The sequence below is a fragment of the Streptomyces sp. 4F14 genome (assembly GCF_048159485.1).
Lineage (GTDB): Bacteria > Actinomycetota > Actinomycetes > Streptomycetales > Streptomycetaceae > Streptomyces.
In genome coordinates this window covers 171,361-225,353 of record NZ_JBLRVY010000003.1, presented here as the reverse complement: position 1 = coordinate 225,353, position 53,993 = coordinate 171,361, and the positions used below count along the sequence as shown (strand labels likewise).

The 53,993-nt window shown below is 71.9% G+C and carries 56 protein-coding genes (2 of these 56 only partly in view); 33 read left to right on the top strand and 23 right to left on the bottom strand.

Going from position 1 to position 53,993, the window contains the following annotated elements:
• The 3 genes from ACLZOT_RS05755 to ACLZOT_RS05745 all read left to right on the top strand — a co-directional run.
• A protein-coding gene (locus tag ACLZOT_RS05755; protein WP_416967618.1) for a class II aldolase/adducin family protein crosses the window boundary here: on the top strand, nt 1-92 show its final stretch. 577 nt of this gene lie to the left of the window's left edge; 92 of the gene's 669 nt are visible here — the last part of the coding sequence; the start codon falls outside the window, past its left edge; it ends in the stop codon at nt 90-92.
• Nucleotides 93-112: 20 nt separating this feature from the next.
• The gene (locus ACLZOT_RS05750; protein ID WP_416967617.1) at nt 113-1,054 is read left to right on the top strand and encodes a carbohydrate kinase family protein; all 942 of its coding nucleotides are present in this window, start codon (nt 113-115) and stop codon (nt 1,052-1,054) included.
• 229 nt (nt 1,055-1,283) lie between these two features.
• Nucleotides 1,284-2,276, top strand: coding sequence for a phospholipase D-like domain-containing protein (locus ACLZOT_RS05745; RefSeq protein WP_416967616.1), 993 nt, complete (start codon nt 1,284-1,286; stop codon nt 2,274-2,276).
• A gap of 172 nt (nt 2,277-2,448) precedes the next feature.
• On the opposite strand, the gene ACLZOT_RS05740 is transcribed toward ACLZOT_RS05745, so the two are convergent.
• From ACLZOT_RS05740 to ACLZOT_RS05705, 8 genes are all read right to left on the bottom strand, one after another.
• A complete protein-coding gene (locus ACLZOT_RS05740) occupies nt 2,449-2,859 on the bottom strand; it encodes a nuclear transport factor 2 family protein (protein ID WP_416967615.1) in 411 nt (136 codons plus the stop codon).
• Nucleotides 2,850-3,656 (bottom strand): MBL fold metallo-hydrolase, encoded by an 807-nt coding sequence (locus ACLZOT_RS05735; RefSeq protein ID WP_416967614.1) that lies wholly within the window; start codon nt 3,654-3,656, stop codon nt 2,850-2,852. Before ACLZOT_RS05735 ends, ACLZOT_RS05740 begins: the two co-directional genes overlap by 10 nt.
• 206 nt (nt 3,657-3,862) lie before the next feature.
• Entirely contained in the window at nt 3,863-4,138 is a 276-nt protein-coding gene (locus ACLZOT_RS05730; RefSeq protein ID WP_416967613.1) for a hypothetical protein, read from the bottom strand.
• Between the two features lie 178 nt (nt 4,139-4,316).
• Nucleotides 4,317-5,273, bottom strand: coding sequence for an NADP-dependent oxidoreductase (locus ACLZOT_RS05725; protein WP_416967612.1), 957 nt, complete (start codon nt 5,271-5,273; stop codon nt 4,317-4,319).
• Between the two features lie 125 nt (nt 5,274-5,398).
• Nucleotides 5,399-8,608 carry a fused isobutyryl-CoA mutase/GTPase IcmF gene (gene icmF, locus ACLZOT_RS05720; protein WP_416967611.1) on the bottom strand — a complete coding sequence of 1,070 codons (3,210 nt, stop codon included), beginning with the start codon at nt 8,606-8,608 and terminating at the stop codon, nt 5,399-5,401.
• 92 nt (nt 8,609-8,700) lie between these two features.
• The gene (locus ACLZOT_RS05715; RefSeq protein ID WP_416967610.1) at nt 8,701-9,432 is read right to left on the bottom strand and encodes a helical backbone metal receptor; all 732 of its coding nucleotides are present in this window, start codon (nt 9,430-9,432) and stop codon (nt 8,701-8,703) included.
• Between the two features lie 12 nt (nt 9,433-9,444).
• The gene (locus ACLZOT_RS05710; protein ID WP_416967609.1) at nt 9,445-11,034 is read right to left on the bottom strand and encodes an acyl-CoA carboxylase subunit beta; all 1,590 of its coding nucleotides are present in this window, start codon (nt 11,032-11,034) and stop codon (nt 9,445-9,447) included.
• Nucleotides 11,035-11,095: 61 nt separating this feature from the next.
• The gene (locus ACLZOT_RS05705) at nt 11,096-11,887 is read right to left on the bottom strand and encodes an AfsR/SARP family transcriptional regulator (RefSeq protein ID WP_416967608.1); all 792 of its coding nucleotides are present in this window, start codon (nt 11,885-11,887) and stop codon (nt 11,096-11,098) included.
• Nucleotides 11,888-12,331: 444 nt separating this feature from the next.
• Between ACLZOT_RS05705 and ACLZOT_RS05700 the strand changes: the two genes are divergently transcribed.
• Nucleotides 12,332-13,525, top strand: a complete 1,194-nt coding sequence (locus ACLZOT_RS05700) for a sensor histidine kinase (RefSeq protein WP_416967607.1) — start codon at nt 12,332-12,334, stop codon at nt 13,523-13,525.
• 41 nt (nt 13,526-13,566) lie between these two features.
• Nucleotides 13,567-14,181: a response regulator transcription factor gene (locus tag ACLZOT_RS05695; RefSeq protein ID WP_416967606.1), complete on the top strand. Its 615-nt coding sequence runs from the start codon at nt 13,567-13,569 to the stop codon at nt 14,179-14,181.
• A gap of 23 nt (nt 14,182-14,204) precedes the next feature.
• On the opposite strand, the gene ACLZOT_RS05690 is transcribed toward ACLZOT_RS05695, so the two are convergent.
• The 4 genes from ACLZOT_RS05690 to ACLZOT_RS05675 all read right to left on the bottom strand — a co-directional run bounded on the left by ACLZOT_RS05690 (nt 14,205) and on the right by ACLZOT_RS05675 (nt 18,290).
• Nucleotides 14,205-15,449, bottom strand: a complete 1,245-nt coding sequence (locus tag ACLZOT_RS05690) for an acyltransferase domain-containing protein (RefSeq protein ID WP_416967605.1) — start codon at nt 15,447-15,449, stop codon at nt 14,205-14,207.
• A gap of 24 nt (nt 15,450-15,473) precedes the next feature.
• On the bottom strand, nt 15,474-17,222 hold the full coding sequence (locus tag ACLZOT_RS05685; RefSeq protein ID WP_416967604.1) for a fatty acyl-AMP ligase: 1,749 nt from the start codon (nt 17,220-17,222) through the stop codon (nt 15,474-15,476).
• Between the two features lie 48 nt (nt 17,223-17,270).
• Entirely contained in the window at nt 17,271-17,459 is a 189-nt protein-coding gene (locus ACLZOT_RS05680) for an acyl-CoA carboxylase epsilon subunit (protein ID WP_416967603.1), read from the bottom strand.
• Between the two features lie 147 nt (nt 17,460-17,606).
• Nucleotides 17,607-18,290, bottom strand: a complete 684-nt coding sequence (locus ACLZOT_RS05675) for a hypothetical protein (RefSeq protein WP_416967602.1) — start codon at nt 18,288-18,290, stop codon at nt 17,607-17,609.
• A gap of 379 nt (nt 18,291-18,669) precedes the next feature.
• On the opposite strand from ACLZOT_RS05675, the gene ACLZOT_RS05670 reads away from it, so the two are divergent.
• From ACLZOT_RS05670 to ACLZOT_RS05645, 6 genes are all read left to right on the top strand, one after another.
• Nucleotides 18,670-19,443, top strand: a complete 774-nt coding sequence (locus tag ACLZOT_RS05670) for a thioesterase II family protein (RefSeq protein ID WP_416967601.1) — start codon at nt 18,670-18,672, stop codon at nt 19,441-19,443.
• A 28-nt stretch (nt 19,444-19,471) separates the two neighbouring features.
• A complete protein-coding gene (locus tag ACLZOT_RS05665) occupies nt 19,472-20,293 on the top strand; it encodes an AfsR/SARP family transcriptional regulator (protein WP_416967600.1) in 822 nt (273 codons plus the stop codon).
• An 88-nt stretch (nt 20,294-20,381) separates the two neighbouring features.
• Nucleotides 20,382-20,651, top strand: coding sequence for an acyl carrier protein (locus ACLZOT_RS05660; RefSeq protein ID WP_416967599.1), 270 nt, complete (start codon nt 20,382-20,384; stop codon nt 20,649-20,651).
• Nucleotides 20,648-21,382 (top strand): SDR family NAD(P)-dependent oxidoreductase, encoded by a 735-nt coding sequence (locus ACLZOT_RS05655; protein ID WP_416967598.1) that lies wholly within the window; start codon nt 20,648-20,650, stop codon nt 21,380-21,382. Before ACLZOT_RS05660 ends, ACLZOT_RS05655 begins: the two co-directional genes overlap by 4 nt.
• Nucleotides 21,382-21,771 carry a SchA/CurD-like domain-containing protein gene (locus ACLZOT_RS05650; protein ID WP_416967597.1) on the top strand — a complete coding sequence of 130 codons (390 nt, stop codon included), beginning with the start codon at nt 21,382-21,384 and terminating at the stop codon, nt 21,769-21,771. The genes ACLZOT_RS05655 and ACLZOT_RS05650 overlap by 1 nt, the downstream gene beginning before the upstream one ends.
• Nucleotides 21,768-22,220 carry a DUF1772 domain-containing protein gene (locus ACLZOT_RS05645; protein ID WP_416967596.1) on the top strand — a complete coding sequence of 151 codons (453 nt, stop codon included), beginning with the start codon at nt 21,768-21,770 and terminating at the stop codon, nt 22,218-22,220. The genes ACLZOT_RS05650 and ACLZOT_RS05645 overlap by 4 nt, the downstream gene beginning before the upstream one ends.
• Before the next feature lie 62 nt (nt 22,221-22,282).
• Here ACLZOT_RS05645 and ACLZOT_RS05640 read toward each other — a convergent pair whose 3' ends face one another.
• Nucleotides 22,283-22,651 (bottom strand): SchA/CurD-like domain-containing protein, encoded by a 369-nt coding sequence (locus ACLZOT_RS05640; RefSeq protein ID WP_416967595.1) that lies wholly within the window; start codon nt 22,649-22,651, stop codon nt 22,283-22,285.
• A 160-nt stretch (nt 22,652-22,811) separates the two neighbouring features.
• Between ACLZOT_RS05640 and ACLZOT_RS05635 the strand changes: the two genes are divergently transcribed.
• From ACLZOT_RS05635 to ACLZOT_RS05565, 15 genes are all read left to right on the top strand, one after another.
• Nucleotides 22,812-23,147 carry a TcmI family type II polyketide cyclase gene (locus ACLZOT_RS05635; protein WP_416967594.1) on the top strand — a complete coding sequence of 112 codons (336 nt, stop codon included), beginning with the start codon at nt 22,812-22,814 and terminating at the stop codon, nt 23,145-23,147.
• Nucleotides 23,144-23,578, top strand: coding sequence for a cupin domain-containing protein (locus tag ACLZOT_RS05630; protein WP_416967593.1), 435 nt, complete (start codon nt 23,144-23,146; stop codon nt 23,576-23,578). Before ACLZOT_RS05635 ends, ACLZOT_RS05630 begins: the two co-directional genes overlap by 4 nt.
• Nucleotides 23,575-24,864, top strand: a complete 1,290-nt coding sequence (locus ACLZOT_RS05625; RefSeq protein ID WP_416967592.1) for a beta-ketoacyl-[acyl-carrier-protein] synthase family protein — start codon at nt 23,575-23,577, stop codon at nt 24,862-24,864. Before ACLZOT_RS05630 ends, ACLZOT_RS05625 begins: the two co-directional genes overlap by 4 nt.
• Complete coding sequence (locus ACLZOT_RS05620; RefSeq protein ID WP_416967591.1) at nt 24,861-26,078, top strand: ketosynthase chain-length factor; 1,218 nt, start codon at nt 24,861-24,863, stop codon at nt 26,076-26,078. The genes ACLZOT_RS05625 and ACLZOT_RS05620 overlap by 4 nt, the downstream gene beginning before the upstream one ends.
• A gap of 31 nt (nt 26,079-26,109) precedes the next feature.
• Nucleotides 26,110-26,562, top strand: coding sequence for an SRPBCC family protein (locus ACLZOT_RS05615; protein WP_416967590.1), 453 nt, complete (start codon nt 26,110-26,112; stop codon nt 26,560-26,562).
• Nucleotides 26,559-27,026, top strand: a complete 468-nt coding sequence (locus ACLZOT_RS05610; RefSeq protein WP_416967589.1) for an anthrone oxygenase family protein — start codon at nt 26,559-26,561, stop codon at nt 27,024-27,026. The genes ACLZOT_RS05615 and ACLZOT_RS05610 overlap by 4 nt, the downstream gene beginning before the upstream one ends.
• A 17-nt stretch (nt 27,027-27,043) precedes the next feature.
• Nucleotides 27,044-27,796, top strand: coding sequence for an SDR family NAD(P)-dependent oxidoreductase (locus tag ACLZOT_RS05605; RefSeq protein ID WP_416967588.1), 753 nt, complete (start codon nt 27,044-27,046; stop codon nt 27,794-27,796).
• Nucleotides 27,796-28,113: an antibiotic biosynthesis monooxygenase family protein gene (locus ACLZOT_RS05600; protein WP_416967587.1), complete on the top strand. Its 318-nt coding sequence runs from the start codon at nt 27,796-27,798 to the stop codon at nt 28,111-28,113. Before ACLZOT_RS05605 ends, ACLZOT_RS05600 begins: the two co-directional genes overlap by 1 nt.
• Nucleotides 28,103-28,414: an antibiotic biosynthesis monooxygenase family protein gene (locus ACLZOT_RS05595; protein WP_416967586.1), complete on the top strand. Its 312-nt coding sequence runs from the start codon at nt 28,103-28,105 to the stop codon at nt 28,412-28,414. Before ACLZOT_RS05600 ends, ACLZOT_RS05595 begins: the two co-directional genes overlap by 11 nt.
• 22 nt (nt 28,415-28,436) lie before the next feature.
• Entirely contained in the window at nt 28,437-29,294 is an 858-nt protein-coding gene (locus ACLZOT_RS05590; protein ID WP_416967585.1) for an NAD(P)-dependent oxidoreductase, read from the top strand.
• Between the two features lie 184 nt (nt 29,295-29,478).
• A complete protein-coding gene (locus ACLZOT_RS05585) occupies nt 29,479-30,660 on the top strand; it encodes a nucleotide disphospho-sugar-binding domain-containing protein (protein ID WP_416967584.1) in 1,182 nt (393 codons plus the stop codon).
• The gene (asnB, locus tag ACLZOT_RS05580; RefSeq protein ID WP_416967583.1) at nt 30,648-32,492 is read left to right on the top strand and encodes an asparagine synthase (glutamine-hydrolyzing); all 1,845 of its coding nucleotides are present in this window, start codon (nt 30,648-30,650) and stop codon (nt 32,490-32,492) included. The genes ACLZOT_RS05585 and asnB overlap by 13 nt, the downstream gene beginning before the upstream one ends.
• 38 nt (nt 32,493-32,530) lie before the next feature.
• Complete coding sequence (locus ACLZOT_RS05575; protein ID WP_416967582.1) at nt 32,531-33,199, top strand: TenA family protein; 669 nt, start codon at nt 32,531-32,533, stop codon at nt 33,197-33,199.
• A gap of 112 nt (nt 33,200-33,311) precedes the next feature.
• A complete protein-coding gene (locus ACLZOT_RS05570; RefSeq protein WP_416967581.1) occupies nt 33,312-34,463 on the top strand; it encodes a cytochrome P450 in 1,152 nt (383 codons plus the stop codon).
• 4 nt (nt 34,464-34,467) lie between these two features.
• The gene (locus ACLZOT_RS05565) at nt 34,468-34,665 is read left to right on the top strand and encodes a ferredoxin (RefSeq protein ID WP_416967580.1); all 198 of its coding nucleotides are present in this window, start codon (nt 34,468-34,470) and stop codon (nt 34,663-34,665) included.
• 140 nt (nt 34,666-34,805) lie between these two features.
• Here ACLZOT_RS05565 and ACLZOT_RS05560 read toward each other — a convergent pair whose 3' ends face one another.
• Together ACLZOT_RS05560 and ACLZOT_RS05555 are read right to left on the bottom strand one after the other, a co-directional pair.
• Nucleotides 34,806-36,404, bottom strand: a complete 1,599-nt coding sequence (locus tag ACLZOT_RS05560) for an FAD-dependent monooxygenase (protein WP_416967579.1) — start codon at nt 36,402-36,404, stop codon at nt 34,806-34,808.
• 29 nt (nt 36,405-36,433) lie between these two features.
• Nucleotides 36,434-37,447: a methyltransferase gene (locus ACLZOT_RS05555; RefSeq protein ID WP_416967578.1), complete on the bottom strand. Its 1,014-nt coding sequence runs from the start codon at nt 37,445-37,447 to the stop codon at nt 36,434-36,436.
• Between the two features lie 195 nt (nt 37,448-37,642).
• Here ACLZOT_RS05555 and ACLZOT_RS05550 point away from each other — a divergent pair, with 195 nt between their 5' ends.
• Nucleotides 37,643-39,268, top strand: a complete 1,626-nt coding sequence (locus ACLZOT_RS05550; RefSeq protein WP_416967577.1) for an FAD-dependent monooxygenase — start codon at nt 37,643-37,645, stop codon at nt 39,266-39,268.
• Nucleotides 39,269-39,281: 13 nt separating this feature from the next.
• Nucleotides 39,282-40,295 carry a methyltransferase gene (locus ACLZOT_RS05545; RefSeq protein ID WP_416967576.1) on the top strand — a complete coding sequence of 338 codons (1,014 nt, stop codon included), beginning with the start codon at nt 39,282-39,284 and terminating at the stop codon, nt 40,293-40,295.
• Between the two features lie 4 nt (nt 40,296-40,299).
• On the opposite strand, the gene ACLZOT_RS05540 is transcribed toward ACLZOT_RS05545, so the two are convergent.
• Complete coding sequence (locus tag ACLZOT_RS05540; protein ID WP_416967575.1) at nt 40,300-40,776, bottom strand: MarR family transcriptional regulator; 477 nt, start codon at nt 40,774-40,776, stop codon at nt 40,300-40,302.
• A 135-nt stretch (nt 40,777-40,911) separates the two neighbouring features.
• Here ACLZOT_RS05540 and ACLZOT_RS05535 point away from each other — a divergent pair, with 135 nt between their 5' ends.
• Complete coding sequence (locus tag ACLZOT_RS05535) at nt 40,912-41,427, top strand: hypothetical protein (protein WP_416967574.1); 516 nt, start codon at nt 40,912-40,914, stop codon at nt 41,425-41,427.
• A 103-nt stretch (nt 41,428-41,530) separates the two neighbouring features.
• Entirely contained in the window at nt 41,531-42,805 is a 1,275-nt protein-coding gene (locus ACLZOT_RS05530) for a cation:proton antiporter (protein WP_416967573.1), read from the top strand.
• 202 nt (nt 42,806-43,007) lie between these two features.
• Here the strand turns inward: ACLZOT_RS05530 and ACLZOT_RS05525 are convergent, their stop codons facing one another.
• The 3 genes from ACLZOT_RS05525 to ACLZOT_RS05515 are packed head-to-tail and all read right to left on the bottom strand — an operon-like array spanning nt 43,008 to nt 46,281.
• On the bottom strand, nt 43,008-43,868 hold the full coding sequence (locus ACLZOT_RS05525; protein WP_416967572.1) for an LLM class flavin-dependent oxidoreductase: 861 nt from the start codon (nt 43,866-43,868) through the stop codon (nt 43,008-43,010).
• A 14-nt stretch (nt 43,869-43,882) separates the two neighbouring features.
• Entirely contained in the window at nt 43,883-44,881 is a 999-nt protein-coding gene (locus tag ACLZOT_RS05520) for a methyltransferase (protein ID WP_416967571.1), read from the bottom strand.
• On the bottom strand, nt 44,878-46,281 hold the full coding sequence (locus ACLZOT_RS05515; RefSeq protein ID WP_416967570.1) for an NAD(P)/FAD-dependent oxidoreductase: 1,404 nt from the start codon (nt 46,279-46,281) through the stop codon (nt 44,878-44,880). Before ACLZOT_RS05515 ends, ACLZOT_RS05520 begins: the two co-directional genes overlap by 4 nt.
• A gap of 221 nt (nt 46,282-46,502) precedes the next feature.
• Between ACLZOT_RS05515 and ACLZOT_RS05510 the strand changes: the two genes are divergently transcribed.
• Complete coding sequence (locus ACLZOT_RS05510; protein ID WP_416967569.1) at nt 46,503-47,039, top strand: VOC family protein; 537 nt, start codon at nt 46,503-46,505, stop codon at nt 47,037-47,039.
• A 94-nt stretch (nt 47,040-47,133) separates the two neighbouring features.
• Here the strand turns inward: ACLZOT_RS05510 and ACLZOT_RS05505 are convergent, their stop codons facing one another.
• Nucleotides 47,134-48,327, bottom strand: a complete 1,194-nt coding sequence (locus ACLZOT_RS05505) for an FAD-dependent monooxygenase (RefSeq protein WP_416967568.1) — start codon at nt 48,325-48,327, stop codon at nt 47,134-47,136.
• A 202-nt stretch (nt 48,328-48,529) separates the two neighbouring features.
• Complete coding sequence (locus ACLZOT_RS05500) at nt 48,530-50,167, bottom strand: multicopper oxidase family protein (protein WP_416967567.1); 1,638 nt, start codon at nt 50,165-50,167, stop codon at nt 48,530-48,532.
• A 159-nt stretch (nt 50,168-50,326) separates the two neighbouring features.
• Here ACLZOT_RS05500 and ACLZOT_RS05495 point away from each other — a divergent pair, with 159 nt between their 5' ends.
• Both ACLZOT_RS05495 and ACLZOT_RS05490 read left to right on the top strand, forming a co-directional pair.
• Nucleotides 50,327-51,010, top strand: coding sequence for an SDR family NAD(P)-dependent oxidoreductase (locus tag ACLZOT_RS05495; RefSeq protein ID WP_416967566.1), 684 nt, complete (start codon nt 50,327-50,329; stop codon nt 51,008-51,010).
• An 82-nt stretch (nt 51,011-51,092) separates the two neighbouring features.
• Nucleotides 51,093-53,240 (top strand): MMPL family transporter, encoded by a 2,148-nt coding sequence (locus tag ACLZOT_RS05490; RefSeq protein WP_416967565.1) that lies wholly within the window; start codon nt 51,093-51,095, stop codon nt 53,238-53,240.
• Nucleotides 53,241-53,303: 63 nt separating this feature from the next.
• Here ACLZOT_RS05490 and ACLZOT_RS05485 read toward each other — a convergent pair whose 3' ends face one another.
• Nucleotides 53,304-53,444 carry a hypothetical protein gene (locus ACLZOT_RS05485; protein ID WP_416967564.1) on the bottom strand — a complete coding sequence of 47 codons (141 nt, stop codon included), beginning with the start codon at nt 53,442-53,444 and terminating at the stop codon, nt 53,304-53,306.
• Nucleotides 53,445-53,481: 37 nt separating this feature from the next.
• Nucleotides 53,482-53,993, bottom strand: partial view of a cytochrome P450 gene (locus tag ACLZOT_RS05480; protein WP_416967563.1) — the end only. 694 nt of this gene lie beyond the right edge of the window; only the last 512 of its 1,206 coding nucleotides appear in the window; its start codon lies off the right edge, out of view; it ends in the stop codon at nt 53,482-53,484.

Genomic DNA, 53,993 nt, shown 5'->3' with positions numbered 1-53,993 from the left:
CGCCGCGCGCCCTGGACGAGGAGCAGCAGGTCGCCGTCATCACGGCCGCGTTGAACAGCGGGTACGGCAGCACACGCGCGGCGAAACCGTAAGTCCTCGGAGAGGGAGTCCCGTGAGTCAGTCGGTGATAGCGCTCGGCGCCCATGTGTTCGACGTCCAGGTCCGCCCCGTGGAGTCCATCCCGGACGGCCAGGGGGCGACGCTGGTCGACCAGATCCGGTTCGGCCCGGCGGGCACGGCGGCCGGTACGGCGGTGACGCTGGCGAAGCTGGGCGCGGAGGTCAGGACGGCCGGCGCGATCGGCACGGACCCGATCGGCGACCTGATGCTGACCCTGCTGGGCAGCTTCGGCGTGGACACCTCGCTCGTCGTACGCCGCGCCGACGCCCAGACCTCCGCGTCCGTGCTGCCGATCCGGGCCGACGGCAGCCGGCCCGCGTTCCACGTGCTGGGCGCGAACATCACCTACGGCCCCGACGACGCCCCGCACGCGGAGATCGCGGCGGCGACCCATCTCCACCTGGGCGCACCGGAGTTGATGGGCGGGGAGGCGGCGGCGAAGATCCTGCGGCCCGCACGGGAGGCGGGGACCGTCACCTCGGTCGACATCCTCGCGGGCGGCGAGAGCGGGCTGTTCGACTGGATCGCGGACGCCCTGCCGCACGTCGACTACCTGCTGCCCAACGAGGACCAGGTGCTCGGGTTCACCGGCGCGCAGAGCGTGGAGGCGGGAGCGCGGGTCTTCCTGGAGCGCGGGGTGGGGTGTGTCGCCGTGACGATGGGCGCGCGGGGCGCGCTGGTGGTGACGGCTCAAGAGGCCGTGACGGTACCGGCGTTCGCGGTGGACGTCGTCGACACGACCGGCTGCGGGGACGCCTTCTCCGCCGGGTTCCTGCGGGGGATCGGGCTCGGGCGTACGGCCGTGGAGTCGGCGGTGCTGGGGTGCGCGGCGGCGGCGCTCGTCGCGCAGGGGCTGGGCAGCGATCACGGGGACTTCGATCTGGCGGCGGCGGACGAGTTCGCGGCGAACACGCCGGTCCTGAAGGCCGACTGACCCCTCGATCGCCCTCCCGAAGGGGTCCAACAGACACATTTTGCGATCTTGCGGGAAGCGCATGAACCGCCTCCCACCTGCGGGGAGTCCACTTTGCCCCGACTCAAGAGCCGTCCGGTAACCCCGAGTTCACCGGGCGGCTCTTCTCCGGTGTTCTACGCGCGTGGTGTTCTGCTCCCGCCCGCCGCTCCCCCCTGGCGGGCGACACCAACTCGACCAGGAGTCACGCATGTTGTGGAAGGCCATCGGCCGTACGGGCGTCGCGCTCGCGGCCGGCGCAGCCGTCGTCGCCACCGCTGTCCCCGCGAGCGCGGCGAGCTACTCCGCGTTCGCGTTCTCGCAGAGCGGCGGGCAGCCGCAGATCTACGACTTCATCAACTCCGCGACCAGCTCGCTCGACATGACGATGTACGAGCTGGAGGACACCACCGCCGTCAATGACCTCATCGCCCTGGAGAACAAGGGCGTCACCGTGCGGGTCGTGCTCGACCAGGCCCACCAGTCCGCGAACAGCTCCGCGTACACGGCGCTCACGAACGCCGGGGTGGGGGTGGCCTGGTCCTCCACGTCGTACGTCTACACCCACCAGAAGACCATCACCGTCGATGGCGCCAAGTCCCTGATCCTCACCGGGAATCTGACCTCCCAGTACTACGCCACCGGGCGTGACTACGGGGTGTTCGACGACGACAGCCGGGATGTCGCCGCCATCGAGAAGGTCTTCGCCGCGGACTACGCCGGAGCGGCGGTGACCCCCACGGACGGCGATCATCTGCTGTGGTCCCCCACGGACGCGCGCAGCCGGCTGCTGTCCGTCATCAACGGGGCCACCAGCACGCTGGACGTCGAGGAGCTGGAGTTCAGTGACAGTGCTGTCGTCGACGCGATTGCTGCGCGGGCTTCGGCGGGGGTGAAGGTGCGGGTCGTTCTGGAGAGCCCGTCCTCGTACGCTTCCGAGGTGTCCGAGATCGAGTCGGCGGGCGGGAGTGTCGTGGGGTACTCCGACCCCGACGGGTTCTACATCCACGCGAAGGCGATGGTGGCCGACTACGGGTTGTCCACGCAGGCGGTGGAGGCCGGGTCGATGAACATCAGCACCAACTCGCTGACGAAGAACCGGGAGTTGGGGATCATTCTGACCGGGACCGGAGTTGCCCAGTCGGTTGCTTCGACGGTTGAGACGACGTTCGCGAGCGACTTTGCGGGGGGTGCGGCTGCGTAACGCCCTGTGGGGGGTGGTGCGGTTGTCTCGCGGCTGCGGGGGCGTTGTAGCTGGTCGCGCAGTTCCCCGCGCCCCTTAAAAGACGGGGCGTGCCGCCACCCCCTCTCGAAGAGAATGCACACTCACAGGACGAACGCCGCCCTTCCCACGCAGGGCGGCGTTCAGCGGACGGCTACGCCGTCATCGCCTCGCGTACGAGCGCCGTGTCCACGAACTGTTCGAACCTCACGATCAGGCCGCCCCTCACCACGAAGTGGTGTGCGACCCGGACGTTGATCTGCTTGCCCGTCGCCGTGTTCACGGCCGTGTACCGCGCCAGGACCACCACGTTCTCGCCGTCCACCACGTACGTGTCGTCGTGGGCCGTCCAGTCTTCCCAGTCCTGGCCCAGCTTCTCCATCACGGCGGCGGTGACGCCCTCCGGCGTGCGGTAGGTGCCGGCCAGGGGGAAGCCCGCCATCTCCGTCCACTCGACGTCGGGGGCGAGGGTGGCGCGGAGGGCTGCCAGGTCGCCGGCGGCGGAGGCGAGGTACTGGCGGCGTACGACGTCGGCGGGGGTGTCGTAGGTCATGGTCAGCCCCACTTCATCTCGCCCTTGGCGACCTTCGCGCCGATCTGCGCGGCGATCAGCATGCCGTTGTCGGGGTAGCGGGCGACGAGGGCGGCGGTGAGGGCGGCGCCGTCGGGGGCCTTGGCGAGTTCCTCCTCGAAGGCGACCAGGTATTCGCGGGTCGCGGTGATGGCGGAGGCGTCGGCGGGGGTGCCGGGCAGGCGGTGGCCGGGGACGACCAGCTCGGGGGTGAGCGCGGCCATCTCGTCGAGCGCCTTGATCCAGGCGGCGCGGTCGCCGGGGGCCGGGGTGTCGGCGACCCAGACGTGCTCGCGCTGGAAGAGGAGGACGCCGCCGAGGATCGCCTTGTGCTCGGCCTGCCAGAGGTAGTGGCGGTCGGGGAGTTCCGCGGAGCCGCCCTTCAGTTCGAAGCGGTGGCCCTCCAGGGCGAGGTCGCCGGTGAGGGGTTCGAGGGCGACGAGCCGGGTGGGGAGGTTGGCGCCGAGGGCCGCCCACGCCTTGAGCTTGCCCTCGTAGGAGTCCTGGATGTGCTCGATGACGAGCGGGGTGGCGACGAACCGCGCTTCGGGGAAGGCGTCCGCGATGACCTCGGCGCCGAAGTAGAAGTCGGGGTCGGCGTGGCTGACGAAGACGGTCGTCAGGGTCTTGCCGGAGTCGAGGACGGCGGCGGCGAGGCGGTGGCCGTCCGCGCGGGTGAAGGCGGCGTCGACGAGCAGCGCCTCGCTCTCGCCGGTGACGAGCGTCGCCGTCTTGTTCTTGCTGCCGGCCGGGAAGTCCAGGTCGAGGACGGTGAAGGTGAGGGTGCTCATGGGAGCTCCTTGGGGAGGCGCGGGGATGGCGAGTAATCCGCCTGACGGCACAGTATCTGACTATACAGATACTTGCTTGAGAGTGTGACGATCACCGTCGCCTCTCCGGGGCTGCGGCAAGCGCCATCACCTCGACCGTCCCCGTCATTAGAGCAACGCCCTCACCTCGCCGCAGCCCGGGCCGCTCCCCCGGGTGACACGGGCCTTCACCTCGGCGGCGCGGGCGCCGGCAGCGGGGAGGGGGACGGGAAGCGTCCTTCAGGGGCGGGCGGCTCGGCCCGCCCCGACGCCCGCGTCACCCACACCACGTCGAGCTGGATCACGCGGACGCCGTCGCCGTAGAGCCGCTGGGGGTAGGAGTGCGGGGCCTCCACCGAGGCCGGGCGGGTGCCCGCCACCGCCCAGCCGAGGGCCAGCAGGCCGGCGAGGACGAGGGCCGGCAGCACGGGGGCCGATCCCGGGCGCCTGTGGTCGTGAGTCACTTCTGTTCCTGGTCGCTCGATCCGACTCGGACAACCCCCGTTCCTCACAGCCTCACAGGCGGGACCCGTCAAGGGAATCTTGAGACTTAAAGTTGTATCTCTCCTGCACGAACCCTTCACGTCCGCTCACCGAACGGTCCGGAGATCAACTCACCCGCCCCTCAAGGAAGTTGAACACTCAACGGTCACCGTCTCGGGCAGCGGCGTCGTCGAAGGTGACGACGATCTTGCCGCGCGCCTTTCCGGCGGCGAGGACGGCGAGGCCCTCCGTCGCCCGGTCCAGGGGGAGGACCGCGTACACGTCGGCCGTGAGGGTGCCGTCCGCGACCTGTTCCGCGAGGGGTTCGACGATCTCGCGCAGGGGGCGGGCGTAGACCGTCGAGCCGGTGAGGCCGACGGATTCGAGGTCGGCGGCGGTGGGGGCGCCGGTGGTCGTGGCGACGCGGCCGCCGAGGCGGACGGCGTCGAGCGGGATGTCGTCCGCCTCGCCGACGAGGTTGACCAGCGCGTCGACCCCGCCGGGGATCCTGGGGGCGACGGGCCCCGCCGTGTGGTCGACGACGGCCCACGCGCCGAGCGCGACGAGCGCCTCGACGTCCTCGGGGCGGCCGGTCGCGACGACGCGTACGCCTCTGCGCGCGAGCAGCTGGACGACGTACCGACCCACTCCCCCGGTCGCGCCGTTGACGAGGACGACCTCGCCGGGCCGGGGGTCGATCTGGTCGACGGCGGCGAACGCGGCGGCCGAGGCGAGCGGCATCGCGGCGGCGGCCACGAAGTCCAGGCCGAGCGGCTTCGGTACGACGGTGTCGGCGGGCAGCAGCGCGTACTCCGCGAGGGTCCCGGCGCCGAGCGGCGCGGTGAGCGGGATGTGCCCGAACACCTCCTGGCCGACGGCGACTTCACCGACGCCCTCACCGACGGCCACCACGACTCCGGCGGCGTCCCGGCCGAGGACCACGGGGTACTCGTACGGGAACCGGCCGGCCAGCACGCCGGCGGCGATGACGTTGTCGAGGGGGTTGAGGCCGGCCGCCTTGACCCGGATCAGGACGTGGCCCGGGGTGACGTCGGGGGCGGGGATCTCACCGAGCTCGGGGGTGTCGCCGGGCTCGGGGACATGGACTGCGCGCATGGGGGCTCCGTGTGGAGGGGACGCGAGGGCGCGGGTGGCTTCCGCACGGAGGAAGCTACCCTAAAAGGCAATCAGAAAGCTATGTGAAAAGCTTTCTCGCTCGCCTTTCCCTCCCGGCCCCCCGCTCAGACGTTCCGCCGGTACTGTCCCCCCACCTCGAAGAACGCCTCGGTGATCTGCTGGAGCGTGCACACCCTCGCCGCCTCCACCAGCACCGCGAACACGTTCCCGTCCCCCACCGCCGCCTCCTTCAGCGCGGCCAGCGCCTTGTGGGCCTCGCCCCGGTGGTGCGTACGGAACTCCACGACCCGCTCCAGCTGCGACCGCTTCTCCCCCTCGGTCGCGCGGGCCAGCTCCACCGGGCCGGGGGCGGCCGTGTCGGCGTGCGGGTTGCGGAACGTGTTGACGCCGACGATCGGCAGCGTGCCGTCGTGCTTGCGCTGCTCGTAGAGCATCGACTCGTCCTGGATCCTGCCCCGCTGGTAGCCGGTCTCCATCGCGCCGAGCACCCCGCCGCGTTCGCTGATCCGCTCGAACTCCGCGAGGACCGCCTCCTCGACGAGGTCGGTCAACTCGTCGATGACGTACGAGCCTTGGAGCGGGTTCTCGTTCATCGCGAGGCCCCACTCGCGGTTGATGATGAGCTGGATGGCGAGCGCCCGGCGCACCGAGTCCTCGGTGGGGGTGGTGACGGCCTCGTCGTAGGCGTTGGTGTGCAGGCTGTTGCAGTTGTCGTAGAGGGCGATCAGCGCCTGGAGGGTCGTGCGGATGTCGTTGAAGTCCATCTCCTGGGCGTGCAGGGAGCGTCCGGAGGTCTGGACGTGGTACTTCAGCTTCTGGCTGCGCTCGTTCGCGCCGTACTTCTCCTTCATCGCGACCGCCCAGATCCGGCGGGCGACGCGGCCGAGGACCGCGTACTCGGGGTCCATGCCGTTGGAGAAGAAGAAGGAGAGGTTGGGGGCGAAGTCGTCGATGTGCATACCGCGCGCCAAGTACGCCTCGACGTAGGTGAATCCGTTGGCGAGGGTGAAGGCGAGCTGGCTGATGGGGTTCGCGCCGGCCTCGGCGATGTGGTAGCCGGAGATGGAGACGGAGTAGAAGTTGCGGACCTTCTGCTCGATGAACCACTCCTGGATGTCGGCCATCATGCGCAGGCTGAACTCCGTGGAGAACAGGCAGGTGTTCTGGCCCTGGTCCTCCTTGAGGATGTCCGCCTGTACGGTGCCGCGCACGCTCGCGAGTGCCTCGGCGCGCAGTCCCTCCGCCTCCTCGGGGGACGGTTCGCGGCCCTCCGCCTCGCGGAACGCGTCGGTGCGCTGGTCCATCACCGTGTTGAGGAAGAAGGCGAGGACCGTCGGCGCGGGGCCGTTGATCGTCATCGACACGGAGGTGGTGGGGGCGACCAGGTCGAAGCCGTCATAGAGGGCCTTCATGTCGTCGAGGGTGGCGACGGAGACGCCGGAGGTGCCCACCTTGCCGTAGATGTCGGGGCGTTCGTCGGGGTCGCGGCCGTAGAGGGTGACCGAGTCGAACGCGGTGGACAGGCGGGTCGCGGGCTGGCCCTCGGAGAGGAGCTTGAAGCGCCGGTTCGTGCGGAACGGGTCGCCCTCGCCCGCGAACATCCGCGCCGGGTCCTCGCCGTCCCGCTTGAAGGGGAACACCCCTGCCGTGAACGGGAATCGGCCGGGCAGGTTCTCACGGCGCCAGTAGTTCACCAGCTCCCCGTGGTCGACGAAGCGAGGCAGCGCGACGCGCGGGATCTTGTTGCCGGAGAGGGACTCGCGGGTGAGCCTGGTGCGGATCTCCTTGCCGCGTACGGTGACGATCTGCTCGTCGCCGGAGTAACTGGCCACGACAGTTGGCCAGTCGGCGATCTGGTCGGCGATGGCCGCCGGGAGATCACGGCGGGCGGCACGGGCGAGCGCGTGCACACCGGCAGCGTCGGAGCCCGCCCTCTCCAGCTCCTCCTCCACGGCCTCCAGACGCTGCAACCGGCGTGCGGCATCCGCGAGTTGGAGCGTCTGGGCGTGATACGCGCGGACGGTGTCAGTGATCTCCGCGAGGTAGCGGACGCGTTCGGCCGGGACCACCTGCCGGATGCCGGAGGAGTACCGGACGTCCGCCTGCGGGAGCGCCCCCTCCCCCCATCCGAGCCTGTCCCGCAGGTGCTGGTAGAGCGCGGTGACCCCGTCGTCGTTGAAGGTCGCCGCCGAAGTCCCGTAGACCGGCATGTCCTCGGGCTTCTGCCCGAACGCCTCCCGGTTGCGCACGAGTTGGCGGCCGACGTCCCGCAGCGCGTCCTTCGCGCCCCGGCGTTCGAACTTGTTGATCGCGACCGTGTCGGCGAAGTCGAGCATGTCGATCTTCTCCAGCTGGGAGGCCGCGCCGAACTCCGGTGTCATCACGTACAGCGAGGTGTCGACGAACGGCACGATCGCCGCGTCGCCCTGTCCGATGCCCGGCGTCTCGACGATCACCAGGTCGAAGCCGGCGGCCTTCACGACGTCGATCACGTCGGCGAGGTGCTCGGGCAGTTCACGGCTCCCCCGGGTGGCGAGGCTGCGGAAGAACACCCGGTTCCCGTCGAGGGAGTTCATCCGGATCCGGTCGCCGAGCAGGGCGCCTCCGCCGCGCCGCCGGGTCGGGTCGACGGCGATGACCGCGATCCGCAGCTTGTCCTGCTGGTCGACGCGGAAGCGCCGGACCAGTTCGTCGGTGAGCGAGGACTTGCCGGAGCCGCCGGTGCCGGTGATGCCGAGGACGGGGACCGTACGGGTCGTGGCACGCAGCGCCGAAAGGAACTCCGGCGGCAGTTTGCCGAGTTCGGCTCCGGTGATCGCGCGTGCGACGGCGAAGCGGTCACCGGCCAGCACGGCGTCCGCATCGGCGGGGCGGCCGTCCCAGAGGTCGAAGTCGCAGTCCTTCACGACCGAGTTGACCATTCCGGCGAGGCCCATCCGCTGGCCGTCCTCCGGGGAGAAGATGGTCACGCCGGAGGCGCGCAGCCGGGTGATCTCCTCGGGGACGATGACGCCGCCCCCGCCGCCGACCACCCGGACGTGGTCCGCGCCCTGTTCGCGCAGGGACTCCACCAGGTACTCGAAGTACTCGACGTGCCCGCCCTGGTAGGAGGAGACGGCCACGCCGTGCGCGTCCTCCTCCAGCGCCGCGTCCACGACCTCGCGCACGGAGCGGTTGTGCCCGAGGTGGATCACCTCCGCGCCCTGGGACTGGAAGATCCGCCGCATGATGTTGATCGACGCGTCGTGCCCGTCGAACAGGGCGGAGGCGGTGACGAGGCGGACGGGGTGCGTGGGCCGGTGCAGTTCGCTCATGAGGGCCTTCCAGCAACGTGCGACCAGATACTTGGACGTCCTACTAAATAGATAGTAGGACGTCCAAGTGAATTCGTGGCAAGCGTGGTGGATCAGATCCCGGCGAACACCCGGTGCGCCTCCACCAGCGACGGTCCGTACCAGGTCAGCAGCCGTCCGCTCACCAGCCGCACCTCCACGCCGGGGAACATCTCGGGCCCGTCCGTCGCGGAGAACGCGTACGGCTCGTCCGGCAGCAGCACCACATCCGCGCGGATCTCCGAGACCTCCACCCCCGGATACCGCCCCCGCGCATCCCCGTCGAACACATTGGCGAACCCGGCCCGCCGCAGCAGATCCCCGGTGAAGGTGGACCCCCCGACGACCATCCACGGATCACGCCAGACCGGCACCGCCACACTGGCCGTGACCGGCGGCACCTCCCCCGCCCACAGCTCCCGCGCCTCCCCCAGCCACTCCGGTTCCCCGACCCGCAGCGCCTCGGTGAACAGCCGCTCCAGCGACCGGATCGCCTGGGGCACCGTCTCCACGACGGTCACCCACACCGGCACGCCCGCCTCCCGCAGCCGCCGTACGTCCAGCTCCCGGTTCTCCTCCTTGTTCGCGATCACCAGGTCCGGCGCGAGCGCGGTGACCGCCGCCCGGTCCGGGTTCTTCGTGCCCCGGACGCGGGTGACGTCGAGGCCTGCCGGGTGCGTGCACCAGTCGGTCGCGCCGACCAGCGTGCCGGTGGCGGCGAGGGCCTCGGTGAGGGAGGGGACCAGGGAGACGACACGGCGCGGCAGGCGGGGCAGGTGGACCGGGGTTCCCATGTCGTCGTACATCCCGGCACTGTGTCACAGGGGTACGTTGCCGTGCTTGCGGTCGGGGAGGACCGCGTTCTTGCCGCGCAGCATCCGCAGGGAGCGGATCAGGGTGGCGCGGGTGTCGCCGGGGTCGATCACGTCGTCCAGGAGGCCGCGTTCGGCGGCGTAGTAGGGGTGCATCAGCTCGGCGCGGTACTCCTCGACCAGGCGGGCGCGGGTCGCCTCCGGGTCGGCGGAGGCGGCGATCTCCCGGCGGAAGACGACGTTCGCGGCGCCGTCCGCGCCCATCACCGCGATCTCGTTCGTCGGCCAGGCGAAGGAGAGGTCCGCGCCGATCGAGCGCGAGTCCATGACGATGTAGGCGCCGCCGTACGCCTTGCGCAGCACCAGGGAGATCCGGGGCACGGTCGCGTTGCAGTAGGCGTACAGCAGCTTCGCGCCGTGCCGGATGATGCCGCCGTGCTCCTGGTCCACGCCGGGCAGGAAGCCGGGTACGTCGACCAGGGTGACCAGCGGGATGTTGAAGGAGTCGCAGATCGAGACGTGCCGGGCGGCCTTCTCCGAGCCGTGGATGTCGAGGACCCCGGCGAGGGCGGCGGGCTGGTTGGCGACGATGCCGGCGACCTGGCCGCCGAGGCGGGCGAATCCGCACACGACGTTGCGCGCCCAGGCTTCGTGGACCTCGAAGAACTCGCCGTCGTCGACGATCTCCTCGATCACCGCGCGCATGTCGTACGCCTGGGCGGGGTCGGCGGGGACCAGGGCGGTGAGGGTGTCGGTGCGGCGGCCCGCGGGGTCGGTCGCCGGGGCGTCCGGGGGGAGTTCGCGGTTGTTCTGCGGGAGCAGCGAGAGCAGGAAGCGGACGTCCTCCAGGCACTCCGCCTCGTCGTCGTGGCTGAAGCCCGCGACGCCGGACAGGGCGGCGTGCACGTCCGCCCCGCCGAGGGCGTCGTGGGTGATCTCCTCGCCCGTCACGGCCTGGACGACGTCCGGGCCGGTGATGAACATCTGGGACGTGCCCCGGACCATGAACACGAAGTCGGTCAGCGCCGGGGAGTAGGCGGCGCCGCCCGCGCAGGGGCCGAGCATGACGCTGATCTGCGGGATCGTGCCGGAGGCGCGGGTGTTGCGGCGGAAGATGCCGCCGTAGCCGGCGAGCGCGGTGACGCCCTCCTGGATCCGGGCGCCCGCGCCGTCGTTGAGTCCGACGAGGGGGGCGCCGGCCGAGAGGGCGAGGTCCATCACCTTGTGGACCTTCGCGGCGTGCGCCTCCCCGAGGGCGCCGCCGAACACCCGGAAGTCGTGGGCGTACGCGAACACGGTCCGCCCGTGCACCTCCCCCCAGCCGATCACCACACCGTCCCCGTGCGGTTTGCGCTCCTCCAGCCCGAACCCGGTGGCGCGGTGCCGGCGCAGCGGTTCGATCTCGGTGAACGTCCCCGGATCGAAGAGCAGCTCCAGCCGCTCGTGGACGGTCAGCTTCCCCTTCCCGTGCTGGCGCCGCGTGGCGTCCGGGTCGGGTCCCCGGCCCACCTCCTCCTTCAGCAGCTTCAGCTCCGCGGTGGCCCGCCCCAGATCGGGCACCGGCACGGCGGCCAGACGTTCGTCGAGGGTCGTCATCCCGTCACCGTAGGGAGGGGGCCTTGAAGGGGGCTGAAGCCGGGGTGGAGGTCGGTGGGGGTCAGTCGACCCCGGCCGGCTGGGAGTCGAGGGCCGTGTCGCCGGACAGGACCGCGTGGTGCAGTTGCCGCAGGGACGGGGAGGGTTCGAGGCCCAGCTCGGTGACCAGGGCGCCGCGCAGCCGCTGGTACGCCTCCAGGGCCCGCCAGGCGCCGCCGGAGCGGTGCAGGGCCAGCATGAACTGGGCGCAGAACCGCTCGTTCATGGGGTGCCGGGCCGTCAGCACCCGTAGTTCCGGGACGACTTCGGCGTGCCGGCCGAGGCGCAGGTCGGCCTCGATGCGGCGTTCCAGGGCCGCCATGCGGTTCTCCTCCAGGCGCAGCACCTCCAGTTCGAGGACGCCGCCCGCGCGGACGTCGACGAGGGCGGGGCCGTGCCAGAGGGCGAGGGCGGCGCCGAGGAGGCGGGAGGCGGTGCGGTAGTCGCCGGCGTCGTAGGCGTGCCGGCCCTCGGCGACGAGCCGCTCGAACTCCTGGGCGTCGACCTGGCCGGGCTCCAGGCGCAGCAGGTAGCCGCCGAACTGGGTGACCAGGACGTCCTTCGCGCCCCGGGCGTCCCCGGTGAGGCCGGCGGCTATCTTGCGGCGGAGCTGGAGGATGTACGTCTGGAGCGTCGTGGACGCGCTGCGCGGGATCCGCTCCCCCCAGATCTCCGCCATCAGTGTCGGCACGGTGACGACATGGTCGGCCTGTACCGCGAGCAGGGCCAGAATCTGCCGGGGCTTGGCCGCGCTGGGCACCACCGAGGTGCCCTGTTCGACCGCCGTGAGCGGCCCCAAAACCTTGATCTCCATGGCGTGCTCTCCCCTTTCGAGTCGCATCCCCTGGACCCGGGTGTCCCCCACTCGGAGCGTGCTGGGCATGCTCCCATCCCTGGTGGGAGCCGCCCAGTGAGCAACGCATGAGCGCAATCATGAAAAGTTCACGGTCCCGCCATGACGTGCTCGGCGCGTACGGCGCGGAACTCGGTTCACCGAACCGTCGGGAATCAGCCGTCACCGGCATCGCGCGCGGAGAGATCCTCGCGCCCGGCCCGTCGTCACGGGCACGCCGCGCGCGCCGCATCGCTTCACGAAGTGCGTGACGGCACGGCTCGTTCTTCCCGGTCCCACGATCGGTGGTGACTCTCCGAACCCGAGTCCCGGCTTCGGGTAATCAATACCGGTTCAGCCAGTCTCTCCAGGACCAAGACAACGTATATTTCGAACAGTTCAAGCGGGCAGAGGAGGGGGCACCGCATGGCCGACCCGTTATCCGGGATCGCGGGACGGGGTATCCGTCCGGGCGGGGACCTGCCGCCGACGTGGGTGTCGAGGATGATCGCGGTGGCCGTGCTGTGCGGCTACTCCGCCGTCCTGGTGCTCAACGTCCTGCGGGACGGCCCCGGCCCGGGGAAGCTCGCGGGGTGCCTGGCCTGTGTGACGGCCGTGTGCGCCGTACAGCTCCTGCTCCTCTCGCCCCGGGCCCGTGCCTGGCCCCTGCGGCGCGGGGTGCCGGTGCTCGCCGTGCAGGCCGCGCTGGCCTTCGCGCCGCTGGCGTGGTTCGGGCCGGCCTGGGCCCCGGTGGGCGGGATCCTCGGCGCCTCGCTGCTGCTCCTGCTGCCCCGCCGCGTCGCGTGGGGGCTGTTCGCCCTGGTGGTCGCCGTGATCGGCGGGTACGCAGCCCTGTCCGACCTGCCGCTGGTGAGCCGTGTCTACGCGCCGCTGATCGCGGTTCTCACCGGCCTCGTGCTGCACGGCCTGACCCTGCTGACGGACCTGGTGCGCGCCCTGCACACGACCCGCGCCGAGCTGGCGCGCGCCGCGGTGGCCCAGGAGCGCCGACGCATCGCCCGTGACGTGCACGACCTGCTGGGCTACAGCCTCTCCGCGATCACCCTGAAGTGCGAGCTGATCCACCGTCTGGTGCCGGTCCAGCCGGGCCGCGCCCTGGACGAGGTGGAGTCGGTCCTCGCGGTGTCCCGGCAGGCGGTCGCGGACGCGCGGCTGGTGGCCAGCGGCTACCGGGACATGTCGCTGGCGGACGAGGCGGAGGCCGCGGTGGAGGTCATGGCCGCGGCCGGTATCCGCACCACGATGGACATCTCCTGCGGCCGGCTGCACCCGGCCGTGGACACGGTCCTCGCGACGGCGCTGCGCGAGGGCGTCACCAACATCCTGCGCCACAGCAAGGCCCGCGTCTGCGACATCAGGGCGGTGCGCGAGGGGGAGAGCGTACGGCTCGTCCTGGTGAACGACGGGGTGCTCACCGAGGGCCGGACCGCCGCCTCGCACGGCAGCGGTCTCGACAACCTCCGCGCCCGCGCCGACGCGGTCGGCGGCCGGCTGACGGCCATGGTCCGCGACGACGGCCGGTTCCGGCTGGTGGCCAAAGTACCCGTCCGACCGCTCACCGCCCCGGCAGCGACCACTGCCGTGCGGGAGATCGCGTAGCCGTCACCGCGCACGCGGACACGCTCGATCAGGGGGAGTCAATGCTGTCGGTGAAGATCCTGCTCGCCGAGGACGTCCACATGGTCCGGGGAGCCCTGGTCGCCCTGCTGGAGCTGGAGCCCGACCTTCAGGTGGTGGCCTCGGTGGACCGCGGCGACCTGATCGTGGAGACCGCCCTGCGCACCCGCCCGGACGTCGCCGTCGTCGACATCGACCTGCCCGGCACGGACGGCATCACCGCCGCCGCCGAGCTGTACGAGCGGCTGCCGACGTGCCGGGTGCTGATCCTCACGAGCCTCGGCCGGCCCGGCATGGTGCGCCGGGCGCTGACCGCGCACGTCTGCGGGTTCCTCCTCAAGGACGCGCCGCCCTACCGGCTGGCCCACTCGGTGCGGGCGGTGGCCGCGGGCAAGCGGGTCGTCGACCCGCAGCTCGCCCTGTCCGCCTGGGAGGCGGTGGAGTCGCCGCTGTCCCCGCGCGAGGCCGAGGTGCTGCGGCTGGCGGCGCGGGGAGCGGACGCCGCGGAGATCGCCGACGCGCTGTACCTGACGAAGGGCACGGTCCGCAACTACCTGACGGCGATCGTGGCGAAGCTGAACGCCCGCAACCGGATCGACGCGATCCGCATCGCCAGAGAGGCGGACTGGATCCCCTGAGGGCGCTGGATTCCCGGGGGCGCTCACACGTCCTCCGCGAGCGGCCCCGCGTCCAGTGCCGACAGCACCCCCGCCAGATCCACCGCGTCGCTGTCCGGGCCCTGGCACACCGCGAGGCACCGGGGCCCGTCCGCGCCGCCGATCCGGCGCAGCAGCGGGGTGAGGACCGCCCGGGGCCCGACCTCCACGACATGGGTGGGTGCGTGCCGGTCCAGCATCCGCCGTACCGCCTCCGCGAACCGCACGGGTGAGGTGATCTGGCGGGCCCAGTAGGCGGCGCCCAGGGGTTCCGCGAGCTGGCGGCCGTAGACGGTCGAGTAGAACGGGACGCGGGGCCGGGTGCCGGGGGCGCGGCGGGCCGCCGCCGTGAAGCCGGGGACGGCGTCCGCCATGTACGGCGAGTGGAAGGCGTGCGCGACCGGCAGGAGGCGGCTGGAGATCCCGGCGTCCGCGAGGCGGCCGCGGATCCGGGTGAGGCCCTCCAGGTCGCCGGTCAGGACGGTCGCGCGGGCCGCGTTGACGGCGCCGATCGACACGCCCGGCTCCCAGGCGGCGACCTCGGCGGCCTCGTAGGGGTCCGCGCAGGTCGCGAGCATGCCGCCGCTGTCCGGGAGGCGCTGCATGAACGCGCCCCGCAGTGCCACGAGCCGGGCCGCGTGGCCCAGCGTGAGGGCCTCGGCAACCGTCGCCGCCGCGAACTCGCCGACCCCGTGCCCGAGGACGGCGACCGGGCGGACCCCGGCGTCCAGGAGGGTGCGGGCGAGCGCGTACTCGACGGCGAACAGCGCCGGCTGGGACAGGGCGGTGCGGTCGATGCCGGGGTCCTGGCCGAGGATCAGCTCGGTCACCGAGCGGCCCAGGTAGGGCCACAGGACCTCGTCGACCCAGGTCAGGCTGGAGCGGTAGGGGGTGGAGTGCCGGTAGAGGCCCCCCGCCATGCCGGGGTGCTGGCTGCCCTGGCCGCTGAACACGAACACCGGGCGGACCGCCGTACGCACCGGGCGCGGCTCCCCGCGTGCTCTGCGTACGGCGAGGTGGCGGGCCAGTTCCCGGACCGTCGGGTACATCCACATGTCCTCCGGGCCGATCAGGGAGCCGAACTCCGCCTCGATGTCGCCGTACAGGCTCAGCAGGGCCACCGAGTCGAGCCCGCACTCCACGAGCAGGGCGTCGCGGCCGACCTCGCGGCGCGCGTAGTCCGAGATCCGCTCCGTCAGCCAGCCCAGGAACTCCCGCTCGTGCCGCTCGCCGCCCAGTACGTGGATCATGCCCGCCCCCTCCGTCGCCCTGGTTCATCCGGTCAGTGCGGCCGGCCCCGGGACCAGATCGGTGTCGAGCCGCTGGTGCAGCGGGCGGATCCGGCCGCGCAGGAAGAGCTCGCGCATCGCGGACCGCTCCACTTTTCCGCTGGTGGTCCGGCGTACGGTGCCGGGGCGCACCAGCAGGACGCCGCCGACGCGGACGTCGAACTCCTCGGTGAGGCAGCGCTCCACCTGGCAGGCGAGGGCGGCGAGGGCGGAGTCGTCGAAGGCATAGCCGCTGCGGGCGCGCAACTCCTGGACGACGACGACGCGTTCGCGTTCGCCGGGGACCGCGAAGGCGGTGCCGGGGCCGAAGAGCGCGTTGACGTGCTGGACGGTGCGCTCGACGTCCTGCGGGTAGAGGTTGCGGCCGGCGACGACCATGACGTCCTTGAGCCGGCCGGTGACGTAGAGGTGGCCGTCGTCGAGGGTGCCGAGGTCGCCGGTGCGCAGGAAGCCGCCCTCGCCGTCGGCGGTGGCGGCGGCGAAGACGCGGGCGGTCTCGCCGAGGTCGCGCCAGTAGCCGCGGGCGACGCCGGGGCCGCGGACCCAGATCTCGCCGATCGCGCCGTCGGGGACGGCGGCGCGGGTGTCCGGGTCGACGATCCGGACCTCGCAGCCGGACGCCGGGCCGCAGGACAGCAGGCGGCGGGCCGGGTGCCCCGGCCGCGGGGCCTGCCACAGGTGGCGTTCCAGAGCCTCCGCGTCGACGGTCCGCTCCCGGCGCGGGAGGCTGCCGCCGCTGCCGGAGACCAGGAGGGTGGCCTCGGCGAGGCCGTAGCAGGCGGCGAACGCCTCCTCCCGGAAGCCCGCGGGGCCGAAGCGGGCGGCGAAGTCCCGCAGGGTCTCGGGGCGGACGGGTTCGCCGCCGGACACGGCCGTGCGCCAGCCGGACAGGTCGAGGCCGGCGAGCTGCTCGTCCGTGACGCGGCGCAGGCACAGGTCGTAGGCGAAGTCCGGGGCGCCGCTGACGGTGATCCGGTGCCGCTGCACGGCCTCCAGCCAGCGCACCGGGTGGCGTACGAAGGTCTCCGCGGGGAGCATCACCGAGGTGCCGCCCAGCCACAGCGGGTGCAGCAGCTGGCCCACCAGGCCCATGTCGTGGTGGAGCGGCAGCCAGCCGCCGATCCGGTCGCCGGGCCGGGTGTCCAGGGCCCGCCGGATCGCCTCCTGGTTGGCGAGGAGGTTCCCGTGGGTGATCACCACGCCGTGCGGCTGGCCGGTCGAACCCGACGTGTACTGGAGGTAGGCGACCGTGTCCGGGGCCGTGGGCGGCGGGGTCCAGGGCGGGGCCGTCGGTACGGCGTCGGCGGGCAGGCACGGCATCTGGCCGTAGCCGCAGCGGGCCAGCAGCCGGGAGACCTCCGGGGCCAGCGCCGCGTCCGTGAGGGTCACGCGGGGCGCGGTGTCCTTCACGATGCCGGCGATGCGTTCCTCGTGGTGCGCGTGGCCGCCGCCGGGCGGGCAGGGTACGGCGATCGCTCCCGCGTACAGGCAGGCGAGGAAGCTGACCGCGAACTGGCGGCGGGAGTGGTGCAGGAGCAGGACGCGTTCGCCGGCCGCGTGCTGGCTCTGCAGCCAGCCGGCGAGCCGTCGTACGGCCGCGTCCAGGCTTCGGTACGAGATCGACTTGGGGCGCCCTCTCTCCTCGTTGTCCGGCAGCAGGAGCAGCGCGTCCCGTCCGGGTGCGCGCTCCGTCCTGGCCAGCATGAGTTCGGTGAAGTTCCGGTGGCTGGTCAACACGTCCCCCTAGCTTGCGCGCGTCCCTCCGTGCAGGGGCGCGACGATTCACGGAGCCGTCCAGGAGGCGGCGGCGCGGTGACGGAACCGCCCGCTGCCCCACCCGGCCCGCCGAGGACCCGCTTCGGCCGCCGGCCCGCCCGCTCTCGCCAGCACCAGCAACGCGGCGACCACCGCGGCCAACTCACCCACGTCCGGCTGCCCCCGGACCACCTTGAGGAGCGGAATCTCGGACATGCGCCCACTGTGCAGGACTCCCCTCGAACTCCGGTCGCGCGGCGGCGGGGGGAAGGTGGAGCGGGGGTGAGGGACAGGGTGGGAGGGGGCGGCGGCATCCGGGGGGGCGGGCAGCGTCATGCTTCCCCGCGTGCCGTTCCGGGGGTGTCAGCCGGCTGGGTGTGGGCCCGTCGCCTGGGCTCGTTCGATCGTCAGGCGGGTGGTCGTGGAGTGGAGGCGGTGGTGGCGGGTGGCGAAACGGGCGCTGCCGAGGGCCTCGTCGCAGAGTTCCGCCGTGGTCCACCACAGGAGGCCCAGGTAGGCGCGGGGGTCGGTGGTGGAGCGCAGGAGGAGGACGCCGCCGAAGCCGGTGTCGTGCATGAACTGGCCCGCGAGGGCGCCGAAGTCCAGCTCGAAGCGGGCGGCGTCGCCGTCGAGGAGGGCTTCGACGAGGATCGCGTGCGCGGTGTCGGCGACGGTGGGGGCCGTGCCGAGCAGGCCGACGCCGACCGCCTGGCCGGGTTCGACGTCGGCGAGCCGGGTGAGGCGGTCCAGTTCGGCGCAGGACGGTGCGGCGTGGATCGCGCCGAGCAGGGTCCCGAACGACCGCCAGCAGCTGACGTGCAGATAGCTCCCGGGCCGGTCCAGGGAGCGGAGTGTCACCTGCCCCCGCATCCCGCGCCGGCCCTCCTGGCACCGGCTGCTGCGCGCCAGTTCCCGTTCGAGGCTCTCCGGCGTGCCCTCACCGCTGACCTCGAACCGGCGCAGGGTGGCGACGAGCCGGCCCGGATCGCACCGGAGTCCGGCCGGACGGGGGTCCAGGGTCTCCCCGTTCGCCGCCTCCCGCGCCACAGCGCACCGTCCTTCCGGGGTGTCGTCGGTGTCTCACCGCAGCGTGCGCGTTCGCGGCCTGCAGGTGACACCTGAGCAAGAACCGCTAGAGCCCGGCTAGAGCACCCTTCGCGAGCAGCCCTTCCGCACGCCCCGCGTGCGCCCGGTGCGATTCGCTCCAGCGAACGTGCGACGTTCCGCACCAGTCCGCTGGTGATCGTCCAGTCAACCTCGAAGAACCGGTGAACCCTGGTTGAGCTGGGGATTTCAGTGATCCGGCAGTGGCCGTGGGCCGCCTTCCGACCCCCGCTCCACCGCTCGTTGAGCGCGTTTCCAGAGGACGCGGTGAGGCTCTGGGTCGTCTCGCCGGAAGGCATCGTGCGGAAGGGGGATCCGGAAGGTGCATCGTTATCTCGCGACCCGGCACACGGCGGACGCGCTGTCCGCCGGCCCGGCCAGGAGGCTGCTGTGCTTCCACCACGCCGGGGCCGGCGCCATGACGTTCGCGGGCTGGAGCCGGCGGGTCGGGGCCGGTGTCACGGTCCTGCCGGTCCGGCTGCCGGGCCGGGAGTCCCTCCTGAGGGAACCCCCGTTCACGGACGCGGACAGGCTGGTCGAGGAGCTCACCGAGGACCTCGGCCCCCTCCTGGACGTGCCGTACGCGTTCTACGGTCACAGTCTCGGCGCGCTGGTCGCCCACCGGCTCGCCCTGCATCTCGTCGCGGCCGGCCGCCGGCCGCCGGAGGTCGTCCTCGTCGGCGCCTGCCCGGCCCCGCACCTGCCGTCCCGTCTGCTGGAGGCGGCGGCGCTGCCGGGGGTGACCGACGAGGAGCTGGTCGGTCTGCTGGCCGACGACGACAGTGTGCCCGAGCTGCTGCTCGGGCGCCCCGAGTGGCTGCGGGCCACGCTCCCCACCCTCCGGGCGGATCTGCGCCTCGCCCGGGGTCTGCGTTCGGCGCGTACCGGCCCGCTGCCGTGCCCCTTGTGGGCCTTCGCGGGCCGGGACGACCGGATGGTGGGGGTCTCGGAGGTCCGCGCGTGGGAGCGGTGCACCTCGTCCCGGTTCCACTTCCGGACGATGCCGGGTGCGCACTTCTTCGTCCGCGGCCGTGAGTTGCCCCTTGCCGTCGGTGCGGCGCTGCATGCCGAGATGCCGCTGCCCCAGGTCGGCTGACGTGTTCGTTGTGGAAGGAGATCCGCGGATGGACATCTGCGTACTCGGCCCGTTCAAAGCGACCCAGTCAGGTGTGTCGGTGACGCCGACCGCCGTCAAGCCACGCAAGGTACTCGCCCTGCTGGCCCTCCAGGCCAACCGACTCGTGTCCGTGTCCTCGCTGGTCGAGGAGGTGTGGGGGGAGGCTCCGCCGCGCAGCGTGCAGACCACCCTCCAGACCTACATCCTGCAACTGCGCACCCTGATCGCCGCGGCTCTCGGCAAGGAGTGCGCGGGCCTGCCGAACGGCGCGAAGAGCGTCCTGATCACGGAGCCCGGCGGCTATCTGCTGGACACTCAGGGCGGCCTGTTCGACATGCAGGAGTTCGAGGTGCTGGCCTCGGCCGGGCACCGCTCGCTGGAGCAGGGCGACTGGTCGGCGGCCTCGGCGCATCTGGGCCGGGCGCTGGCGCTGTGGAACGGCCGGGCCCTGGTCGACGTACAGCGCGGTCCGCTGCTCGACGTGGAGGCGACCCGCCTGGAGGAGTCACGCATGAGCGTGCTGCACGGGCGGATCGAGGCGGACCTGAGGCTGGGCCGCCACCACGAGCTGATCGGCGAGCTGTCGGGGCTCGCCGCCCGCTACCCGCTGAACGAGGGCATCCACGGCCAGCTGATGGTGGCCCTGTACCGGGCGGGGCGCCGGGGCGACGCCCTGACGACGTACCGGCAGCTGCGCACGGCCCTAGGCCAGAACCTGGGCCTGGACCCGTCGCCGGGCATCGAGCACCTCCAGCGCGCGGTCCTCGGCTCGTCCCTGCTCGACCTGGAGGTCGGCATGCCGTCCGGCCGCCTCGCGCAGGTCGGCTGAGACCGGCCGCGGTCCGCCTCTCCCCACCTGAACTTCCCCGTCCCCGTCACATCCCCGAACCCACCGACTCGTGGAAGGAAGTACGCCGATGAGCGAGATCACCCTGTCCGAGCTGAGCGAGCTGCTGCTCGAATGCGTCGGAGCCCCGGAGGAGGGCACGAGCCTCGACACCGAGGAGGCCCTCGACACGCCGTTCCTGGACTTCGGCTACGACTCGCTGGCGCTGCTCCAGGTCACCGGCCTGATCACGCGCCGGCACGGCATCGTGCTGTCGGACGACGCCGTGATGGAGGCCGAGACCCCGCGGCTGCTGCTGAACATGATCAAGGAGGCGCCGGGCGCCGGAGCGGTCCGGTGACCGGCTTCGCGGACAGCCGGGTCGTGGTCACGGGCGGCACCCGTGGCATCGGCCGGGCCGTCACGCTGGCCTTCGCGCGGGCCGGCGCCCGGCTCGTCGTCGTCCACCGCACCGACGGGGAGCAGGCGCGCACGCTCGCCGCGGAGCTGGCCGGCGCGGGGGCCGAGCACGCCCTCGTGCGGGCCGATGTGACGACCGGGGCCGGGGCCCGGCGCCTCGCGGACACGGTGCGCGAGAAGTTCGGCGGGGCCGACGTCCTCGTCAACAACGTCGGTGTCGACGGACACGCCAAGTTCGACGACCTCGCCGAGGACGAGTGGCGCCGGGTGCTGGACCACAACGCGACGTCCGCGTACCTGGTCACGCACGCGCTGGTGGGGCTGCTGCCCGAGGGCGCGTCGGTCGTCAACGTGGGCGCGTCCGTGGCGCTGCGCGGCCGGCCCCTCGGTGTGCACTACAGCGCCTCGAAGGCCGCGCTCGTCGGGTTCACCCGCGCCCTCGCGAAGGAGCTCGGCGGCCGGGGCATCCGCGTCAACACCGTCGCCCCCGGGGTGACGGAGACCGAACCCGGCGCCGGGCTGCCGCCCGCCCTCGCCGGCCGGCTCGCCGCCATGACGGCGCTGGGCCGGCTCGGGAAGCCCGAGGACGTCGCCGGGGCGGTCCTGTATCTCGCCGGGGCGTCGGCCTCGTACGTCACCGGCGCCACCATCGACGTCGACGGAGGTATCTGATGCCGTACGCAGCCATCACCTACCGGGTGAAGCCCGGGCACGAGGAGGAGATCGCGGCGGTGTTCGCCGGGTTCCAGCGGGTCGACACGCCGGACTTCACGGGCACGAAGGGCGAGGCGGCCGGACGGCTGCTGGGGACGGCCGTGTTCCTGAAGGACGACGTCCTCGTCCGGGTCATCCACTACGAGGGCGACTTCTCGGCGGTCGCCCGGCACATGGCCGCGCAGAAGGGGGTGCACGTCCTGGAGGAGAAGCTCGCGCCCTACCTCGCCGAGCAGCGCGAGACCAGCACCGGCCAGGGGTTCGCGGAGTACTTCCGGGACGCGACCATGCGTACGGTGTCCCAGCTCACCGTCGACACGCACCCCGCGGCGGCTCCGGCGTCATGACCGGCCTGCTGGGTGTCGCCGCGCTGCTCGGCGGCGGGATCACGGCGGGGGTGCTGTTCGCGGTCGCGCTGAGCGTCGTCCCGGCGCTCTTCGCGATGGAGACGGGGACGTACGTGTACGCGCACCGGCTGCTCGGCCGCAACTGGGACCCGACGATGCCGGTGATCGTCCTCGCCAGCGCCCTGGCGAACGGGGCGCTGGCCGCCCTGGCGTCCGGCACCGCGCGCGCCCTGTTCACGGTGTCCGTGCTGCTCCTGCTGGGCGTCTCGGCCGTCTCCCACCTCTGCAACGTCCCCATCAACCGCCGGGTCAAGGCCGTCACCGACCCGTCCGACCTCCCCGCGGACTGGCAGGACCCACGCCCCCTGTGGCGCCGCTGGCACCTCCTGCGCACCACCCTCGCGGTCCTCGCCCTCGCGGTCACGGCTACGGGGGTGACCGCGCTCTAGACGGACGCCGCGTGCCCTGTCCCGGTCGGCGGGACAGAGCGCGCGGCGTTCCCTGTCGCCGCTCAGGCGTCGCGTACGGAGATCTCCGCGACCGTGGTGAGCAGGCTGCGCCGGAAGGTCGCGACGAACCCCTCCGGAGTGTCCGTGTCGCGGGGGCGGGTCAGGTAGGGCTTGAGTTTGCGTTCGACCTCGCGGACGCCGGGCTGCGAGGCCATGTGGCGGGCGACGGCGTCGAGGTCGCCGGTGTACTCGATGACCCGGACGAGGGTGTCGTCGCGCAGGAAGACCGCCGTGGCCAGGATCGTGCCCGCCGCCCTCCCCTCGGCGTCGGTGACACTGCTGCCGCGTACGCGCCTGAAGTTGCCGAAGATCTCGGTGAGTTCCTTCTCGCAGCCGGGCCTGATGTCGTAGGTGATCGCCGCGAACGGCATGGGCCGCCTCCTTCGCTCGGGTCCCCGTACCGCACCCGAGCCGCCTCGCGGGCCGCTCGAAGCGAGCTGCACCCCGGAGATGGACGGTGTTTCGAGCCGCTCTCCAGACCCCGGTGCGACGGTCCGGTCCGACCTGACGCCGTCCCTGTGGAGGTACGCCGTGCACCGCACCTTGATCGTCGCCCGCCTCAAGCCGGACAAGGCCGATGACATCGCCGGGATCTTCGCGGACTCCGACGCGACGGACCTGCCGGGGATGATCGGCGTCTCCCGGCGCACCCTGTTCCGCTTCCACGGGCTGTACTTCCACCTCGTCGAGGCCGACGAGGACATCTCCCCGAACCTGTACCGGGCCCGCAGCCACCCCCTCTACGACGACATCAACACACGGCTCGCGGCCTGCGTGGAGCCGTACGACCCGGACTGGAAGGAACCCAAGGACGCGATGGCCGAGCCCTTCTACGTCTGGACGAAGGACGGGGGGCGGATCCAGTGACCACGTCCATCACCCGCACCGTGAAGGTCTCCGTCGACGAGGCCGTGCCCAACACCCGCCGGGGCGGCGACATCCGGGTCACCCTCAGCCCGAAGACCGTCGGCTGCACGTCCGGCTTCGGCGGCACGATGACGCTGGCCCCCGGCGACCACGTCACCGAGCACTACCACCCGTACTCGGAGGAGTTCCTGCACGTCATCGAGGGCGAGCTGCGCATGGCGATGGACGGCGAGCAGATCGACCTCGCCCCCGGCGACTCGCTGCTCGTGCCGATCGGCGTACGCCACCGCCTGGTGAACGTCGGCGACACCACCGCGAAGTGCGCCTTCCACCTCTCCCCGCTGGCCCCCCGCCCGGAGCTGGGCCACGTGGACACCGAGCCGGCCCAGCACCCGGAGCAGGCGAACCCGTCCGTGGGCGGTACGCCGTGAGCCGACGGGCCGTCATCACCGGCGTCGGCGCGGTCGTCCCGGGCGGGGTGGGGCGGGAGGCGTTCTGGGAGCTGCTGTCCGAGGGCCGTACCGCGACCCGCCGCATCAGCCTCTTCGACCCGGCGCCCTTCCGCTCCCAGGTCGCCGCGGAGGTCGACTTCGACCCGGCCGCCGCGGGCCTGACCGCGCAGCAGGTCCGGCGCATGGACCGGGCCGCCCAGTTCGCGGTGGTCTCCGCCCGGGAGGCCGTCGAGGACAGCGGCATCGACCTCGCGGCGCTGGCGCCGGAACGCCTGACGGTGAGCATCGGCAGCGCGGTCGGCTGCACGATGGGCCTGGAGGAGGAGTACGTCGTCCTCAGCGACCGGGGCCGCAAATGGCTCGTCGACCACGAGTACGGCGTCCCGCACCTGTACGGCTACATGGTGCCGAGCACGCTGGCCGCCGAGGTCGCCTGGGAGGTGGGCGCGGAGGGGCCGGTCGCGCTGATCTCGACGGGCTGCACCTCGGGCCTCGACTCGATCGCGCACGCCGCGCAGCTCATCGAGGAGGGCTCGGCGGACGTCGCCGTCGCGGGCGCCACCGACGCGCCCCTGTCGCCGATCACCTCGGCCTGCTTCGACGCGATCAAGGCGACCACCCCGAACAACGCGGACCCCGCGCACGCCTCCCGCCCCTTCGACCGGGACCGCGACGGCTTCGTCCTCGCGGAGGGCTCGGCGGTCCTGGTCCTGGAGGAACGGGAGGCCGCCGAGGCCCGGGGCGCCCACATCTACGGCGAGATCGTGGGCTTCGCCGGCCGCAGCAACGGCTACCACATGACCGGCCTCAAACCGGACGGCCGCGAGATGGCCGAGGCGATCCGCGTCTCCCTGGACCAGGCGAAACTGGACCCCACGGCGGTCGACTACGTCAACGCCCACGGCTCGGGCACGAAACAGAACGACCGCCACGAGACGGCCGCCTTCAAGCGCAGCCTCGGCGCGCACGCCTACGACATCCCCGTCAGCTCGATCAAGTCGATGGTGGGCCACTCCCTGGGCGCGATCGGCTCGATCGAGGTCGCGGCCTGCGCGCTGGCCCTCCAGCGTCAGGTCGTCCCGCCCACGGCGAACCTCCACCACTCCGACCCCCAGTGCGACCTGGACTACGTCCCCCTGACGGCCCGCGACCACCCCCTCGACGTGGTCCTGAGCGTCGGCAGCGGCTTCGGCGGCTTCCAGACGGCGATGCTGCTGGCCCGCCCGGGCACGAAGGCAGCGGCGGCGGGAAGGGGCGGGGCGTGACGCCCCCGCCGGTCATCACCGGCATCGGGATCACCGCCCCCACCGGTATCGGCGTCGAGGCTCACTGGGCCGCCGTGCTCGCCGGGAAGTCCGCGATCGGGCGGATCGAGCGGTTCGACGCGGCCGGGTATCCCGTACGGCTGGCCGGGGAGGTACCGGGGTTCGACGCGGAGAGCGCGGTACGGCCGAGGAGGCTGATCTCGCAGACCGATCACTGGACGCATCTCGCGCTCGCCGCGGCCGAGGAGGCGCTCGCCGACGCCGAGGTGGATCCCGGGGCGCTGCCGGAGTTCGAGATGGCCGTGGTCACCTCGTCCTCCTCGGGCGGGACGGAGTTCGGGCAGCGGGAGATGACGGCGCTGTACCAGCACGAGCCGTCGTGGGTGGGGGCGTACCAGTCGATCGCGTGGTTCTACGCGGCGACGACGGGCCAGCTCTCCATCCGGCACCAGATGCGCGGCCCCTGCGGGGTGCTGGCCTGCGAGCAGGCGGGCGGTCTGGACGCGGTCGCGCAGGCGAGGCGGCTGACCGGCAAGGGCGCCCGGCTGGTGCTGACCGGCGGCACGGACGCGTCCCTGTGCCCGTACGGCCTGACGGCGCAGCTCTCCACCGGCAAGCTGTCGACCTCGCAGGACCCGGCCCGCGCCTACGCCCCCTTCGACGCCGAGGCCCGTGGCTATGTCCCCGGCGAGGGCGGCGCGATCCTCGTCCTGGAGAGCGCGGAGTCGGCCGGCGCGCGGGGGGCGGGGCCGGGCTACGGCAGAGTCCTCGGCCACGCCGCCGGCTTCGACCCGCCGCCCTCGGCGGGGAAACCCCGGGTGCTGCGCCGGGTGGTCCAACAGGCCCTGAAGGACGCCCGGTTGACGCCGGACGACATCGACGTGGTGTTCGCGGACGCGGCCGGCGTCCCGGACGACGACCGCGCCGAGGCGGAGGCGATCACGTCCCTGTTCGGCGCCGGTGGCGTCCCGGTGACCGCGCCGAAGACCCTCACCGGCCGGCTGTACGGCGGCGGCGCCCCGCTGGACGTGGCGACGGCGCTGCTCGCCCTGCGCGACGGCGTCGTACCGCCGACCGCCGGGACCCGGCGCCCGGCCCCGGGCCTGGAGATCGACCTCGTCACCGAAGGCCCCCGGCAACTCCCCCTGCGTCACGCGCTGGTGCTGGCGCGCGGCCACGGGGGATTCACCTCGGCCCTGGTCCTGGGCCGCTGACCCCCTCCCAAGAAGAACAAGGAGCACGGCGATGGCCGGACACACCGACAACCACATCGTCATCGACGCCCCGCTGGACCTGGTGTGGCGGATGACCGACGACGTCCCGAACTGGCCCGACCTGTTCAGCGAGTACGCGAAGGCGGAGGTCCTGGAGCGCGACGGCGACACCGTCCTGTTCCGCCTGACGATGCACCCGGACGAGGACGGCAACGTCTGGTCGTGGGTCTCGCGCCGCACCAGCGACCCGACAACGCGGACCGTGCACGCGGAGCGCGTGGAGACGGGCCCGTTCGACTTCATGAAGATCTACTGGGAGTACACCGAGGAGCCCGGCGGCGGGGTGCGGATGCGCTGGGTGCAGGACTTCCACATGAAGCCGCAGGCCCCCGCGACGGACGAGCAGATGACCGAGCACCTGAACCGCAACACGAAGGTGCAGATGGCGCTCATCAAGGAGAAGGTCGAGGCCGCGGCGCGGTGACCTTCCTCGCCCTCTCGGTCCCCGTCGTCCTCCTGCTCAACGGCCTCGCGGCGGGCGTCCTGTTCGGCACGCAGCTCGGCGGCTTCCCCTACCTGGCCTCGCTCCCGGCGGACCGGTACGTGGAGGCGCACGCGTTCTTCGGGACCCGCTACGACCCGGCGATGCCGCTGTGCCTGGTCGGCACGCTGGCGGGCGACACGGCGCTGGCGTTCCTCGCGCCGGAGCCCCTCGCGCGGGCCGCGTTCGCGGTGGCCGCCGCGGGCGCCGCGGCGACCTCCGTCATCTCGGTCGCGAAGAACGTGCCGGTCAACCGCTGGATGCGCACGCTCGACCCGGCCGACCTGCCCGCCGACTTCGCGGACCGCGACCCCCGCGCCGACTGGGGCGCCTGGAACCGCAGACGCAGCCTCCTCACGATCACCGCCCTGCTCCTCAACTGCGCAGGACTCGGCGTCCTGCTCTGACCCGACTGGGAGAAACCATGGATCTCGCGCTCGACGGCAAGAAGGCCCTCGTCACCGGCGGCACGCGCGGTGTGGGCCGGGGCATCGTCCTCGCGCTCGCCCGCGCCGGCGTGGACGTCATCACCTGCTACCGCAACGACAGCGACCACGTCGCCTCCCTGGAGGCCGAACTGAAGGAGACGGGCGGCGACCACCACGTCCTGCGCGCCGACCTGGCCCGGCCGGCGGAGATCGCCGCCCTGCTGGAGCAGGCGAAGGAGAGGTACGGCCACCTCGACCTGGTCGTCAACAACGCGGGCACGATCAGCCATGTCCCGTACCAGGACCTGGCGTTGGAGGAGTGGCAGCGCATCCTCAACACCAACGTCACGGGCGCCCACCTGGTCGTCCAGCACGCGCTGCCCCTGCTCTCGGAGGGGTCCTCGGTCGTCAGCATCGGCTCCCGCTCGATCGACGCGGGCATCCCGCTGCGCGCCCACTACACGATGACCAAGGCCGCGCTGGTCGGCCTGAACCGCTCCCTGGCCAAGGAGTTCGGCCCCCAGGGCATCCGCTTCAACGTCCTCGCGCTCGGCGTCATCGAGACCGAGAACTTCCACGCGATGCCCGAGGAGCAGCGCACGCTGATGACCCAGCGGTACAGCGCGAAGACCGCGCTCGGCCGGCTCGGCACGCCGGACGAGGTCGCGGGCGCGGTGCTGTGGCTGGCCAGCGACCTGTCCCGGTACGTCACCGGCAACGTCATCGGCGTCGACGGGGGGATCTCCTGATGTTCCGGGTGATGCTGCGCATGGAGATCGAGCCGGGCAAGGAGGCCGACTTCGAACGCGCCTGGCACGAGGGCACGGACGCGGTCACCGGCCACCCCGCCAACCTCGGCCAATCCCTGTCCCGTTCGACCGCCGAGGACAGCACGTACTACATCGTCAGCGACTGGCTCGACGAGCCCCGCTTCCGGGCCTTCGAGGACAGCCCGGAACACCTGAAGCACCGCGCGACCCTCCACCCGTTCCGCAAGGGCGGCTCCTTCCACACGATGGAGCTGGTCACCCACCTGACCGGAAAGGCGTCGTCCGGTGCCGGCTGAGGTCCGCGTGCTGGTCTACCAGGCCGCGTACGACGAGACGCAGCTCGCCGAGGTCCGGGCCGCCTACCACCTGGTGAGCGAACGCCTCGCGAAGGTCCCCGGCATGCTCGGCAACGAGCTGCTGCGCAGCCCCGCCGACCCCACCGCGCTGGCCGTCGTGAGCCGCTGGGAGTCGATGGCGGCGTTCCTGGAGTGGGAGCGGGGCGCCGGGCACCGGGACGACACGGCTCCGCTGCGGCCGTTCCGGGACACGAGGACGTCGTCGCCGTTCGCGGTGTACGAGGTCGACGCGGCGTACTAGCCACGAAGGAGAGGTGACCGTCATGAACCACCCTCAGCTCGCGTTCATCGGCCTCGGCAACATGGGCGGCGGGATGGCGCACCGGCTGCTGGAGCGGGGCCACCGGCTCACGGTGTTCAACCGGACCGCCGCGAAGGCCGAGCCGCTCACGGCGGCCGGCGCCGTCCTCGCCGGGTCCCCCGAGGAGGCCGCCGAGGGGCACCGGGTCGTCCTGCTGAGCCTCAGTGACGAACGGGCCGTCGACGAGGTGCTGTTCGGCCGGGTCGTGCCGGTGCTCGACCCGGGCGCGCTGGTCGTCGACACGTCGACGGTGTCCCCCGGCTACGCCCGGGAGGCGGCACAGCGGCTCGCCGCGAAGGGGCTGCGCCGGGTCGAGGCGTGCGTGGTGGGGAACCCGCTGCAGGCCCGCGAAGGCGCGCTGCGCGTGTACGTCTCCGGTGCCGGGGAGGACTTCGCGGAGGTCCGCCCGGTCCTGGACGCGCTCGGCACCCAGGTCCTGCACCTGGGCCCGCCCGGCACGGCGACCAGCATGAAGCTGGTCCTGAACCTCCTGCTGGGCGCGCAGGTCGCGTCGATGGCGGAGGCGGTCGCGTACGGCGTGGCCTCGGGCCTGGACCGGGAGCAGCTCATCACGTCCATCGCGGAGAGCGGGTTCAGCTCCGTGGTGATGAAGTTCCGGGCGGCGCTGATGAAGGGGGGCACGTACGAACCGGCGTTCTTCCGGGCCGACCTGATGGAGAAGGACGTACGGATCGCCACGGAGGCCGCCCACGCGGCGGGGCTCACGCTGCCGGTCCTGGACACGGTCCTGGCCCGCTTCTCGGCGGTCGTGGCGGCCGGGGACGGGGCGAAGGACGCGGCGGTGATCGCGGAACACTGACCGGACACCCTCAAGTGCCCTCCCCGGCGCCCGCCCGGCGGAGGGCACCGGTCTGCCCGCACCCGGGCTCCCCGTATCGAGCCGATCCCGAGCGGATGCCTAGCCCCGTGGCCCACCGTCGGTTCCGCATCGGAGCCCCGGGGCTGCCGGGGCCCTCGACGTCACGAAGGGGCTGACGGATTCCATGCGCGTACTGTTCACGACCTGGGCCTGGCCTTCCCATCTGTACGCCCTGGTCCCGCTGGCCTCGGCGTTCCGGGCGGCGGGCCACGAGGTGCTGATCGCGAGCCAGCCGGAGCTGAAGCCGGAGATCGAGCGCACGGGCCTGCCCGCGGCGGTGGTCGGCGACGACGTGGACGCGGTCGGGATGGTCCGCGGGTACGTCCTGCGCTCCTCGGCCGGCGACTTCGGCGGCCCGCAGGCCCCCCGCGAGGGCAAGGGCCCCAGGGCGCTGCGGATGTTCTCGGCGCACGCGGAGTCGATGACGGACGGCCTGGTGGAGCTGGCCCGCGACTGGCGGGCGGACGCGGTGGTGTACGAGCCGACCGCGCTGGCCGGCCCGATCGCGGCGGCGGCGCTGGACATCCCGGCGATCCGGGTCCTGTTCGGCACCGACCTGATGCTGCGGGCCCGTGCCCTGCTCCCGGAGGTGCTCGCGCCGCTCCTGGACCGGCACGGCGTCACCGGCTTCGACCCGCTCGGCACGGTCACCGTCGACCCGTGCCCCGACACCTTCCAGGTCCCCACCGACTACGCCCGCCTCCCGGTCCGCCACGTCCCCTACAACGGCGTCGGCGTCTCCCCCGGCCCGCTGCCCGCGCCCGCGCCGGGCGTCCGGCGGGTGGTGGTGACGTGGGGGCACACGATGGCGAAGCTCAGCCCGGGGCTCTTCCTCGCCGGGGACGTCGCGGCGGCGCTGTGCGAGCGGGACACGGAGGTCGTGCTGGCGGTGTCGGCGTCCCAACGCCCGCTGCTCGACCCGGCGTCGGCGTCGCGGGCGCGGATCGTGACGGACGTACCGCTGCACACCCTGATGCCGGGTGCCGACCTGGTCGTGGCGCACGGCGGGGCGGGGACCGTCCTGACCGCGCTGCGGGCCGGCGTCCCGCTGCTGCTCGTACCGCAGTTGCCGGACCACACCGGGCACGCGGGGCGGGTCTTCGCCGCCGGGGCCGGTGAGGTGCTGTCGCGGGACGAGGCGACGCCGCGCCGGCTGCGTGAGGAGGCCGGGCGGCTGCTGGACCCGGAGGCGGGGGCCGCCGTACGGGAGACGGCGCGGGCGCTGCGGGCGGGGATGCTGGAGCGGCCCTCGCCCGCCGACATCGTGAACGAACTGCGGACGAAGGTGATCACGTGTGCGGCATAGCGGGCTGGACCGACTTCCGGCGTGACCTGAGCGAGGAGGGCGCGACCGTCCGGACGATGGTCGCCGCCCTCGCCAACCGGGGCCCCGACGCGGAGGGTGTGTGGACGGACCGGCGGGCGGCGCTCGGGCACCGCAGGCTCTCGGTGATCGACCTGGAGCACAGCACCCAGCCGATGGTCGCCGAGGAGGACGGCCGCACGCTCGCGGTCGTCGTGCACAACGGCGAGATCTACAACTTCCGTGCGCTGCGGCGGGAGTTGGAGGCGCGGGGGCACCGGTTCCGGACGGCCGGGGACACCGAGGTCGTGCTGCGGGCCTACCTGGAGTGGGGCGAGCGGTGCGCGGAGCACCTGGACGGCATGTTCGCGTTCGCGGTGTGGGACCCGGGCCGCGAACGGCTGCTGCTGGCCCGCGACCGGCTGGGCATCAAGCCGCTGTTCTACGCCAGGACCGCGCAGGGCGGTGTCCTGTTCGGCTCCGAGCCGAAGGCGCTGTTCGCGCACCCGGCGCTGGAGTGCGCGGTCGACGCGGAGGGGTTCGCCGAGCTGCTGGCGTACATCGCGACGCCGGGGCACGCGGTGTACCGGGGCGTGCGTGAACTCCCCGCCGGACACACGGCGGTTGTCACCCACGCGGGGATCGCGGAGTCGGCGTACTGGACGCTCCCGAACCGCGCCCACACCGACGACACGGCGACCACGATCGACACCGTGCGCGGTCTGCTCGCCGAGTCCGTCGAGGCGCATCTCGTGTCCGACGTACCGCTGTGCACGCTGCTGTCGGGCGGCGTCGACTCCAGCGCGATCGTCGCCCTCGCGACCCGCGCCGGGGGCCGGCCCCGGACGTTCGCCGTCGACTTCGAGGGCCACACGGAACGCTTCCAGAAGGACTTCTGGCACGAGGACCCCGACGCCCCGTACGCCGCCGAGGTCGCCCGGCACGTCGGCACCGACCACGAGCCGGTGGTCCTGCGGACGGCCGACCTCGTCGACCCGGTCGTCGACGCGGCGGCGCTCCTCTCCCAGGACCTGCCGCGCCCGATCCCCGACATGGACCGCTCGCTGTACCTGCTGCTGCGCGCGGTACGGCGCCGCTCGACCGTGGCCCTGATGGGCGAGGCGGCCGACGAACTCTTCGGCGGCTACCGCTCGTTCCAGGACCCGGCGCTGGTCGACACCGGCAACTTCCCCTGGGTGACGATGGGGTTGAAGGTCGCGCCGCACGGCATGAGCACCGGTCTGCTGGACCCCGGGCTCCTGAAGAAGATCGACGTCCCCGGGCACGCCGCCCAGCGGTACGCCGAGGCGGTGGCCGAAGTCCCGCGCGTGGACGGGGAGTCGGAACTCGAACACCGGATGCGGCGGGTCAGCCACGTCCACCTGACCCGCTGGATGCCGCTGCTGCTGACCCGGGACGACCGGCTCAGCATGGCCGTCGGGCTCGAACTGCGGGTGCCGTACTGCGATCACCGGCTCGTCGAGTACGTCTACAACATCCCGTGGGAGATGAAGACCGCCGACGGGCGGGAGAAGAGCGTACTGCGGTCCGCCGTAGCCGACTTGCTGCCGGCGTCGGTGACCGAGCGCCGTAAGAGCCCCTTCCCGATCACCCAAGACCCGGGCTACGGGCGGGTGTTGAAGGAACGCTTCGACGCCGTCGTCAACGACCCCTCGGGTCCCGTCACCTCACTCCTCGACCGGGAGGCGTGCGCGCGGCTGGCCGCGCAGGACCGGCCGATCGAGGTCAGCGGGTGGGGCGAGCGGCGGGACGTGGAGATGGTCCTCCAGCTCGACACCTGGCTGCGCCGGCAGCGGGTGCGCCTAGACCTCTGAACCGTCTCCGTTCTCTCTGTTCCAAGAAGGAGGATGCCGTGCTGAGCAAGGAACTCCAGGAGCTGGCCGAGCCCGTGCTCGCCAAGGTCAAGGAGCACCCGTTCTGGGCGGGGCTGCGGGACGGCACGCTGCCGCCCGAGTCCCTCGCCCACTTCGTCGAGCAGGACACGAGCCATCTGCTGCCCGCCTACGCGCGCGCCATGGCCCGCACCGCCGCCGCGACCCGGTGGGACGAGCACGCCGCGCTGCTCGCCCGCTCGGTCACCGGCTCCCTGGAGGCCCGCGACCGGCTGCGCACCGCGTACACCGGCCTCGCGCCCCGGCTCCACCTCCCGCCCCTCGCCGAACGCCCCGAGGCGTCCGCCGCCACCCACGCCCACTGCACCTTCCTGCACGCCGCGACCGCCTCCACGGTCGCCGCGGGCATGGGGGCGCTGCTGCCGATGGTCTGGTTCAACCACCGGATCTCCGACGACCTCGTCGAACGCCACACGCCGGGCTCCCGCTACGCCGACTGGATCGCCGCCTACCACCCCGGCGAGGGGTACCGGTTCGCCGTACGGGCCTTCATGACCGCGTACGACGAGCTGGGCGAGCGGATGGCCGTGCCCGGCCGTGCCGAGCTCGTCGAGTACTTCACGACGAGCGTCCGCTACGAGTGGGCGTTCGCCGAGGCCGCCTGGTCCAGGTCGGGGTGGCCGCTGTGAAACCCGTAACCGTCCTGCCGTCCGTGAAGGGATCGATGTGACCGCCGACGTGAGCCCCGAAGTGTGCCCGCACGCCGCCCCGCCCAGGTACCCGTTCGCCTGGGAGCCGCCCATGGAGATGCCGCGGGCCCTGCGCGACGTCCACGGCGCCGCCGCGATGGAGGTGACGCTGCCCAGCGGGGACACGGCGACCCTCGTCACCCGCTACCAGGACGTCCGCGCCCTGTTCGCCGACAAGCGGCTGTCGCGCAACATCGCGCGGCCCGACTGCGCGCGGATCTCCAAGGACAACGACCTGTTCATGGACCCGCACATCGACCCCGACCCGCCCAAGCACACGCAGGTCAGGTCGCTGGTGACCAAGGCGTTCACCGCGCGCCGGATCGAGTCGCTGCGGCCGTACGTCCAGGAGGTCGCCGACGAACTCCTCGACGAGATGGCCGCCGGCCCCCGGCCCGCCGAGCTGAACGAGGCGTTCGCCTTCCCCCTCCCCATCAAGGTCATCTGCAAGCTGCTCGGCGTGCCCGCCGAGGACCGGGACCAGTTCCGGGGGTACGTCGACGGATTCCTCGCCGTCACGAAACTCCCCCCGGAGGAGATCGGCCGCGCCCGCCAGAACCTGTGGAAGTACCTGGGCGACCTCATCGAGGCGAAGCGGTCCGCCCCCGCCGACGACCTCATCAGCGAGTTCATCCGCGTCCGCGACGAGGACGACAACCGGATGAACGAACACGAGCTCCACTTCTGGTGCCAGGGCCTCCTGATCGCCGGATACGTCACCACCGCGAGCCAGATCGGCACGGGTACGGCGGTGTTGTTGAACCGCCCCGACCTGGTCCGGGAGATCCAGGCGGACTGGTCGTTGGTCCCCTCCGCCGTCGAGGAACTCCTGCGCACCCAGATCATGGGCTCCTCGGTCGGCACGATGCGCTACGCCATCGACGACATCCCCCTCTCCGACGGCAGCGTCATCAAGAAGGGCACCAGCGTCCTCCTCTCCGAGGAAGGCGCCAACTGCGACGCGGAGGTCTTCGAGAACCCCTTCGACCTGAACATCCGCCGCGAGGAGAACCACCACATGACCTTCGGCGCGGGCATCCACTACTGCGTCGGCGCGGCCCTGGCCCGCATGGAACTCCAGATAGCCACCGAAAGCCTCCTCCGCCGCTTCCCCACCATCCACCTGGCCAAGCCGGCCTCCGAACTCCCCCGCGCCCTGGGCGGCTTCATGGAGGGCTTCACCGAGATCCCCGTGGACTGGTGACGCCATGCGCATCACAGCCACCCCCTCCACCTGCGCGGTCAGCAGCCTCTGCGTCTACCGCCTCCCCACGGTCTTCGACCAGGACGAGGAGGGCCTGGTCCTCATCCTCGACGACCACCCCGCCCCCGACCTCCACGAGGAGGTGCACCGAGCGGTCCGGGCCTGCCCGACGAACTCGATCAAGGTGATCGAGGACAACTGAAAGCACGACACGCACGGCCCGGGAACCGGTACTCGGTTCCCGGGCCGGTGGCGTTACATCGACAACGAACTCGCACCCACTCACCCACAAAAACGCCGGACAAGCTGGATCTCAGCTCGCCCGGCGTTCCGTAGGCAGGGTCAGGCCCGGCCCAGAAGTCCCTGGACCGCGTCCGTCAGTTCCGCCTCCGGCTTCTCCCCGGAGGATTCCGCCCGCCACGAGACGAACCCGTCGCTGCGGACGAGGACGGCGCCGGCCGACCCGATGCCGTGGCGGTCGGCGAAGACACCAGCGGGGTCGGTCAGCCCGCCCGTGCCGAGGCGGTGGACGGCCAGAGGCACACCCAGCGTCTCCGACACCGCGACCGCAGCCGCCTCCCAGCCCCCACCCCCCGCCCCGGTGACGAGGACGGGCCCGCCCCCGTAGAGGTCGAGGGACGAGATGGACTCGCCGCCCCGCTCCAGCGGAACATGCGGCGCCCGAGTCCCCGGCTCACCGGAGAGAAGACGAGGAAGGACCGGCGGCCCGGCGGAGTACCGGTACCCGAAGACGGTCGTGCTGTAGCTGTCCGCAGGACTGAGCCCTCCGTCGTCACCCCCCTCCGCCCCGGTCCGGTCCTGCATCATGGCCATGGTCTGCTGAAGGGTCATCCACGCGACGGGCTGCCGCTCGGCCTGGTACGTGTCGAGCAGCCCCTCTCCCCCGCTCCCGTCGAGCACGGCGACCAGCTTCCACGCGAGGTTGTGCGCGTCCTGGATGGCGAGGCTGGCCCCGAACCCCCCGGTGGGCGGCACGAGATGGGCCGCGTCCCCGACGAGGAAGACCCGCCCGCGCCGGTACTCGCGGGCGACCTGGGCCCCGATGACGAAGCTGAGCCACTTGGCCCCGCCGGCGGGCAGCTGGGGAACGATCCGCACGGCGAGGTCGGGCACCCCGATGGCGGCCCGCACGAGCCCGACGGCCTGCTCCTCGGTGACCGTCTCCAGCGTCGTACCGGGCGGCATCGGCGTCGCGAAGATCCACCGCTTGTCCCCGTCGTGCGCGAAGAGGATGGTGGAGGGTGCCGGCTCGTCGAGGTAGCAGACCCCGACGGGCCGCCCCCGGGCCGCCTCGGAGAGGTCCGCCTCGAACAGCACGGACACGGTGGTCGCGAACTCCCCGGGCCCGTCGAGCTCGATGCCGAGCGAGGTGCGTACGGGGCTGCGCCCACCGTCCGCCGCGATCAGGTACCGGGCGCGCACGGTCCGTTCGGCCCCGCTCTCGCGGTCCTTGAGCAGCGCGGTGACCCCGTCGTCGTCCTGCTCGAAGGAGACCAGCTCGGTCGAGAAGGCGAGCTGCGCGCCGAGCTGGACGGCCTGTGCGCGCAGGAGGTGTTCCAGCCGGTCCTGGTCGATCGGCGCCCACTCGCAGGGGCTGACCTCGCCGGACGGGTCGGGGCTGTCGGTCGGCCCGGCGAAGTGCTCCTCGGCGGCCAGGGTCCGTGCCCTGATCATCTGGAGTTTGCTGAAGTCGGTGGCGAGGCTGGCCTCGGCCCAGATCCGGGACTCCAGTCCGGCCTGCCGGTAGACCTCGACGGTGCGGGGGTTGATGCCCCGGGAGCGGGGGTGGCTCAGGGTGTCGGGGTGCCGCTCGACGACGAGGGTGCCGACCCCGTGCCGGGCGAGGAGGACGGCGGTCGACAGGCCGGTGACCGCGCCCCCGACGATCAGCACCTGTACCTCGGTAGGCGCCTGGGTCATGGACGAACTCCTCTCTGGTGGCGGGGGGTTCAGGACGTCTTGCGGCAGACGACGAGGGTGTCGTACTCGCTGAGCGGGGAGACCTCGACCTCGGCGAAGCCCACCTCGCGGGCGACGGCGACGGCTTCGGAGACCGGGTACTCCTCACCGCCGTCGGTGACGAGGAGCATGTCGAGGCTGATGACGAGGTTCTCGATGTGCGTGGACTCGTCCTCCAGCATCCGGTCGTAGATCAGGAGGGTCCCGCCGGGGTTGACGGCGTCGTACGCCTTGGCGATGAGGGCGGCGCGCTGGGACTTGTCCCAGTCGTGCAGGACGTGGCCGAGGATCACGACGTCGGCGGTGGGCAGGGGGTCGGCGAAGAAGCTGCCGCCGTGGAAGGTGACGCGTTCGGCGAGGCCGTCCTCGGCGACGCGCTCGTCGAAGAGGGGCCGCATGGCGGGCAGGTCGAAGACGTGGCCGGTGAGGTGGGGGTGGTGCTTGGTGATGATGGAGCAGAGGTTGCCGCGGGCCCCGCCGACGTCGAGGACGGAGGCGTGCCCGGACCAGTCGTACTTCTGGGCGAGTTCGGGCCCCACGACGTGGGTGAGGGCGTCCATCATGCCGACGAACTGGCGCAGGATGTGCGGGTTCTTGGTGACGGCGTCGAAGTCGCTGCCGGACTGCTGCCGCCCGGTGCGCAGCCCTTCGGAGAGGCGTCCCCAGGCGGGGTAGAGGTTGCGGTTGGAGCGCTCCAGGAACCCTCCGACGTACGTCTTCTCGCCCTGGACGAGGTAGGTGTCGGCGCCGGTGGAGTTCCGGTACCTGCCGCCGGCGCGCTCCAGCAGGCCGAGCGCGGTGAGGAGGCTGAGGAAGTCCCCGAGCCCGCGCCCGTGCAGGTCCAGCGCCTGCCTGAGCTCCTCCTCGCTCGCCTCCCCCTTCTCGTGCAGCACGGTGAACAGCCGCAGTTCGACGGCCGTCAGCAACGCCTTGGCGTCGCAGAACATGTTCCCCAGCCGGATGATCCCGGCCGGAGTACTGACATCCGGAGTGGTGTGCGTCATGACGCGTGCGCTCCTTCCCAACCCGCGGTGGCGGTGTGCCCCGCGGCCCGGGGACCGTCCCACCCCCAGGTCGAGAGCCCCTCGAACCCGGACAGTGCGCCCCCGGACCCGCCGTACGCTCCACCGCCCCTTGAGCCCGCGCGGCTATTCATCTCGCGTTCGTCCGACCGTCCGGATCGTCCAGAGGGGACATGCATGTACGACGTGAGGATCCCGGTGCTGATCATCGGGGGAGGCCCCGTGGGGCTGTCCACCGCCCTGTTCAGCGGCCGCCGCGGTGTGCGCACGATGCTGCTGGAGAAGCGCGACAGCACCTCCACCCTCCCGCGCGCCCCGGGTCTGCAGGCCCGCACGATGGAGCTGTTCCGGGCGGCGGGCCTGGGCCCGGAGATAAGGGCCCTGGAGATGGGCGACTCGCACGCCTATTTCGAGGGCGGCATCATCAAGGTGCACACCTTCGCGGAGATCGACGACGCGGTCCTGCTGGAGGCCCCGTCCCTGGACGGTCCGACGGTGAGCCCGGAGAAGGTGATGGGCTGCGGCCAGGACCGCTACGAGAAGGTGCTCGCGGACAAGGCGCGGGAGGCCGGCGCCGACGTACGCTTCGGGACCCGGCTGGTCTCGTTCGAGCAGGACGAGAGCGGGGTGACGGCGGTCGCCGAGGAGGCGGGCGGCAGGCGGTTCACGATCCGCGCGGACTACATGGTCGGCGCGGACGGCGCGGGCAGCCGTACCCGGGAGGCCCTGGGGGTCACCCGCAGCGGGCGGGGCACGGTCTTCGACGCCCTGAGCATCTACTTCCGCGCCCCCGAGCTGGAAGTGCTGCTGAAGGACGCGAAGTTCATCCTGTGCTACGCGAGCGCGGGCGGCACCCTGATGGGCCTGTCCCGGCTGCACGGCTGCGACCCGTGGCTGGCGACGCCCCTGTACTACCCGGACAAGGGCGAGAAGCCGGAGGACTTCGACGACGAGCGCTGCGCGGAGATCGTCCGCAGGGCGGCGGGCAAGGACATCGACGTCGAGGTCGTCGCGAAGGTCCCGTGGCGGGGCGCCCAGCTCGTCTCGGAGACGTTCCGCAAGGGCCGCGTCTTCCTCGCGGGCGACGCCGCCCACCTGCACCCCCCGGCCGGCGGCTTCGGCGCGAACACCGGCATCCACGACGCCCACAACCTGTCGTGGAAACTCGCGGCGGCCCTCCAGGGCTGGGGCTCGGACGCCCTCCTCGACACGTACGACGCGGAGCGCCGCCCGCTGGGTACGGCGATGTCGGAGCAGGCCCTGGTCCGCAACCGCATCCGGCACGGCTACGCCACCGAGCAGGACCGCGCGGACTTCGTGGACGACGTGATCATCACCCTCGGCTACCGGTACCGCTCCTCGTCGGTGATCGCCCCGCCGGGCGCGAAGGTCCTCTCCCCGGACCTGGAGCTGGCGGGCGAGCCGGGCACCCGCGCCCCGCACCTGTGGCTGTACCGGGGCGCGGCCACGAGTACGGAGCGGATCTCGACGATCGACCTGTTCTGGGACTCGTACGTCCTGCTGCACGGCCCGCAGGGCACCGCGTGGGCGCAGGCGGCGGCGAAGGTCGCCGAGAAGCTGGGCATCCCGCTGCGCACGCACGCGATCGGTGAGGCGGAGGCCCTGCGGCCGGCCGAGGACCGCGCGTGGACGGACGTGTACGGGGTGGGCGCGGCGGGCGCGGTCCTGGTCCGTCCGGACGCCTTCGTGGCGTGGCGTTCCCTGGGCGCCGCGGGCGATCCCCTCGCGGTGCTGTCGGACGTGATCGCCCAGGCGGCCGGCCACACGCCGGCGTCGGTGTGAGGGGGCGCCGGCGATGACGGACACGAGCGCGGGTGCCGTCCTCGGGCAGGCGATGGCGTTCCAGTCGGCGAAGCTGGTGCTGACGGGCCTCGAACTGGGCCTGTTCGAGGCGCTGGCGAAGGAGCCGGGCACCGCCGAGGAGCTGCGCGTCAGGCTCGGCCTGCACCCGAGGGGCACCGCCCACTTCCTGGCGGCCCTGGCCGAACTGGGCTTCCTGGAGCGGGACGAGCACGGCACGTACCGGGACACGCCGATGACACGGGACTGCCTGGTGCCGGGCGGCGACGGCTACCTGGGCGGGTTCCTGAGGGCCGCGGACCAGGTGATGTACGGGGCGTGGGGCCGGCTGGCGGAGTCCCTGCGCACGGGCGCCCCGCAGGCCGCGACGTTCACCGGCGAGGACATGTTCGGTGAGCTGTACGACAGCGAGGAGAAGAAGGGCGGCCTCGTCGGCATGGCGGAGGACGCGAGCCGTCCGCTGATCCCGGCGCTGGCGTCCCGCTTCGACTGGTCGGCGCACCGCTCGGTGCTGGAGCTGGGCGGCTGCCGGGGGAACGTGCTGGCCGGGCTGGTCCGGGCGCATCCGCACCTGGCGGCCCGGGTCTTCGACCTGCCGCAGATGGAGCCCGACTTCACCGCGCACATGGCGGCGATCGGGATGACCGGGAAGGTCGGCTTCCACGGCGGTGACTTCTTCGCGGGGCCGCTGCCGGAGGCGGACGTGGTGATGATCGGCCACTCCCTGATCGACTGGAACGACGAGCAGCGGCAGCGGCTGGTGCGGACGGCGTTCGCGGCGGTCCGGCCGGGCGGGGCGTTCCTGGTGTGGGACCCGGTGATCGTGGCCGGCGCGGACAGCTATCTGCGCAACCTGGTCCGCAGCCTCAACCTCCAGCTGATGACCCCGCACGGCACGGGCTACGACCTGGAGCAGTGCGCGGGCTGGATGCGGGCGGCGGGCTTCGCCTCGGTCGGCCACACGGCACTGGGCCACGACGTGACGCTGGTCGTGGCCAGGAAGGAGTGACCTCTCAGCCGCGGATCCGGGAGACGTGCCTCTCCTGGACCTCGCGGCTGCCGCGGACGAAGTCGAGCAGCAGCCCGAGTTCCTCCGTCGAGTAGCGCTGGAGCCCGGCGTGGGCCTCCTCGGCGAGCGGCCGGTAGATCTCTTCGGCCGCCTTCCGGGTCCGTTCGCTGGCCCGGACGACGGACCGCCGCCGGTCCCCCGGGTCCGGTTCGCGGGTGAGATACCCGAGCTTGTCGAGCCGGTCCAGCATGGCCGTGACGCTGCCGGTGGTGAGTCCGAGCGCCGCACCCAGTTCCCCGGGTGCGGCGCTCTCGCGCTGGAGGAGTACGTCCAGACAGCGCAGGTCGGTCTGGTTGATGCCGAGCCGGGCGGCGGCGGCCGCGTCCACGGCCTCGACAGCGCTCTGCAGGGCCCGGACCTCGTTCGCGAGTTCCCAGGACAGCGCGTCCTTGTCCAGGCCGGTCACAGCTTCACTTGACATTCAAGTATCTCGACCTTCAAGATAGGAGTACTCCTTGACAGTCAAGATAGTTGACCGGCAAGGAAAATCAAGCCGCGCGGACCACCGGCGGTACGAGATCGGGAATGTTGCCCGGGTTCCAGGAGGAACACTGCGATGAGCACCCCGCACGACATGAACAAGGACAGTAACAACACCGAGGAGACCGTCCTGGTCGAGGTGTACTACACCTCGGAGAAGAAGCTCGGCCACTGGACCGAGTCCCGGCGGATCGAGGTCCGGGCCCGCCGCTCCTCCCTCCACCTCGACCTGCGCTCGCACCGCATCCCGGACGGCGAGATCACCGTCCACCTGACGGCCGAGCGCTCCACGGTCAAGCTCCTCGTCCCGGACGGCTCGACGCTCGACGAGACCGGCCTCGAACTCCCGGACAACTCCAAGGTCAAGGACGCCCAGCGGCACGCCCCGGGCACCGGCGGCCGCCGGATCCGGCTCACCGGCCGCCTCCAGCACAGCGAGGTCCGGGTCTCCCGGGGCGGCATGGCCAACCTCTCCTCGATGTTCACGCGCGAGTTCGTCGAGGAGGCCCGCCGGGCGCACCGCGACGGCGACCACCCCGCCCTCCCCGACCCCTCCCGGCCGGGCCCGCGCCCCGAGAGCGACAGCGTATGACCGTGTGACCCCTTCGACAGAGCCTTGAGCGGCTCCCCGTACCTTCGCGGCCTGCCCGTCCGTCCCCCGGCGGGCGGGTCGCGAAGCGAAGGAGAGCCCCGCGATGACCAGCGAAGACCTGAGCACCCTCGGCGCACTGCTGCTCGCACTCGCCGTGATCGTCACCGTCGCCCGCCTGCTCGGCGCCCTAGCGCGACGCCTCAAACAGCCGCCCGTCATCGGCGAGATCATCGGCGGCATCCTCCTCGGCCCGACCCTCTTCGACGGCGACCTCACCGCCGCCCTCTTCCCGGCCGGCATCCGCCCCGCCCTCACGGACCTGGCGAACATCGGCGTCTGCGTCTTCATGTTCCTCGTCGGCCTCGAATTCGACCGCGCCCTGCTGCGCGGCCAGGGCCGCATCGCCGCGAGCGTCTCCCTCAGCGCAATCGCCCTCCCCTTCGCCCTCGGCGCCCTCCTCGCCCTCCACCTCGCCGCGAACCACCCCACGCACGACCGGCTCGCGTTCGTCCTCTTCCTCGGTACGGCCATGTCGGTGACGGCGTTCCCCGTCCTCGCCCGCATCCTCACGGACAAGGGCCTCATCGACACGCCCATCGGCGGCCTCGCGCTGGCCTCCGCGGCCGTCGACGACGTCCTCGCCTGGTCCCTGCTGGCCGCGGTCGCCGCCCTCGCCGGCGCCGGCGGCGCCCCCTGGCACCTCGCGCTGGTCGTGCCGTACGCGGCGGCGATGCTGTGGATGGTCCGCCCCCTGCTGGCGAAACTGGCCCGCCGCGACAAGGGAAGGGCGAACTGGCTCACGGACGCGGCCATCCTCCTCGCCGTGGCCACCGGAGTCCTCCTCTCCGCCGAGGCCACCGAGTGGATGGGCCTGCACCTCATCTTCGGCGCGTTCCTCCTGGGCATCGCCCTCCCCCGCGAGGGCGCGACCCGCCTACGCCACCGCGCTCTCCCCTGGATCGAGCGAGCCTCCTCCGTCCTCCTGCTCCCGGTCTTCTTCATGGTCGCGGGCCTGAAGGTGGACCTCTCCGCCATGACGGCGACATCCTTCGGCGAACTGACCCTGATCCTCCTGGTGGCGATCGGCGGCAAATTCCTGGGCGCCTACACAGGAGCCCGCCTCAACGGAATCCGCCCCCGCCACTCGACAGTCCTGGCCCTCCTCATCAACACCAGGGGCCTGACCGAACTCATAGTCCTGACGGTGGGCCTCCAACTGGGCGTCCTGGACCAGCAGTTGTACTCCCTGATGGTGGTCATGGCCCTGGTGACCACGGCGATGGCGGGCATCATCCTCCCGTTCATCTACCCGGAGGACCGGATCCGCGAGGACAAAGCCGTACGTGAATCCCGCAAACCGGCCCACCGCAGCACCTGAGAAACGAACGGGCGGGACGGCCACCAACAGCCGCCCCGCCCACCATTCAACTCCGTTTCGAAGTACGCCGCCCAGGGGCGCGGGGCTGTATCAATGTGCGGCTACCACCACGCCGATAGGGGCGCGGGGAACTGCGCGAACAACCACAACGCACCCGCAGCCGCCCAACACCCCATCGTGGCACCCCCGTTGGCGCCCCGGCTCACCCCAACGCAGCCTTCGCCAACAACTCCAGCTGCCCCAGCTCCGCCGTACACGGAAACACGAGCAACTCGTCGCAGCCCGCCCCCTCATACGCCGACGCAGTCTCCCGCAGCGCCTCCGCCCCGATGACCACCGCCTTCGCGGCCATCTCGGCCTTGGGCCCGATGAACGCGTAGTACGACCGGAGATAGCTCTCGGCGATGTCCCGCGCACGGGGCCCGAGGCAGGCGTACACGAGGGCGACAAGCCGGGGTTTGTCGACCCGCCCCGCCACCCGCCAAGCATCCCGCGCACGGGAGGCGAGTTCGGCGTACCCGGTGGCGGAGGAACCCCCCGCGATCCACCCGTCGGCGCACCGCGCGGCCCGCGCCATCGCGGCCGGCGTATGCCCACCGACGATCAGCCCGGGGCGATCCGCCTCGGAGAAGACCGGCCCGATACCGGGAACCGCCCCCCGCCCGGCCCAGATCTCCCGCATCTCGGCGATCATCGCGTCGAGCCGCCGCCCCCGGTCCCCGTACGCCGCTCCGGTGGCCCGGTAGTCGTCGTCCCGCCCACCCGCCGCGACCCCCAGCACAAGCCGCCCGCCGGACAACGCATGGACCGTGGCCGCCTGTTTCGCGAGGACGGCCGTCCCCGGCCGGTACGCGGCGATGAGGATGCTGGACGTGAGCCGGATCTGCTCGGTCACGGCAGCGGCGGCGGCGAGCGACGTCAGCGACTCGTAGTTGTCGTACACCAGCCGGTCGAGGACACCGAGGCTCGCGAACCCGAGGTTCTCGGCCTCCCGGGCCCACCCCGTGAGGCGGCCCCCGTCGACGTCCGGCACGGTCGTGGGAAGCCCCACTCCGACCTCCATGGAACGCCCCTCTCTCAGCCGGGCTTACGGGCGACGAGCAACGTGTTGCCGAGGAGCAGCGGATGCCGGCTGACGTCGGTGAACCCGGCGCCCCGCAGCCACTGTTCGCAGTCGCCGGGGTGATAGCCGGCCCCGGCGGGTGTCATGACGAGCATGTGGAGGCTGGACACGAGCGCGGGGAGATGGGGTTCGTCCCCCGGCATCGGGTCGTACACGAGCAGCGCACCGCCGGGCGAGACGGCCTCGTACGCCTTACGGACCAGCACCTTCCGCTCGTCGACGGAGAAGTCGGCGAGGACGTGCCCGATGACGACGACGTCGGCGGCGGGCAGCGGATCGGCGAAGAAGTCGCCGCCGGTGAAGTCGAGCCGCCCCTCGACGCCGAGGGTCTTGGCGTGCTCGGCGCAGGGCCCGGCGTTCTGGGGCCGGTCGAAGACGCGGGCGGTGAGCCCGGGGGCGGCCTGGAGGAGGAGCCCGGCGAGGTTGCCGCGTGCCCCGCCGACGTCGACGAGGGTCGAGAACTCCCCGAGATCGACGGCGGCCAGCAGCTGCGGCACCAGCGGAGCGCTCAGCGCGTCCTGCATCGCGAGGAACGTCCGCCGGGCCCGGGGGTCGTCGAGCATGGCCTCGAAGTCGCCCTCGGCCTGCGGCTTCCCGGTGCGCAGCGCCTCGGTGAGCCGCCCCCAGGCGGGGTAGAGGGCGTGGCCCGCGCCGTCGAGGAAGCCGCCCCGGAAGTTCTCGCCGCGCACCAGGTGCCCCTGGGCGAGGGGGCTGTTGCGGTAGCGGCCCTCGGTCTTCTCCAGGAGGCCGAGGGCGACGAGCGCGTCGAAGAAGTCGGTGGCGGCGCGCGCGTGCAGCCCGGTCGCGGCGCGCAGTTCCTCGGTCTCGGCGCTGCCCTCGACGGTGTTCGCGAGGGTGGTGAACAGGTCGATCTCGACGGCGCTCAGGAGGAGTTTGGAGACGGTGAAGCTGTGCGCGAGGCCACTGATCTTCGTGATGTCGTCGGGGGTCATCGGCCCTGGTTCCCTTCGGCGCGGCGCAGCCCGAGCTTGGGCCCGAAGGTGAGGTACAGCCCGCCGACGGCGTTCGCGGGGTTCATCGGCGCCTGTTTCTGCTCGTGCACCTTGTTGAGGTTGGCGAGCGGGTTGGGGTCGCCGCTGGTGGCGCCGTTGAGGTGGGCGTGGACGCTGGCGTAGACGTCCTGCGCGTCGTCCATGTCGGCGATGCCGGTGACGATGCGGTTGAACGCCTCCTGGAGGTCGAGGCCCTCGCGCTGGGACTGGGTGAGGCGCTGGGCGTTGTAGAAGTGGTGCTCCTTGCCCCGGTAGCTCTCGTAGAAGACGGAGACGAGGACCAGCAGCCGTTCGTAGGCGTGCCGGTACACGGTCTGGTAGAAGTCCCACGCCTCGTCCTCGGCGACCTCGCGGCGCAGCACGCTGCCGAGGCTGGCGGCGCTGAGCATGCCGCTGTACGTGGCGAGGTGGACGCCGGTGGACAGGAGCGGGTCGAGGAAGCAGGCGGCGTCGCCGCTGAGGAGGTAGCCGGGGCCGCAGAACCGTTCGGCGGTGTACGAGTAGTCCTGCTCGACCTTCATCCCGGCGACCTGCTCGGCGCCCTCCAGCAGGCCGGCGACCTGCGGGCACTCGGTGACGGCCTGGTCGTACACCTCCTGGATGCCGCCCTGGAGGCGTTTCTTCTCGTTGAAGATGTCGCGGCCGGTGACGAGGCCGACGCTGGTCGTGCCGTCGTGCAGGGGGATCACCCAGAACCAGCCGTCGGGCGCGGAGCACACGGCGATGGCGCCGTCGGGTCCCCGGTCGAGGCGTTTGACGCCCTTCCAGTAGGTCCAGGCGGCGACGTTCTGGAACACCTCGTGGTACGCGCGCGTCTTGTGCTGCCGGGCGGCGATGAGGCCGGTGCGTCCGGAGGCGTCGATGACGTAGTCGAAGGTGATCCGGCCGGACCGGGAGGGGTCCTTGGTGCCGGCCCAACTCGCGGCGACGGGGCGGCCGTTGTCGAAGTGGACCTCCTTGACGGTGGTCTCCTCGACGACGGTCACGCCGAGTTCGGCGGCGTGGCGCAGGAGGATCTCGTCGAACTCGGAGCGGACGACCTGCCAGGCGTTGGTGCCGTCCGCGCCGAGGCCGCCGAAGTTGACCTCCCACTCCTCGGGGCCCCAGAAGAAGTAGGCGCCGCCCTTGGGCTGGAAGCCGTGGCGGTTGACCTTGTCCCAGACGCCGAGGTGTTCGAGGATCGGCCGGCAGGAGGGGAGGATCGACTCGCCGATGTGGTAGCGGGGGAACTTGTCCCGTTCCAGCAGCGTGACCTCGAAGCCCTCCTTGGCCAGCAGGCCGGCCGCCGTCGAGCCGGCGGGGCCTCCCCCGATGACGAGGATCTGCGTGGAGTCGCGCATGAGATCTCCAATCCCTGCGTCCCTCCGGGACGCGGTAGCGGGGCGGAATGCCGTTCGCCACCGTGAGGGCCCACGCTGGAAAGGGAGTTGAAGGGGGCTCAACGCGCCGTCACATGGCTCGATGCACTCGTTCGAGTGGTGTGCGAGCCTCCCGCAAGCAGGAATCGGCCACGGTCTGGCTCAATCGGGCTCTGTACATCACAGAGCACGAGGAGTGACCGATGAGGACGTCGTCGAACGCGCGAAGATGGGCCGCGAGCACGGGCGTGACCGCGCTGCTGCTGGTGGGCCTGAACAGTGTCGGCAACGCCGTCGCCGAGCCCGAGGCACAGCGCACGGCCGCGGTCGCCGCGGCGGCCCCGGCCCGTTTCGGCCAGCCGAACCTGTACACCAGCGACGTCGACAAGATGCTCGACTTCTACAAGAACGCCCTGGGTTTCCAGGTGGACTTCCGATTCCCCGCGGTGGGGACCGCGGCCTTCGGAACCGTGTCCAAGGGGGACGCCTACTACATCACTTTCACGTCGTTCGACACGATCAAGCAGAACACTCCGCTGAAGCACATCGGCAAGTCGACGCAGAAGCAGTCGGACGTCGCCGTGCTCGCCGCGGACGTGGACGCCGCGTTCAAGAAGGCGAAGAACGCCGGGGCGAAGGTCCTGATGGCGCCGAAGAACCAGCCGTGGGGGGAGCGTCAGGCGTACGTCGCCGACCCCGAGGGCAACTACGTGCAGATCTCGACGCACTCGGATCACTGAGCTCACCGAGCCCACTGAGCTCACCGAGCCACTGAGAAGGGGGAACCGGCAGGGCACGGTCCCTGCCGGTTCCCCAGAGGGCCGCCGTCCGTCGTCAGCGGGCGGCGGCCACGGCGTTCTCGGCCACCTTCTCCTCCCAGGAGACCCGGTAGGAGTACACGGGGACGGTCGCCTTGACGCCGAGCTTCAGGAAGAACGGCAGGACCAGGTCACGGACCATGCGGGCGAGGCCGTTGGGCGCCGCCTTCTGGTTGCCGGTCCGGCGCCCCTCCTTGATGATCTTCTCCACGCGGTCCTGGCGGATCGCCTGGAACGCGGCGAACGCCCGCTGCGGGGTGGGCAGGTCGCGCAGGCACTTGGCGAGCACGATCGCGTCCTCCATCGCCATCGACGCGCCCTGTCCGACGTGCGGCGAGGTGGCGTGCGCGGCGTCGCCGACGAGGCAGACCTTGCCGCGGTGCCAGGTCGGGAGCGTCATCATGTCGTAGATGGGGTAGCCGATGATGCCGCCCGGCGTGGAGTCGATGATCGCGGAGACCGGGTGGTGGTCCTTGCGGTGGCGCAGCAGGAGGCGCTTCTGCCACTCGTCGTGGGAGGTGCGCTCGGTCTCGCCGCGGCCGGGCTCGACGGGCTCGTGGTAGTTCTCGAACCAGTAGACCTCGCCGCCGGGGATAGTCTGGTAGCCGAAGAAGCCCTTGTAGCAGAAGGACATCCGCATGACGCCGTCGGCGGGCGCGGCGTCCCGGGAGCGGGTGTAGCCGGCGGTGCCGATCACCCCCGTGTACTCGGGGCGGGGGGCTTCGGGCATGACGGTGTAGCGGGTCCTGGAGTGGATGCCGTCGCAGCCGATGAGGATGTCCGCCTCGGCGGTGGAGCCGTCGGCGAAGCGGATCAGGACACCGTCGTCGGTCTCTGCGACGGCCTCGAAGAACTTGCCGTACTCGATGCGGATGCCGCGCTTCACGGCCGCCTCGCGCAGGCCCTTGTTGAGCAGGCCGCGCTTGAGGAGCAGTGTCTCGGCGGGGTTCTCGCCGAGTTTCTTGCCGTGGTGGTTGAGGAAGGCGGTGCTGGTGGTGGCGCTGCCGTACTGCTCGACGTCCCCCCGGATGCCCAGGGTGTCGAGGACGGCGAGGCCGTTGGGAGCGAGGTTGAGGAAGGCGCCCGCCTCGTCGCGGGGTTCGTCGCCGGCCTCGTAGATGACCGCCTCGATCCCCGCCTTCTGCAGGAAGAGGGCCAGGACCGGTCCGGCGATGCCGCAGCCGATGAGGGCCGCGCTCCTTGTGTTCATCACAGTGTTCCTCCTGGAACCTGGGCAACATTCCGCTCTTGGCGCACGACGATTCCTCTTGAAGGTCGATCTTCTTGACGTTCAAGGCACTTCTTTATCTTGAGGGTCGAGATACTTGAATGTCAAGTGAAGGCCGCGGGCGTCCGGACACGGAGAAGCGCCGCACCCGGCATCCCGAGTACGGCGCTTCTTCTCGCGGCGGTCAGTGGTGCGACGCCTCTACGCTGCGTGGCGCGCTGCCCTCCGTACCGGGTTTCACGACCGTGAACTGGCCCATCATTCCCACGTCCTCATGGCGCAGGATGTGGCAGTGGAACATGTACGGCGTCTTCGGATCGGTGTACGGCGGCAGCGCGACCGCGAGCCGCATCGTGCCGCCCGGGGGCACCCGCACGGTGTCCTTGGGGCCCTTGAGCCAGGCGTCCGGCTTCCTGCCGCCGTAGTCGATGACGTTGAAGGTGAGGCCGTGGACGTGGAAGTTGTGGACGACCTCCGCGTCCCCGCTCACCTCCCAGATCTCGACCTTCCCGGCCGGGCAGACCTCGTCGATCCGGCTCATGTCCATGCCCTTGCCGTTGATCACGGTGCTGTTGAAGTCGAAGGTGCGCACCTTCGCGTCCGCCGGGACGGTGATCGCGGCCTGTGCCCCCCGCAGCCGCCCGGGCAGCGGCGGTGACGTGGTGAGCCGGGCCTTCGCGCGCACCTCGATCATGTCGAAGGTGTCCTCGCCGCCCCCGAACCGCTTGGTGGGGAACGACAGCCCCAGCTCCGGCGGATAGCTGCGCAGCACGACCTTCTCGCCGGGCTCGAACTTCACGACGATCTCGGCGCGTTCCCCCGGCGACATCTGCAACCGCCGCAGCGGCAGGGGCTGTTCGAGGAGCCCGTTCTCCTGCCCGACGAGGTGGAACTCGCGGCTGTCGGTGAACGCCAGGTTGTAGGAACGGGCGTTGGAGCCGTTGAGCAGCCGGAACCGGACGAGGGTGGTGGACACCTCGACGTGCGGGTCGTACGTGCCGTTGACGAGGATCTTGTCGCCGAGCACCCCGGGGCTGCCGACCCCGGCGAGGCTCTGGAGGAAGGAGGCGCCGCGCAGGTCGATGGAGCCGTCGTCGTCGAAGGCGCGGTCCTGGAGGATCAGCGGAATGTCGTCCACGCCGTAGGAGCCCGGGAGCCCGGCCCTGTCCGCCTCGTCGTCCTCGACGATGAACAGGCCGGCGATGCCCCGGGACACGTGGTCGGCGGTGCTCTGGTGCGGGTGCGGGTGGTACCAGAGGGTCGCGGCGGGCTGGGCGACCTCCCACTCGGGTCTCCAGGTCTCGCCGGGGCGGACCATCTGGTGCGGGCCGCCGTCCATGTCGGCGGGCAGGTGCATGCCGTGCCAGTGCAGGGTGGTCGCCTCGGGGAGGTCGTTGGTGAGGGAGACGGCGATCTTCTGGCCCTTGCGGACCCTCAACGTGGGCCCCAGGAAAGCCCCGTTGATGCCCCAGGTCGAGGTCTGCTTGCCGGGCAGCAGCTCGCTCTTCCCCTTCCGCGCGGTGAGTTCGAAGACCCGCCGGCCGGAGCCGTCGTCCTTGCCCTCCAGGAGCGGGGGGATGCGCACCTTGTTCGCGAAGGAGAGGTCGCCGACGTTGCTGAGTTTGCGGCCCCGGTAGGCGACGGCGAAGTTCGCGGCGTACGCGCCCGCGCCGAGCACCCCGATGCCGAGCACTCCCCCGGTGATCAACAGCAGCCTGCGGCGGATGGTCCTGGGGCGTTTCGCGGGCGCCCCGCCGCCGTGCTCCACGGCCGGACCGCCTCCCCGGTGAGAGTCGGTCGTGGAGCTTTCTTTACCAGTCATTGGGGAATTATGGGTTCGCCCTCCGGAGCGGCGGGGGAGTCTTGCTCGATTCCTGCTCGATCGGGTGGCGAAGCCGCATGTCACACCGTTCGAGCGGTTCTCCAGCCGCCGCCCGCATGCTCGGACGTGTCCGCGCCCGCGTCCGGTCCAGGAGTCGACATGTCCCCTTCCTTCACCGCCCTCGTGACCGGAGCGAACCGCGGTCTCGGCCTCGCCGTGGCCGCCGAACTGTACTCCCGGGGGCACCGCGTCCTGGTCGCCGCCCGCGACAAGGACGCCGCGACCGGGGCCGCCGAACTCCTCGGCCCCCGCGCCGTCCCCCTCGTCCTCGACGTCACCGACCAGGCGTCCGTGGACCGCGCGGTCGGCCACGCGGGCACCGTCGACATGCTCGTCAACAACGCCGGGGTGCAGCTGGACTGGGGCCAGTCCCCCTCCGCCGTCGACCTCGACGTCGTACGCCACACCCTGGACGTCAATCTGCTGGGCGCCTGGCGGATGGCGCGGGCGCTGGTGCCGGGGATGGTGGAGCGCGGGTGGGGCAGGGTCGTCAACGTGTCGAGCGGTGCCGCGTCGTTCGCGTACGGGCCGGCCGCGCGGTGTCCGGCGTACTCGGCGTCCAAGACCGCGCTGAACGCGCTGACCGTGATGCTGGCGAAGGAGACCGAGGGGACCGGGGTGCTGGTGAACTCCGTCAACCCGGGGCTGGTCAGAACCCGGATGCGGCCCGACGCGGAGCGGACGGTGGAGGAGGCCGCCGTGCCCGTCGCGGACGCCGCGACGCTGCCGGAGGGCGGGCCTTCGGGGGTGTTCCTGCGGTCCTCGGGCACCATGCCGTGGTGAATCCAGCGTGACTGTACTCGGACACTAGCGGGGTGTGGGTCCATGTCTCCCCATCTCTTCCACAAGGGGAATCACGACCGCCATGTCTACTCGCCCACCCGGTGTCTTCTCCCGGATCGCGGTCTTCGCCAATCGGCACCGCTGGACCGCGCTGATCCTCTGGCTCGCCGTGCTCGTCGGCGTCTGGGCCGGCGCCTCGCAGGCGGGCGACCGCTACCGGGACGACTACTCGCTGCCCGGCACCGAGACCCAGAACGCGCTGGAGATCCTCAAGGACCACGGGGCGGGCAACGCCTGGAACACCGTGAACATCGTCCTGCACGACAAGAACGGGGTGCGGAACCCCGGCACCGAGAACGCGGTCGCCGGCATGCTGAAGCAGGTCTCCGGCCTGCCCGGCGTCGTCGGGGTCACCAGTCCCTACCAGGACAGGTCGGCGGTGTCGGCCGACGGGACGATCGCCTACGCCACCGTCGAACTGGACCGGCCCGCCGAGGACGTCCCCCTCGCACAGAGCGAGAAGATCCTCGACACCGCGCGGGAGATCGAGAAGAAGGACGGCCTCCAGGTCGAGCTGGGCGGCGAGGCCGCGCGCAAGCTCGGCGAGAACCAGGGCAGCGGGGCCGAGGGCGCCGGGATCTTCGCGGCGCTGCTGATCCTGCTGTTCATGTTCGGCACGGTGATCGCCGCGAGCCTCCCGGTCATCACGGCCGTGTTCGCGGTCGGCGCGACGCTGGGCGTGATCGTGCTGGCCTCGCACACGTTCACGATCGCCAGCTACTCGCCGTATGTCATGTCCCTGGTCGGTCTGGGCGTCGGGATCGACTACGCGCTGCTGATCTTCGCCCGTTACCGGGCCGAACTCGTCCAGGACGTCGCCCCCGACGAGGCCGAGCGCCGGGCCCTCGAAGGTGCCGGGCGGACCGTGCTGTTCGCGGGCTGCACCGTCATCATCGCGCTCCTCGGACTCGTCGCCCTCGGTCTCGGCTCGCTGCGCGGCATGGCCCTCGCGGTCGCGCTCACCGTCCTGCTCACCATGCTGGCCTCGCTGACCCTGCTGCCCTCGCTGCTCGCGATCTTCGGCAAGCGGTTCGCCCGGCAGTTCACCGCGCGCGCCGCGAAGAGAGCCGCCAAGGGCAAAGCCGAGGAGGGCGCCCGGTGGCGGGCCTGGGGGCAGGCCGTCCAGCGGCGTCCCTGGGCCGCGCTGCTGCTGCCCGTCGTCGCGCTGGGCGCGCTCGCCGTGCCCGCGACCGACCTGCGGCTCGGGCTCGCCGACGCCGGGAACGACCCGGACGGCACGACCAGCCGAGTCGCCTACGACCTCCTCGCCCGGGGGTTCGGGCCCGGCTTCAACGGGCCGCTGGTCGTCGTCACCGAGGGCGACGACGCGGTGAAGGCCGCCGGGACCGCCGCCGCGACCCTCAAGGACACGCCCGGGATCGCGCTGGTCAACGGGCCGATCCCGACCGAGGACGGCAAGGCCGCGATGCTGCTGGCCGTCCCGAGGACCGCGCCGCAGGACGAGGCGACCACGAAGCTCGTCCACCACCTGCGGGACGACGTGCTGCCCGGGGTGAGCGCGCAGACGAAGGCCGAGTACCTGGTCGGCGGGGCGACCGGGGCCGTCATCGACTTCTCCGACACCATCGGGGGCAAGCTGCCGCTGTTCGTGGCCATCGTCATCGGCCTGTCCGTGCTGCTGCTGATGATGGTGTTCCGCTCGGTGCTGATCCCCCTCAAGGCCGCCGTCCTCAACCTGCTCAGCGTCGGCGCCGCGCTCGGCGCGGTCTCCCTCGTCTTCCAGCACGGCTGGTTCGGCGCCGAGCCCGGGCCCATCGAGGCGTTCATCCCGACCATGATCTTCGCGATCGTCTTCGGGCTCTCCATGGACTACGAGATCTTCCTCGTCTCCCGGATGCGGGAGGAGTGGCTGCGCACCCAGGACGCCGGGCGCGCGGTCCGCGAGGGCCTCGCCCACACCGGGGCCGTCGTCACCGCCGCCGGGGCCGTGATGATCGTGGTCTTCGGCGGCTTCATGCTCAGCCCCGACCGGATGCTGCGGCAGTTCGGGTTCGGGCTCGCGGTCGCCATCCTCATCGACGCGGTGGTCATCCGCTGCCTCATCGTGCCGGCCGCGATGCGGCTGCTCGGGGAGCGGGCCTGGTGGCTGCCGGGGACGCTGGCGCGGGCGCTGCCCGAGGTCAAGGTCGAGCAGCATCAGGTGAGGTGAGCGAGGCCGTGCCCGGCGACACCTCCCGCCGGGCACGACCGCGTTGCCCTTCGACCGGCCGCATCACGCCTCGACCGGAGGCGTCACCCCCCGGCCGACCGCGTCACCCTCGGCCAACCGCAGCACCCCCGGGCCGACCGCGTCACCCCCGACCAGCGGCGTCACCCCCGGGACGACCGCATCACCCCCGACCAGCCACCTCACCCCCCGGCCAACCGCAGCACCCCCCAGGCCAACCGCATCACCACTCCACCGGCAGCGACAGCAACCCTCGGGAGACCGGGTGATCCTTCCAGCGCAGTTCGTGCTCCGGGACGGCCAGCCGGAGGCCGGGCAGCCGCCTCAGCAGCGTCGCCACCGCGACCTGGAGCTCCATGCGGGCCATCTGCGCGCCCAGGCAGCGGTGCACGCCGTACCCGAAGGCGAGGTGGGGGTTGGTGGCGCGGGCCACGTCCACCAGTTCGGGCCGGTCGAAGACGGCCGCGTCGTGGTTGGCCGACCCGATCGCCGGCACCACGGCCTCACCGGCCCTGATCCGCACGCCGCCCAGCTCGACGTCCTCCAGGACGACCCGGGGCAGCGCCCCCGTGATCGCCGAGGGGTTGTGGCGCAGCAGCTCCTCGACCGCCGCCGGCACCGCCTCGGGGCGTGCCCGCAGCCCGGCCAGCTCGCCGGGGTTCAGCAGCAAGGTCAGGACACCGCTGGAGATCGCGTTGACGGTGCTCAGGTAGCCGGCGGTGACCAGCAGGAACG

Excerpts from the sequence above, each read along its gene's own strand:
- ACLZOT_RS05745 (WP_416967616.1), top strand. The coding sequence starts at position 1,284 with ATGTTGTGGAAGGCCATCGGCCGTACGGGCGTCGCGCTCGCGGCCGGC.
- ACLZOT_RS05705 (WP_416967608.1), bottom strand. The coding sequence starts at position 11,887 with ATGGAGATCAAGGTTTTGGGGCCGCTCACGGCGGTCGAACAGGGCACC.
- ACLZOT_RS05605 (WP_416967588.1), top strand. The coding sequence starts at position 27,044 with ATGGATCTCGCGCTCGACGGCAAGAAGGCCCTCGTCACCGGCGGCACG.
- icmF (WP_416967611.1), bottom strand. The coding sequence starts at position 8,608 with ATGAGCGAACTGCACCGGCCCACGCACCCCGTCCGCCTCGTCACCGCC.
- ACLZOT_RS05690 (WP_416967605.1), bottom strand. The coding sequence starts at position 15,449 with ATGATCCACGTACTGGGCGGCGAGCGGCACGAGCGGGAGTTCCTGGGC.
- ACLZOT_RS05615 (WP_416967590.1), top strand. The coding sequence starts at position 26,110 with ATGGCCGGACACACCGACAACCACATCGTCATCGACGCCCCGCTGGAC.
- ACLZOT_RS05565 (WP_416967580.1), top strand. The coding sequence starts at position 34,468 with ATGCGCATCACAGCCACCCCCTCCACCTGCGCGGTCAGCAGCCTCTGC.
- ACLZOT_RS05540 (WP_416967575.1), bottom strand. The coding sequence starts at position 40,776 with ATGTCAAGTGAAGCTGTGACCGGCCTGGACAAGGACGCGCTGTCCTGG.
- ACLZOT_RS05600 (WP_416967587.1), top strand. The coding sequence starts at position 27,796 with ATGTTCCGGGTGATGCTGCGCATGGAGATCGAGCCGGGCAAGGAGGCC.
- ACLZOT_RS05640 (WP_416967595.1), bottom strand. The coding sequence starts at position 22,651 with ATGCCGTTCGCGGCGATCACCTACGACATCAGGCCCGGCTGCGAGAAG.
- ACLZOT_RS05710 (WP_416967609.1), bottom strand. The coding sequence starts at position 11,034 with ATGACGACCCTCGACGAACGTCTGGCCGCCGTGCCGGTGCCCGATCTG.
- ACLZOT_RS05715 (WP_416967610.1), bottom strand. The coding sequence starts at position 9,432 with ATGTACGACGACATGGGAACCCCGGTCCACCTGCCCCGCCTGCCGCGC.
- ACLZOT_RS05530 (WP_416967573.1), top strand. The coding sequence starts at position 41,531 with ATGACCAGCGAAGACCTGAGCACCCTCGGCGCACTGCTGCTCGCACTC.
- ACLZOT_RS05510 (WP_416967569.1), top strand. The coding sequence starts at position 46,503 with ATGAGGACGTCGTCGAACGCGCGAAGATGGGCCGCGAGCACGGGCGTG.
- ACLZOT_RS05645 (WP_416967596.1), top strand. The coding sequence starts at position 21,768 with ATGACCGGCCTGCTGGGTGTCGCCGCGCTGCTCGGCGGCGGGATCACG.
- ACLZOT_RS05585 (WP_416967584.1), top strand. The coding sequence starts at position 29,479 with ATGCGCGTACTGTTCACGACCTGGGCCTGGCCTTCCCATCTGTACGCC.
- ACLZOT_RS05570 (WP_416967581.1), top strand. The coding sequence starts at position 33,312 with ATGGAGATGCCGCGGGCCCTGCGCGACGTCCACGGCGCCGCCGCGATG.
- ACLZOT_RS05590 (WP_416967585.1), top strand. The coding sequence starts at position 28,437 with ATGAACCACCCTCAGCTCGCGTTCATCGGCCTCGGCAACATGGGCGGC.
- ACLZOT_RS05695 (WP_416967606.1), top strand. The coding sequence starts at position 13,567 with ATGCTGTCGGTGAAGATCCTGCTCGCCGAGGACGTCCACATGGTCCGG.
- ACLZOT_RS05680 (WP_416967603.1), bottom strand. The coding sequence starts at position 17,459 with ATGTCCGAGATTCCGCTCCTCAAGGTGGTCCGGGGGCAGCCGGACGTG.
- ACLZOT_RS05505 (WP_416967568.1), bottom strand. The coding sequence starts at position 48,327 with ATGAACACAAGGAGCGCGGCCCTCATCGGCTGCGGCATCGCCGGACCG.
- ACLZOT_RS05700 (WP_416967607.1), top strand. The coding sequence starts at position 12,332 with ATGGCCGACCCGTTATCCGGGATCGCGGGACGGGGTATCCGTCCGGGC.
- ACLZOT_RS05550 (WP_416967577.1), top strand. The coding sequence starts at position 37,643 with ATGTACGACGTGAGGATCCCGGTGCTGATCATCGGGGGAGGCCCCGTG.
- ACLZOT_RS05495 (WP_416967566.1), top strand. The coding sequence starts at position 50,327 with ATGTCCCCTTCCTTCACCGCCCTCGTGACCGGAGCGAACCGCGGTCTC.
- ACLZOT_RS05735 (WP_416967614.1), bottom strand. The coding sequence starts at position 3,656 with ATGAGCACCCTCACCTTCACCGTCCTCGACCTGGACTTCCCGGCCGGC.
- ACLZOT_RS05665 (WP_416967600.1), top strand. The coding sequence starts at position 19,472 with ATGGACATCTGCGTACTCGGCCCGTTCAAAGCGACCCAGTCAGGTGTG.
- ACLZOT_RS05660 (WP_416967599.1), top strand. The coding sequence starts at position 20,382 with ATGAGCGAGATCACCCTGTCCGAGCTGAGCGAGCTGCTGCTCGAATGC.
- ACLZOT_RS05545 (WP_416967576.1), top strand. The coding sequence starts at position 39,282 with ATGACGGACACGAGCGCGGGTGCCGTCCTCGGGCAGGCGATGGCGTTC.
- ACLZOT_RS05515 (WP_416967570.1), bottom strand. The coding sequence starts at position 46,281 with ATGCGCGACTCCACGCAGATCCTCGTCATCGGGGGAGGCCCCGCCGGC.
- ACLZOT_RS05555 (WP_416967578.1), bottom strand. The coding sequence starts at position 37,447 with ATGACGCACACCACTCCGGATGTCAGTACTCCGGCCGGGATCATCCGG.
- ACLZOT_RS05525 (WP_416967572.1), bottom strand. The coding sequence starts at position 43,868 with ATGGAGGTCGGAGTGGGGCTTCCCACGACCGTGCCGGACGTCGACGGG.
- ACLZOT_RS05560 (WP_416967579.1), bottom strand. The coding sequence starts at position 36,404 with ATGACCCAGGCGCCTACCGAGGTACAGGTGCTGATCGTCGGGGGCGCG.
- ACLZOT_RS05535 (WP_416967574.1), top strand. The coding sequence starts at position 40,912 with ATGAGCACCCCGCACGACATGAACAAGGACAGTAACAACACCGAGGAG.
- ACLZOT_RS05650 (WP_416967597.1), top strand. The coding sequence starts at position 21,382 with ATGCCGTACGCAGCCATCACCTACCGGGTGAAGCCCGGGCACGAGGAG.
- ACLZOT_RS05490 (WP_416967565.1), top strand. The coding sequence starts at position 51,093 with ATGTCTACTCGCCCACCCGGTGTCTTCTCCCGGATCGCGGTCTTCGCC.
- ACLZOT_RS05725 (WP_416967612.1), bottom strand. The coding sequence starts at position 5,273 with ATGCGCGCAGTCCATGTCCCCGAGCCCGGCGACACCCCCGAGCTCGGT.
- ACLZOT_RS05520 (WP_416967571.1), bottom strand. The coding sequence starts at position 44,881 with ATGACCCCCGACGACATCACGAAGATCAGTGGCCTCGCGCACAGCTTC.
- ACLZOT_RS05500 (WP_416967567.1), bottom strand. The coding sequence starts at position 50,167 with ATGACTGGTAAAGAAAGCTCCACGACCGACTCTCACCGGGGAGGCGGT.